The sequence below is a fragment of the Fibrobacter sp. UWR4 genome, assembly GCF_003149045.1.
Lineage (GTDB): Bacteria > Fibrobacterota > Fibrobacteria > Fibrobacterales > Fibrobacteraceae > Fibrobacter.
The window spans coordinates 1-57,264 of record NZ_QGDU01000020.1 but is presented as its reverse complement, the minus strand read 5'-3'; the positions used below and the strand labels follow the sequence as shown (position 1 = coordinate 57,264).

Annotated in this window: 52 protein-coding genes, 5 tRNA genes and 2 pseudogenes (1 of these 59 only partly in view); 24 read left to right on the top strand and 35 right to left on the bottom strand. The window is 49.6% G+C overall.

The window, feature by feature from the left end:
* From BGX12_RS09670 to BGX12_RS09655, 4 genes are all read right to left on the bottom strand, one after another.
* Positions 1 to 603, bottom strand: the 5' portion of a protein-coding gene (locus tag BGX12_RS09670; RefSeq protein WP_109735860.1) for a magnesium transporter CorA family protein. It extends 333 nt beyond the left edge of the window; 603 of the gene's 936 nt are visible here — the first part of the coding sequence; it begins with the start codon at positions 601 to 603; its stop codon lies beyond the left edge, outside the window.
* A gap of 99 nt (positions 604 to 702) precedes the next feature.
* A complete protein-coding gene (gene secD, locus BGX12_RS09665) occupies positions 703 to 3,360 on the bottom strand; it encodes a protein translocase subunit SecD (protein ID WP_109735859.1) in 2,658 nt (885 codons plus the stop codon).
* A gap of 30 nt (positions 3,361 to 3,390) precedes the next feature.
* On the bottom strand, positions 3,391 to 4,701 hold the full coding sequence (locus BGX12_RS09660; RefSeq protein WP_109735858.1) for a glycoside hydrolase family 13 protein: 1,311 nt from the start codon (positions 4,699 to 4,701) through the stop codon (positions 3,391 to 3,393).
* Between the two features lie 287 nt (positions 4,702 to 4,988).
* Complete coding sequence (locus BGX12_RS09655; RefSeq protein ID WP_109735857.1) at positions 4,989 to 6,962, bottom strand: 4-alpha-glucanotransferase; 1,974 nt, start codon at positions 6,960 to 6,962, stop codon at positions 4,989 to 4,991.
* 261 nt (positions 6,963 to 7,223) lie between these two features.
* On the opposite strand from BGX12_RS09655, the gene BGX12_RS09650 reads away from it, so the two are divergent.
* The gene (locus BGX12_RS09650; protein WP_109735856.1) at positions 7,224 to 7,421 is read left to right on the top strand and encodes a hypothetical protein; all 198 of its coding nucleotides are present in this window, start codon (positions 7,224 to 7,226) and stop codon (positions 7,419 to 7,421) included.
* Between the two features lie 200 nt (positions 7,422 to 7,621).
* Here BGX12_RS09650 and BGX12_RS09645 read toward each other — a convergent pair whose 3' ends face one another.
* Entirely contained in the window at positions 7,622 to 8,284 is a 663-nt protein-coding gene (locus BGX12_RS09645) for a DNA alkylation repair protein (RefSeq protein ID WP_109735855.1), read from the bottom strand.
* Between the two features lie 148 nt (positions 8,285 to 8,432).
* Here BGX12_RS09645 and BGX12_RS09640 point away from each other — a divergent pair, with 148 nt between their 5' ends.
* On the top strand, positions 8,433 to 8,972 hold the full coding sequence (locus BGX12_RS09640; RefSeq protein WP_109735854.1) for a hypothetical protein: 540 nt from the start codon (positions 8,433 to 8,435) through the stop codon (positions 8,970 to 8,972).
* 193 nt (positions 8,973 to 9,165) lie between these two features.
* On the opposite strand, the gene BGX12_RS09635 is transcribed toward BGX12_RS09640, so the two are convergent.
* Positions 9,166 to 9,238 (bottom strand) — tRNA-Cys (locus BGX12_RS09635).
* 84 nt (positions 9,239 to 9,322) lie between these two features.
* On the opposite strand from BGX12_RS09635, the gene BGX12_RS09630 reads away from it, so the two are divergent.
* Both BGX12_RS09630 and BGX12_RS09625 read left to right on the top strand, forming a co-directional pair.
* Positions 9,323 to 9,883, top strand: a complete 561-nt coding sequence (locus BGX12_RS09630) for a lysophospholipid acyltransferase family protein (RefSeq protein ID WP_109735853.1) — start codon at positions 9,323 to 9,325, stop codon at positions 9,881 to 9,883.
* 11 nt (positions 9,884 to 9,894) lie between these two features.
* Positions 9,895 to 10,536, top strand: coding sequence for a PolC-type DNA polymerase III (locus BGX12_RS09625; RefSeq protein WP_233246348.1), 642 nt, complete (start codon positions 9,895 to 9,897; stop codon positions 10,534 to 10,536).
* Between the two features lie 568 nt (positions 10,537 to 11,104).
* On the opposite strand, the gene rpmB is transcribed toward BGX12_RS09625, so the two are convergent.
* The 5 genes from rpmB to BGX12_RS09600 form a co-directional block, all read right to left on the bottom strand.
* A complete protein-coding gene (rpmB, locus tag BGX12_RS09620; RefSeq protein WP_073229219.1) occupies positions 11,105 to 11,326 on the bottom strand; it encodes a 50S ribosomal protein L28 in 222 nt (73 codons plus the stop codon).
* Positions 11,327 to 11,395: 69 nt separating this feature from the next.
* Complete coding sequence (gene ispH, locus BGX12_RS09615; RefSeq protein ID WP_109735851.1) at positions 11,396 to 12,328, bottom strand: 4-hydroxy-3-methylbut-2-enyl diphosphate reductase; 933 nt, start codon at positions 12,326 to 12,328, stop codon at positions 11,396 to 11,398.
* Positions 12,325 to 13,524: a 3-deoxy-D-manno-octulosonic acid transferase gene (locus tag BGX12_RS09610; RefSeq protein ID WP_109735850.1), complete on the bottom strand. Its 1,200-nt coding sequence runs from the start codon at positions 13,522 to 13,524 to the stop codon at positions 12,325 to 12,327. The genes ispH and BGX12_RS09610 overlap by 4 nt, the downstream gene beginning before the upstream one ends.
* The gene (locus BGX12_RS09605) at positions 13,525 to 14,181 is read right to left on the bottom strand and encodes an isoprenylcysteine carboxylmethyltransferase family protein (protein WP_109735849.1); all 657 of its coding nucleotides are present in this window, start codon (positions 14,179 to 14,181) and stop codon (positions 13,525 to 13,527) included.
* Positions 14,178 to 15,863: an ATP-binding cassette domain-containing protein gene (locus tag BGX12_RS09600; protein WP_233246347.1), complete on the bottom strand. Its 1,686-nt coding sequence runs from the start codon at positions 15,861 to 15,863 to the stop codon at positions 14,178 to 14,180. Before BGX12_RS09600 ends, BGX12_RS09605 begins: the two co-directional genes overlap by 4 nt.
* Positions 15,864 to 15,940: 77 nt before the next feature.
* Here BGX12_RS09600 and BGX12_RS09595 point away from each other — a divergent pair.
* From BGX12_RS09595 to BGX12_RS09585, 3 genes are all read left to right on the top strand, one after another.
* Positions 15,941 to 16,013, top strand: a tRNA-Glu gene (locus BGX12_RS09595).
* A gap of 76 nt (positions 16,014 to 16,089) precedes the next feature.
* A tRNA-Glu gene (locus BGX12_RS09590) sits at positions 16,090 to 16,162 on the top strand.
* Positions 16,163 to 16,537: 375 nt separating this feature from the next.
* Complete coding sequence (locus tag BGX12_RS09585) at positions 16,538 to 18,337, top strand: carbohydrate-binding protein (RefSeq protein ID WP_109735847.1); 1,800 nt, start codon at positions 16,538 to 16,540, stop codon at positions 18,335 to 18,337.
* A 309-nt stretch (positions 18,338 to 18,646) separates the two neighbouring features.
* On the opposite strand, the gene BGX12_RS09580 is transcribed toward BGX12_RS09585, so the two are convergent.
* The 7 genes and pseudogenes from BGX12_RS09580 to rbsD all read right to left on the bottom strand — a co-directional run bounded on the left by BGX12_RS09580 (position 18,647) and on the right by rbsD (position 24,898).
* Positions 18,647 to 18,731 (bottom strand) — tRNA-Ser (locus tag BGX12_RS09580).
* Between the two features lie 587 nt (positions 18,732 to 19,318).
* Entirely contained in the window at positions 19,319 to 20,209 is an 891-nt protein-coding gene (locus BGX12_RS09575) for a ribokinase (RefSeq protein WP_109735885.1), read from the bottom strand.
* Between the two features lie 13 nt (positions 20,210 to 20,222).
* Positions 20,223 to 21,095: a substrate-binding domain-containing protein gene (locus BGX12_RS16120; RefSeq protein WP_370245659.1), complete on the bottom strand. Its 873-nt coding sequence runs from the start codon at positions 21,093 to 21,095 to the stop codon at positions 20,223 to 20,225.
* Positions 21,090 to 21,998, bottom strand: a pseudogene (locus BGX12_RS16115) (substrate-binding domain-containing protein); the annotation flags it as partial. The gene BGX12_RS16120 and the pseudogene BGX12_RS16115, both read right to left, overlap by 6 nt.
* Positions 21,999 to 22,011: 13 nt before the next feature.
* Positions 22,012 to 22,989, bottom strand: a complete 978-nt coding sequence (locus tag BGX12_RS09565) for an ABC transporter permease (protein ID WP_109735846.1) — start codon at positions 22,987 to 22,989, stop codon at positions 22,012 to 22,014.
* Entirely contained in the window at positions 22,989 to 24,473 is a 1,485-nt protein-coding gene (locus BGX12_RS09560; RefSeq protein WP_109735845.1) for a sugar ABC transporter ATP-binding protein, read from the bottom strand. Before BGX12_RS09560 ends, BGX12_RS09565 begins: the two co-directional genes overlap by 1 nt.
* 20 nt (positions 24,474 to 24,493) lie before the next feature.
* The gene (gene rbsD / locus BGX12_RS09555; protein ID WP_109735844.1) at positions 24,494 to 24,898 is read right to left on the bottom strand and encodes a D-ribose pyranase; all 405 of its coding nucleotides are present in this window, start codon (positions 24,896 to 24,898) and stop codon (positions 24,494 to 24,496) included.
* Positions 24,899 to 25,260: 362 nt separating this feature from the next.
* On the opposite strand from rbsD, the gene BGX12_RS09550 reads away from it, so the two are divergent.
* The 4 genes from BGX12_RS09550 to BGX12_RS09535 all read left to right on the top strand — a co-directional run bounded on the left by BGX12_RS09550 (position 25,261) and on the right by BGX12_RS09535 (position 29,782).
* Positions 25,261 to 27,696, top strand: coding sequence for a DEAD/DEAH box helicase (locus tag BGX12_RS09550; protein WP_233246346.1), 2,436 nt, complete (start codon positions 25,261 to 25,263; stop codon positions 27,694 to 27,696).
* Positions 27,697 to 27,778: 82 nt separating this feature from the next.
* Positions 27,779 to 28,552: a nuclease-related domain-containing protein gene (locus BGX12_RS09545; protein WP_109735843.1), complete on the top strand. Its 774-nt coding sequence runs from the start codon at positions 27,779 to 27,781 to the stop codon at positions 28,550 to 28,552.
* 22 nt (positions 28,553 to 28,574) lie between these two features.
* Positions 28,575 to 29,264 (top strand): type 1 glutamine amidotransferase, encoded by a 690-nt coding sequence (locus BGX12_RS09540; protein WP_109735842.1) that lies wholly within the window; start codon positions 28,575 to 28,577, stop codon positions 29,262 to 29,264.
* Positions 29,264 to 29,782, top strand: a complete 519-nt coding sequence (locus BGX12_RS09535; protein ID WP_109735841.1) for a PaaI family thioesterase — start codon at positions 29,264 to 29,266, stop codon at positions 29,780 to 29,782. The genes BGX12_RS09540 and BGX12_RS09535 overlap by 1 nt, the downstream gene beginning before the upstream one ends.
* A 4-nt stretch (positions 29,783 to 29,786) precedes the next feature.
* On the opposite strand, the gene BGX12_RS09530 is transcribed toward BGX12_RS09535, so the two are convergent.
* Positions 29,787 to 30,905, bottom strand: coding sequence for a DUF4419 domain-containing protein (locus BGX12_RS09530; RefSeq protein WP_109735840.1), 1,119 nt, complete (start codon positions 30,903 to 30,905; stop codon positions 29,787 to 29,789).
* 211 nt (positions 30,906 to 31,116) lie between these two features.
* Here BGX12_RS09530 and bioB point away from each other — a divergent pair, with 211 nt between their 5' ends.
* From bioB to rph, 4 genes are read left to right on the top strand one after another with little or no spacing between them, the layout of a single operon-like run.
* Positions 31,117 to 32,091 (top strand): biotin synthase BioB, encoded by a 975-nt coding sequence (gene bioB, locus BGX12_RS09525; protein WP_109735839.1) that lies wholly within the window; start codon positions 31,117 to 31,119, stop codon positions 32,089 to 32,091.
* 17 nt (positions 32,092 to 32,108) lie between these two features.
* Positions 32,109 to 32,774: a C40 family peptidase gene (locus BGX12_RS09520; protein WP_109735838.1), complete on the top strand. Its 666-nt coding sequence runs from the start codon at positions 32,109 to 32,111 to the stop codon at positions 32,772 to 32,774.
* A 58-nt stretch (positions 32,775 to 32,832) separates the two neighbouring features.
* Entirely contained in the window at positions 32,833 to 33,684 is an 852-nt protein-coding gene (locus BGX12_RS09515; RefSeq protein ID WP_109735837.1) for a prephenate dehydratase, read from the top strand.
* 2 nt (positions 33,685 to 33,686) lie between these two features.
* Positions 33,687 to 34,412, top strand: coding sequence for a ribonuclease PH (gene rph / locus BGX12_RS09510; protein WP_109735836.1), 726 nt, complete (start codon positions 33,687 to 33,689; stop codon positions 34,410 to 34,412).
* 85 nt (positions 34,413 to 34,497) lie between these two features.
* On the opposite strand, the gene hisH is transcribed toward rph, so the two are convergent.
* Positions 34,498 to 35,112 (bottom strand): imidazole glycerol phosphate synthase subunit HisH, encoded by a 615-nt coding sequence (gene hisH, locus BGX12_RS09505; protein ID WP_109735835.1) that lies wholly within the window; start codon positions 35,110 to 35,112, stop codon positions 34,498 to 34,500.
* Between the two features lie 238 nt (positions 35,113 to 35,350).
* Here hisH and BGX12_RS15650 point away from each other — a divergent pair, with 238 nt between their 5' ends.
* From BGX12_RS15650 to BGX12_RS09495, 3 genes are all read left to right on the top strand, one after another.
* Positions 35,351 to 35,509 (top strand): hypothetical protein, encoded by a 159-nt coding sequence (locus BGX12_RS15650; RefSeq protein WP_199220755.1) that lies wholly within the window; start codon positions 35,351 to 35,353, stop codon positions 35,507 to 35,509.
* A gap of 607 nt (positions 35,510 to 36,116) precedes the next feature.
* Positions 36,117 to 37,343, top strand: coding sequence for a DNA cytosine methyltransferase (locus BGX12_RS09500; RefSeq protein ID WP_109735834.1), 1,227 nt, complete (start codon positions 36,117 to 36,119; stop codon positions 37,341 to 37,343).
* A gap of 2 nt (positions 37,344 to 37,345) precedes the next feature.
* Positions 37,346 to 38,431: a hypothetical protein gene (locus BGX12_RS09495; RefSeq protein ID WP_109735833.1), complete on the top strand. Its 1,086-nt coding sequence runs from the start codon at positions 37,346 to 37,348 to the stop codon at positions 38,429 to 38,431.
* A 78-nt stretch (positions 38,432 to 38,509) separates the two neighbouring features.
* On the opposite strand, the gene BGX12_RS15950 is transcribed toward BGX12_RS09495, so the two are convergent.
* A complete protein-coding gene (locus tag BGX12_RS15950; protein ID WP_255416876.1) occupies positions 38,510 to 38,638 on the bottom strand; it encodes a hypothetical protein in 129 nt (42 codons plus the stop codon).
* A 498-nt stretch (positions 38,639 to 39,136) separates the two neighbouring features.
* Here BGX12_RS15950 and BGX12_RS09490 point away from each other — a divergent pair, with 498 nt between their 5' ends.
* Positions 39,137 to 39,571, top strand: a complete 435-nt coding sequence (locus BGX12_RS09490) for a hypothetical protein (protein ID WP_109735832.1) — start codon at positions 39,137 to 39,139, stop codon at positions 39,569 to 39,571.
* Positions 39,572 to 39,759: 188 nt separating this feature from the next.
* Here the strand turns inward: BGX12_RS09490 and pgk are convergent, their stop codons facing one another.
* Positions 39,760 to 41,016 carry a phosphoglycerate kinase gene (gene pgk / locus BGX12_RS09485; protein ID WP_109735882.1) on the bottom strand — a complete coding sequence of 419 codons (1,257 nt, stop codon included), beginning with the start codon at positions 41,014 to 41,016 and terminating at the stop codon, positions 39,760 to 39,762.
* A 278-nt stretch (positions 41,017 to 41,294) separates the two neighbouring features.
* On the opposite strand from pgk, the gene BGX12_RS09480 reads away from it, so the two are divergent.
* The gene (locus BGX12_RS09480; RefSeq protein WP_109735831.1) at positions 41,295 to 42,299 is read left to right on the top strand and encodes a hypothetical protein; all 1,005 of its coding nucleotides are present in this window, start codon (positions 41,295 to 41,297) and stop codon (positions 42,297 to 42,299) included.
* A complete protein-coding gene (locus BGX12_RS09475) occupies positions 42,293 to 42,658 on the top strand; it encodes a dihydroneopterin aldolase (RefSeq protein WP_233246344.1) in 366 nt (121 codons plus the stop codon). The genes BGX12_RS09480 and BGX12_RS09475 overlap by 7 nt, the downstream gene beginning before the upstream one ends.
* Positions 42,659 to 42,761: 103 nt before the next feature.
* Here the strand turns inward: BGX12_RS09475 and BGX12_RS09470 are convergent, their stop codons facing one another.
* Together BGX12_RS09470 and BGX12_RS09465 are read right to left on the bottom strand one after the other, a co-directional pair.
* Positions 42,762 to 44,312 carry a YifB family Mg chelatase-like AAA ATPase gene (locus tag BGX12_RS09470; RefSeq protein WP_109735830.1) on the bottom strand — a complete coding sequence of 517 codons (1,551 nt, stop codon included), beginning with the start codon at positions 44,310 to 44,312 and terminating at the stop codon, positions 42,762 to 42,764.
* Positions 44,313 to 44,322: 10 nt separating this feature from the next.
* Positions 44,323 to 44,640: a SpoVG family protein gene (locus BGX12_RS09465; protein WP_233246343.1), complete on the bottom strand. Its 318-nt coding sequence runs from the start codon at positions 44,638 to 44,640 to the stop codon at positions 44,323 to 44,325.
* A gap of 175 nt (positions 44,641 to 44,815) precedes the next feature.
* On the opposite strand from BGX12_RS09465, the gene BGX12_RS09460 reads away from it, so the two are divergent.
* The gene (locus BGX12_RS09460) at positions 44,816 to 45,364 is read left to right on the top strand and encodes a carbohydrate-binding family 9-like protein (RefSeq protein ID WP_109735829.1); all 549 of its coding nucleotides are present in this window, start codon (positions 44,816 to 44,818) and stop codon (positions 45,362 to 45,364) included.
* A 5-nt stretch (positions 45,365 to 45,369) separates the two neighbouring features.
* On the opposite strand, the gene BGX12_RS09455 is transcribed toward BGX12_RS09460, so the two are convergent.
* From BGX12_RS09455 to BGX12_RS09410, 10 genes are all read right to left on the bottom strand, one after another.
* Positions 45,370 to 46,125: an acyl-[acyl-carrier-protein] thioesterase gene (locus BGX12_RS09455; protein ID WP_109735828.1), complete on the bottom strand. Its 756-nt coding sequence runs from the start codon at positions 46,123 to 46,125 to the stop codon at positions 45,370 to 45,372.
* 181 nt (positions 46,126 to 46,306) lie between these two features.
* Entirely contained in the window at positions 46,307 to 47,065 is a 759-nt protein-coding gene (locus tag BGX12_RS09450; RefSeq protein WP_109735827.1) for a GNAT family N-acetyltransferase, read from the bottom strand.
* Between the two features lie 91 nt (positions 47,066 to 47,156).
* Positions 47,157 to 48,941, bottom strand: coding sequence for an alpha-1,4-glucan--maltose-1-phosphate maltosyltransferase (locus tag BGX12_RS09445; protein WP_109735826.1), 1,785 nt, complete (start codon positions 48,939 to 48,941; stop codon positions 47,157 to 47,159).
* A 148-nt stretch (positions 48,942 to 49,089) separates the two neighbouring features.
* Positions 49,090 to 50,463, bottom strand: a complete 1,374-nt coding sequence (locus BGX12_RS09440; protein ID WP_109735825.1) for a carbohydrate binding domain-containing protein — start codon at positions 50,461 to 50,463, stop codon at positions 49,090 to 49,092.
* On the bottom strand, positions 50,463 to 51,311 hold the full coding sequence (locus BGX12_RS09435) for a TIGR02147 family protein (protein WP_109735824.1): 849 nt from the start codon (positions 51,309 to 51,311) through the stop codon (positions 50,463 to 50,465). The genes BGX12_RS09440 and BGX12_RS09435 overlap by 1 nt, the downstream gene beginning before the upstream one ends.
* Positions 51,312 to 51,383: 72 nt before the next feature.
* Positions 51,384 to 52,001, bottom strand: a complete 618-nt coding sequence (locus tag BGX12_RS09430) for a GNAT family N-acetyltransferase (protein WP_109735823.1) — start codon at positions 51,999 to 52,001, stop codon at positions 51,384 to 51,386.
* A gap of 384 nt (positions 52,002 to 52,385) precedes the next feature.
* A tRNA-Leu gene (locus tag BGX12_RS09425) sits at positions 52,386 to 52,469 on the bottom strand.
* 70 nt (positions 52,470 to 52,539) lie between these two features.
* Entirely contained in the window at positions 52,540 to 53,214 is a 675-nt protein-coding gene (locus BGX12_RS09420) for a hypothetical protein (RefSeq protein ID WP_233246342.1), read from the bottom strand.
* Between the two features lie 50 nt (positions 53,215 to 53,264).
* A complete protein-coding gene (locus BGX12_RS09415; protein WP_146196299.1) occupies positions 53,265 to 53,786 on the bottom strand; it encodes a hypothetical protein in 522 nt (173 codons plus the stop codon).
* A gap of 6 nt (positions 53,787 to 53,792) precedes the next feature.
* The gene (locus BGX12_RS09410; protein ID WP_109735820.1) at positions 53,793 to 54,584 is read right to left on the bottom strand and encodes a hypothetical protein; all 792 of its coding nucleotides are present in this window, start codon (positions 54,582 to 54,584) and stop codon (positions 53,793 to 53,795) included.
* Between the two features lie 75 nt (positions 54,585 to 54,659).
* Between BGX12_RS09410 and BGX12_RS09405 the strand changes: the two genes are divergently transcribed.
* Both BGX12_RS09405 and pheS read left to right on the top strand, forming a co-directional pair.
* Entirely contained in the window at positions 54,660 to 55,931 is a 1,272-nt protein-coding gene (locus BGX12_RS09405; protein ID WP_158278218.1) for a toxin-antitoxin system YwqK family antitoxin, read from the top strand.
* Between the two features lie 27 nt (positions 55,932 to 55,958).
* Positions 55,959 to 56,981 carry a phenylalanine--tRNA ligase subunit alpha gene (gene pheS, locus BGX12_RS09400; RefSeq protein ID WP_109735818.1) on the top strand — a complete coding sequence of 341 codons (1,023 nt, stop codon included), beginning with the start codon at positions 55,959 to 55,961 and terminating at the stop codon, positions 56,979 to 56,981.
* Between the two features lie 176 nt (positions 56,982 to 57,157).
* Here pheS and BGX12_RS15945 read toward each other — a convergent pair.
* A pseudogene (locus BGX12_RS15945) lies at positions 57,158 to 57,264 on the bottom strand (mannose-6-phosphate isomerase); the annotation flags it as partial.

Genomic DNA, 57,264 nt, shown 5'->3' with positions numbered 1-57,264 from the left:
TTCGGTCCAGTTCAGACTGCGGCCCAGCTGAAGCTTGCGCAGCAAAGTATCGTTACTGTTCAATGCACTCACGTAGTAGATCAAGCCCTTGTTCAAGCTGAACATGGAAAGCAGGTACTTGTTTTCCATAGCCGTACGGAGCTTCTGTTCCAGTTCGTCGTTAATGCGGTTGATGATCTTCAAGTGTTCATTGAAGTGGTAAATGGCGTAGCTCAAGACCTTCAGCACGAAGGTATTCAGGCTGTCAATCTTGGAAAAGCGCTTTTCGTCCATGACCGGAATGTCGGAGTCCGTCAGGAGGAGCACCCAGTCCTTGAAAATGAAGATGCCGAAGGATTCTACACGGAACTGGAAATTAGCGGCCGCAGAATAGTTCGTAGGCTTTTTAAACACGATGGTGGTAAAGTCATCGTCGTATTCTATACGGGAAAGTTCATCGGAGTCGAATGCAGACGCAATGGTATGCTCAGTGATTTCGTATTCCTTAACCAGCACGCTTCGCTGTTCCTGGCTAAGAGAACCCATCATAACGATGTCGGCAACTTCTTCGTTCGGGGCACTAGCGAGGCGCCCTGATTCGATTTTGTAGTACTTCTTGAGCATAGAGCCCCCTTGATCGAACGCCCCAAATTTAGAAAAAATAAAAAGCCCGGGACCATATCCCGAGCTTTTTTATTTCAGTTTTTTACCAGCTGTAGCGAATTATACGCCACCCTTGAAATGCTTGGAATACCACAGCACGAAGGGAGAGCAGACGCATACGGAGGAGTAGGTACCAATCAGGACACCGAATACCATCACCATACCGAAGTCGCGGATGGAAGAACCGCCCATAACGGACAGGACCAAGCAGACGAACAAGGTGGTAAGAGAGGTAATCACGGTACGACTGAAGCACTGGTTGATAGATGCGTTCAGAGTCTTGTCGAAGCCCACAGTACCATGGAGAGCGGCGTTTTCACGAACGCGGTCGAACACCACGATGGTATCGTTAACAGAGTAACCGATCATGGTCAGGAGGGAAGCAATCAGAGCACCATCGAAGGAGAGACCGCAGATGGAGATGAAGCCCAAGGTAATGATGGAGTCATGGACAAGGCCCACAACAGCACCGATACCAAAACCAAGACCGAGCTTACCGAATCGGAACCAGACATAGAGACCGATGGCGATCCAAGCCAGGATGATAGCAAGGATAGCGTCGTTACGAAGTTCCTTACCGATGGTAGGACCAACGCTGTCCTTAGCGACGATTTCAACCTGCTGGTTAGCCTTTTCAAATGCGTTCTTCATGGTGACTTCAAACTGAGCGTCATCAGAAGCCTTCATGCTGATCTGGTAGGAGTTAGCGGAGGTACCACCCAGAGAGCGAACCTTAGCGCCAGCAATACCAGCATCAGCAAGAGCCTTGTTCAGGTCAGCTTCATGCTTGGCTTCGTCCTGATACTGGACAGTGTAAACCTGACCACCAGTGAAGTCAATGCTGAAGTCGAAGCCCTTGACCGCAATGGAGCCAATGCTTGCAACGATCAGGATGAGGGACAGAAGACCAAACTTCTTGCGGTTGGGAACGATTGCGAGGTTTGCATTGTTGAGTGCCTTGAAGCCACCACCGATAGAAAGGGTGGTTGCATCCTGCTTAGCAAGCTTCCAGTCGAACACTGCACGAGTAACAGTAAGAGCGCAGAAGAGAGAAGTGATAATACCGATCATCAAGGTGAGACCGAAACCCTTCACGGAACCGGTACCAATCTTGTACAAAATAAGTGCGGTAAGAACGGTGGTCAAGTTAGAGTCGAAGATTGCGCTGAATGCACGTTCATAACCCTTAGCCACAGCTGCACGGGCAGTAAGACCGCCCTTCAGTTCTTCACGGATGCGTTCGTAAATAATGACGTTTGCGTCGAGAGACATACCCAGCACCAGGATGAAACCTGCGATACCAGGGAGAGTCAAGGTTGCGCCGAACACGGACATGACAGCGGCAGTGACCAAGGTGTTGATGATCATACCGAGGCTAGCAATGAAGCCACCGAGGCGGTAGTAAGCGACCATGAACACAAGGCAGAGGAGAAGGCCGATTGCACCGGAACCGAAGCCCTGGACAATGTTTTCTTCACCGAGGGTAGCACCAACGCTACGAGATTCGATGATGTTCATGGGAGCCTTCAGAGCACCTGCACGGAGCACGACTGCCAGACGGTTTGCTTCAGCCAAGTCATCAAGACCGGTAATCTGGGCTTCACCGTTGGGGATACGTTCGTTAATGCGGGGAGCGGAAATGACCTGGTTGTCAAGAACGATAGCCATCTGCTTCTTGACGTTAGCGGCGGTCACTGCAGAGAACTTCTTAGGACCGATACCACCGAACTTCAGGCTAACACCAACTTCACCAGCATTCATACCATCGGACATACGGCGAGGCTGAGCGTCAACGATGTCTTCACCGCCCATTTCTGCACGCTTCTTCAGGAGGTACAGACGCTTTGCCTTGAGCTTGGAGCCACGTTCCATGGGTTCCAGACCGCTACCGAAAGCGAACTGAACGTCACGGGGGATCAGCTTCTTGACACCGTCGGTTTCCAGGAGTTTCTTGACCTTTTCGATGTTTTCTTCAGCGATGAAACCACCGTTGTAGAAAGCGACGAAGTAGGAGGACAGAGCAACGCCGACTTCGCTTGCCGGTTCGGCCTTAGCTTCGGCAGCGGGAGCTGCGGAATCCTTAGCGGGAGCAGCTTCAGCAGTCTGAGTTGCACCACCGAGAAGTTCTTCGTCAGAGAGAGCCTTAGCGGTATCAGCAGCGGGAGCGGCAGCGACAGTGGAGTCGGCAGCCTTTGCAGAATCTGCAGCCGGAGCAGCGTCAGCAGCGATATCCTTAGTCTGGCGGGTCAGGTACTGGTCGATGACGCCAACAACCTGGGGGAAGCGCTCTGCTTCTGCCAGAATCTTAAATTCGAGTTTTGCGGTAGAACCCACGAGAGCCTTAGCAGTGGAGTCATCCACACCTGCCAGTTCAACCAGGATTCGGTCATCACCGCTGGGAGAAATCTGCGGTTCAGAAAGACCATACTGGTCAACACGGTTACGGATGATTTCCAAAGACTGTTCGCGGATATCCTTGATGTCTTCGTTTTCCTTGAGGCCGGACTTATCAATTTCCAGGGTAATGCTGGTACCACCTGCAAGGTCCAAACCGAAATTGATAGACCTAGAAGCAATCTTCGGATTTTCCTTGACGAAGGCTTTCTGTTCTTCACCCTTGAGAGTGTGAATCTGAATAGACGGCCATACAGACCAGGCGGAAATAGCAATTACGAGGAGAATGACAATTTCTCGCATGCCAAATGTATTTTTTTTCATTTGTAATCCCTTAATAAGGCATTATACACATTAGTTGGGCGCAAAGATAGCAAAAACCGGCGGGTTTTTCGAATCGGGTGACCAATACACATCCAGTTTTAGGGTGTTTTCACCATCACTACGTTCAATAAAAAATCCAGAAACGCTAGAACCCACGGCAAAAGATCCTTGTCGAAGAGCCAAATTGTCCTGACGCAGGCGAACAAGTTCCCGAATCCAGTCAAAAATCGGGGATTTTTTCAGCTCTTTCAGGTTTTCCCACGGAATGGTACGGCGGTTATCAGGGTCCTTACCGCCCTGCAAGCCTAATTCGTCACCATAATATATACAGGGAGCGCCCGGCATAAAGAAAAGCAAGGCCAAGGCCAGGCGAACGCGGGCTTCGTCGGAGCAAGGCAAGTTCTGCAGGCGAGTGGTATCGTGACTTCCCAGCAGGTTCATCGGAATGTCGCCAGCGGGCTTTTGTCCCATGGCACTGTAACGGAACTGGGGGAAGGCAGCCTTCAGGCGGCTACAATATTCTTCCGTAGAAATGGGATTTTCGTCAAAAAGGTACGCCAAGGTCGCCTTACGGAACATGTAGTTCATGACGCCGTCAAACTGGTCCCCCATCAGCCAGCGGGATGGCTCATCCCAGATTTCCCCCACGATGTAGGCCTGGGGATTGATGGATTTCATCCGGCGGCGGAATTCCTGCCAGAAACTGTCATCGTCAATTTCGTTGGGAACATCCAGGCGCCAGCCATCGATGCCTCGTTTCATCCAGAATTCCGCCACACTCATGAGATATTCGCGGACCTCCGGATTGTCGGTATTGAACTTGGGCAAGGCGGGAAAGTTCCACCAGCATTCATAATTGGCCTTTTTGGAGTAGGCGTTCAGGGGCCACTTCCTGATGTGGAACCAATCGACGTAAGGAGAATTCTTTCCCAGCTCCAAAAGGCTATTGAACTGGAAGAAACCGCGGGAAGAATGATTGAATACACCATCCAGAATAATCCGGAGGCCAAGCTTGTGTGCCTTACGGACCAGACGGTCGAAATCCTGAAGCGTCCCGAGGACTGGATCAATTTCGAAGTAATCCACCGTGTGGTAGCGGTGATTTGAATTGCTCTTGAAAATGGGGCAGAAATAAAGTGCATTTACTCCTAGGCTCCTGATGTAAGGGAGCTTGCTTTCGATGCCCTGGAGGTTTCCCCCAAACATGTTTTCACGAGTAGGCTTGGAATTCCAATCCACGAATTTACCGGCAGCTTTATAATGCTCGGATTTACAAAAACGATCCGGAAAAATCTGGTAAAAGACGGCGTCCTTAACCCAGGCTGGAGCAAATGATTTCATAAAAGGCCAGGCTTTTTTAAAGTTCTCCCTAAATATAAGTAAGAAGGAGCATTTTTTTGCAGAAAAAAGGACTAAAGGGCTGCAAGGATGAAATTAGTCCTTAGTTTTTCGGGGCGACAAGGACTAGTATGAAAATTTCCGCACTTTAGTACTACAGCCAAAGGACTACAGCTCCCATTGCAGGGAATTTAGTCCTTAATCAGCTACAAAAGGGGGAAAAATAAAAGGACTATTTCCAAGGTTTCTCAGGAAATAGTCCTTTATTCAACTGCGTTCTTTTGGTGAAATTAAAATTTCCACAGGGGGCGGCGTTTACGCACATCCACCAGCTTGCGGATGTCGGAACTGAGGGAAGAGTAATCCAGCAGTTCGTCTACGGAGCAAGGCAGGCGATAGCACCAGTTTGCACCACCTACGGTACCCGGGATATTCACGCGTTCCTGTTCCGGATCCACCTTGGAAAGGCTTGCGGAAAGGGCGAAATAATCCTGGGCAGGCAGGATACAGAACAAACTATTGGAAGTAAACACATGAGTCAGGATGGTGCGAGCCACCGTGGGTGTAATTTCTTCCGGAGCGTTGCCCGGCAGGTGAGCATGAGACCAGTAGAGGTTTCTGTCGAAGTCAGCTTCCTTCCAGAGGCCGCGAAGAGTAGAGGTATCGTGGCAGCTAGTGGCGCAAACGGAAAGACGAGGATATTCATCCATATTGTAGTAGGGAGAATAAGGTGCGTTCCAGTTGCGAGCCCAACGTTCAATACGGAGGGCAAGGATATTCAACTTGTTCAGGACCGTAGGTACGCAAGGCGGAACGGCACCAAGGTCTTCGGCGCAAACCAGCATGTCGGTTTCGTTGGCAAGAACAGACAGCAGCTTGGTTGCATTCTGTTCCCACAGACCATTCTGGGCGTTTTCGTTTGCCTTGAGAATTTCCTGAAGTTTCTTCTGTTCGTTTTCCGGCAGAGTGAACAGCACCGGCTGGTTGTACCAGTACCAGAACGGATAGTAAGTATTTTCGTCGCCAGAAGGAATGAATACGCGGTTCCAGTAAACCTTCAGCATCTTGTCCTTTACTTCCTGAGGCTCATCCATGGAAAGGATTGCCTTTTCGCTGGAGTATTCCGGCTTGAGGATCAGGCGATCCCAGTGGCCATCCAGCACCTGGAAGCATACGGAAGCAAGGCGGTCGGCGTCAGCGCCCAGGAATTCGCGGAGCTGTTCGATGGAGTAGTTGGGACGGCGCAGGTATTCCAGAGTTTCCTTGCAGAAGCCGGCGTTCTGGAGTTCGCCCAGAGTCAGAGGAATGCAGGGATTGAAACGTCCCATAATGCCCGTGACTTCGCACTGAGGAATGGACCAGATACGGAAGAAGCCCAACACATGGTCGATGCGGTATGCGTGGTAGAACTTGCTGGCCTGTGCCAGACGACGACGCCACCAGTTGAAGTTGTCCTGCTCCAGAACGTCCCAGCGGTAAGTGGGGAAACCCCAGTTCTGACCGCTGTAGCTGAACATGTCAGGAGGAGCGCCTGCACGATCATCCAGGGAGAAGAACTTGCGTTCAGACCAGACGTCCGCACTGTCTTCATTGATCAGAATAGGAATGTCGCCCTTGATGCGAAGACCCATTTTGGAAACTTCAGCAACGGCAGTAGTGAACTGCATTTCAGCAACACACTGCATCCATGCCTGGAACAAGCAATCCTTCTGATTTTTGGTCCAGAGCTTTTCGATATCCTTTTCGGTCGGATCCTGATGGGCAGACCAGTCTCTCCAGCTGGATTCACCATTCTGGGCCTTCAGGGTTGCGTATACGCAGTAAGGCTTTGCCCAGACGTTTTCGTCGATCCAACGGCTAAGAACCTTACTTTTCTTCAGGGAATCATAGCGGTTGTCGAAAATGCGACGGAGGATGGAACGTTTCCAGGTGGAAATCTTATAATAGTCGATCTTTCCCAGGGCGTCAAATTCATCCTTGCCCTTCTGGATTTCTTCTTCAAATTCGGAAGAACCGTCCACGGACTGGATGTTAATGAACACCGGATTCAGAGCGAAAGCGCTACGGGCACTGTAAGGGCTGGCTTCAGCACCAGTATCGTTCACCGGCAAAAGCTGAATAATATTGAAGTCGCAGAACTGAGCCCAGCGAGCAAACTGAATCAAGTCAAGATATTCACCAATGCCAATGCTCTGGTGGCTATAAAGACTGAAAAGAGGAACGGCTACGCCGCTCTGGAAATAAGAAAGATCACCATAACGCATGGTTTGAATGTAGAAAATAATTTGAGACTAGTGCAGCAGGATGCAAGTACTTTAGAGGCTAGAGACTAGGTTCTAGGGGCTAGGGGTTTTTAGGGGCTAGGGGTTAGGGCAGCGGGATACATGCGTTTGCGATTTCGGGATGGGTTCGTCTTTAAATTTTCATATGGAGTATTCCCGAAACCACTAACCACTAACCACTAATCACTCTTAATTGTTCATTTTTCACTTTTCTTTCTTCATTTTTCATTATATACTATAAGCATGAGTTATGAATGCAGAAATCTTCGTGAAACTTTTTGCGTGAAGCGCAATATGGAATGCGATCCCGGTGCGCCAGGCTGCGTCCTGCGGGGGCGCTTTGTTTTTCCCTTTAGCGAGTCCGCACAAGGTCGAGGAAGTGCTCAGCCTGCAAGGAAACGGACCCGCAAGAAAAAGGCTGACGAAGATTCCACGCCATAAGCAAGAACGGCATCATTTATCGTGCGGCATAGACGTTTTTTACGACATGAAAAAAGTCCCGGCTCACGGGACTTTTTTCATTTTTCAAAACACTTGCTTATTATTCTCGAGGACCCAAATCCATTCTTGCAATTTTTAATCAAGTATTATCAAGCAAAACAATGCGCGAGTAACGCAACATTGCTCAGATAAGACGCAGATTAAATCATTCTTAGAATTTCCTGGGTGGTCTGTTCAGCGAAAGCGTTATCTTGTACGAAACGACGTACTTCCTGAGGATTGATACGAGCGTATTCGGACAGGGCACGACCGATACCGTTGCGGATGTAGTAGTCATCATCCTTTGCGCAGGTCAGGCAGAACTGACGGAGCAGCGGCCAGTCGGTACGATCCTTGTACTGGATCTGGAAGATGATGGCACTGCGACGAACCCAGACATTGGGATCGCGAATCCAGGAAGCGATTTTGGTGCGGAGAGCGGGAAGGCGGAGAGCCAGGTCACCCAGAATGCAGGCGGCCAGGGTATCCACAGTATCACGCCATGCGCGAGTCTTGATCAACTTCTTGAGGAACGTCAAATGCTGACCACCCAGAAGAGCGCGATGACGGAAGAGGTAATCGCAAGCGGCATACTGGATTTCACGATAAGGCTGAGCCCACATGTCTTCGATGCGGGCGACCAGTTCGTCGCCATCTTTAGGGGGATTCTTGTCAAACAAAGGATAAGTAACTTCACGGCGGGGAACCAGACGAATTCCGAGGAAGTCGAACTGTTCACGAGCCTTCTTAGACATTTCGTGCGCTTCTTCTTCATTAGAGATTGCGCGGAGAGCAAGTAATATATCTTGTGTAAAACGAAGCATTGTGAGCCAAAAATAGCCCAAAAGAAAAATTATTTCTAGACCTTGACAAACACTTTTTTTAATTTTTTTTTGAATTTTAATAAATTTTTATTTGAATAAATAATTTTTTACCCTTGACAAAGGGAAAAACACCCATTACATAGTGAATATGAGCGACAATTCCTTTAAAGAGACCTTGGAAATCATTGAGGTTCCGCCCGAATTACGTGGACCATCCGACGAAGAAATCCTAAAAATGTCGGAAAAAGTTTTAAGGGAAGTAAAAGGCAAGCGAAAGAAAGGGGAAAGGCGCCCTAGTAAGCGTAGACGTGCAGAACTGAAGACGGAAAGAGCTCTCCAGGAGGCACAAAATGTGGCCAGAAATTTTTTTGCGTTCAAAGAAACCAACTACGATATCATTACACAGGGCTTCAATTCATTTACGACAAGTACAAACTTTGCATTGAGTGCCTCTTCACCGAGACGAGTGCTAAAAGCCTCTTTCGGTAGCAAACTGATCGAAAAGCCAAAGGCTGTTATCGTTTCCGCGGCGGAACTCGCCAAGCAAAGGGCCGAAGAAAAAGCCAGGAAAATCCGCGAAGCCCTCATGGCCAAAAAAAACGGAATACAGGAAATTACAGAAAAAGTCGAAGTCGAGGAGCAGCAGGTCAAACGCCCCCGCGGCCGCCCTCGCAAAAATCTCGAATAAAACGAAGGGACCCGATGGTCCCTTTTTTATATCCATACAAAAGCGGAGCTGCATCCCCGCATCCCGACGGCAGGGAAAGGGGCCGCGCCCCCTCATCTTGACGGCAGGGTGGGAGTCTGGGGGCGGGGCCGCGTCCCCGCATCCAGAAACAAAAAGACCTCTCTTTCGAGAGGTCTTTTTGTTTTACTTTTAGAGGCAACGATCAGACTCGAACTGATGAATAAGAGTTTTGCAGACTCGCCCCTTACCAACTTGGGTACGTCGCCAAAAGTGACACGCAATATAGGTAATAAACCTTTTTGTTTCAAGGGTAATTCCATAAAAAAGTTCGTTTTTTTATTTTTGAACCTATGGATTCCTATTCCCTGAAGGTTAGAATTACGTCAAAAATCGTGGAGTTGTGGCTCCGCAGCCTACGGACCAGACTACAGGCTCCCGCCGAATTCGGTCCGGGAATCCTGGGTTTATGGCATCAGGACGTACTCGCCTGTGTGGCGGCCTTCAAGGATAAAAACGTCCATATCCTCATTTCCGAATCAAAGGATGGAGAATTTTTGGCAGCAACCGCCCAACGTTTGGGATACAAGGTCACCCGCGGGTCCGATACCCACGGTTCCTCTAACGTAAGGCACGTTCTGGACACCCTCAAGAAAGGCGGTTTCGCGGGAATGGCCCTCGATGGCCCTCGGGGTCCCGCCTTGCAGGAAAAACCCGGTTCCGTCTGGCTGTCCAAGTCCAGCGGTCGCCCCCTCTGGCTGCTCAGCCCCCGCTATGGAAGGCATCTCAGGTTAAAAAACTGGGATAAAATGTACATTCCCCTCCCCCTGACATCTATTGACATGAGAATTAACTATTTTTGCGAAAACCAATCCAGCCATTGTAAAGACATCAAAGAAAAACAAGGATATTAGCCGTGATAGCAATGCCTCCTAAATTCGTAGCTTTTGACTTGGAAACCACCGGTCTTAGCTTCCAGAAAGATGAAATTATTGAAATCGGTGCAGTGAAGTTTTCCGTCGAAGTAAAAGGCGGAAAGGTCGTGCCCAAGCTGGAAAAGGAATTCGAAACCTTCGTCAAGCCCAATATGATGATCCCTGCAGAAGCCTCCAACGTGAACCATATTTACGATAAGGACGTGCAGGATGCTCCGGCTGTTGGCGATGCCATCAAGAAGTTCACTGCGTTCTGCGGTCAGACTTCCATCCTGATTGCACATAACGCAAACTTCGACGCTACTTTCATGCGCAACGCCTACAAGGCAAACCCCCAGATGGTTCCGGGCAATCCTGTTGTGGATAGCCTGGCCATTACCAAGGCCATCATGCCGGAAGCAGGCTCCCACAAGCTGGGTAACCTGGCAGGAATGTTCCTGAAAAGCGGCGAAATCACCATGAACATCGACCCCAACAAGATGCACCGCGCAGTCTATGACTGCGAAATGCTGATGGAAGTGTTCGTAGCTGTGCTCCGCCGCCGTCTAAAGGAAAAGGACTGGGAAATGGCAAATATCATGAAGAGTCTGGAAAAGTACAAGGGCATTCCCCAGTTCCTCACTTCTAAATAATAGTTGTGCAAGTCGTTCGTTTGACAAGGAACCTGCGTCTACTTGCACAACCCGCCGGATATGAGCGCGTTAATTCGGGATGATGTCGGTGCAAGTCGTTCGTTAAACAAAGAACCTGCGTCTACTTGCACAACAAGCTAGATATGAGCGCGTTAATTCGGGATGATGTCGGTGCAAGTCGTTCGTTAAACAAAGAACCTGCGTCTACTTGCACAACAAGCTAGATATGAGCGCGTTAATTCGGGATGATGTCGGTGCAAGTCGTTCGTTAAACAAAGAACCTGCGTCTACTTGCACAACAAGCTAGATATGAGCGCGTTAATTCGGGATGATGTCGGTGCAAGTCGTTCGTTAAACAAGGAACCTGCATTTTGCAAAAAAGTCCGGAGTTTTCCGGACTTTTTCACATTCGCAATTTCATTTAGAATTTCCGCAGTCCCAGTAAATACAAGGGGCGACAACGGGCGACAAAGTTCTATCAACAATTTAATAACATTATAAAACAGAAAAGACCACCTAATGGAGGTCTTCCATTAGGCGGACTTAATAGCCTAACTCTGCGAGAGAATTAGATGCCCAGTTCCTTAGCAACAGCCAGGATACCGCGCTTATTGATGGTGCGCAGACCGGCGTTGGAGATGCGCAGGGTAACCCAGCGATCTTCTTCAGCGATGTAGAAACGCTTCGTCTGAAGGTTCGGCAGCTGCTTCATCAACTTCTTGCGGTTAGAGTGGGAAACCATGTTGCCCACGAGACCGGCTTTGCCGGTAACTTCACAAATGCGGCTCATAATAAAACTCCGTTGTTTATAACAGAAGCCAATAGTAGAAAAACTTTGGTCTTCCGTCAAGGTAAAATGTTAATCTTGAAGTGCCTTTGGCAAATTAAACTTGGTATTTTCCACTAATTTTACAAAATTCTCGATTTCAATACCTTCAAATTTTGTCTTTAGCCAATCCACCACCTCCTGAACCAGGATTTCGGGGGCACTTGCACCACTGGAAATACCCACCACCTGATGGCCGTCGAACCATTCCGGCTGGAGGTCCTTTACGGTATCGATGAGGTAGCTCTGGATACCCTGTTCCAGACCCAGTTCCATCAAACGGCTGGAATTGGAGGAATTCTTGGCCCCCACCACCAGAAGCATGTCCACCTTGGAGCAAAGATCCAGCACGGCAGCCTGGCGGTTACCCGTTGCATAGCAAAGGTCGCCAGCATCAGGTCCGATGATCCCCGGGAAACGGTCCTTCAGGGCCTTGATGATTTCGCGAGTTTCCGCCACGGAAAGGGTGGTCTGAGTAATGTAGGCCAGTTCCTTATCAGCGGGAACCTGGACGGCCGCCACATCCGCTTCGTTGCGAACCAAGGAAATGGCACCATCCGGTAATTGGCCCAAAGTGCCTTCCACTTCCGCATGTCCCGCATGACCAATCATGATAATGTGGCGACCAGCGTTATAATGCCTGGTAGCGCTGAAGTGAACACGGAGAACCAGCGGGCAGCTGGCATCCAGCACCTGAAGATGGCGTTCTTCGGCTTCCTTATAGATGCGTTCCGCCACACCATGTGCGGAGAAAATCACCACGGAACCTTCCGGCACTTCGCAGAGGTGATCCACAAAAATGACGCCCTTGGCCTTCAGGGTTTCCACCACGAACTTGTTATGCACGATTTCGTGACGGACGTAAATGGGGGTACCAAATTTTTCCAGAGCTTTTTCAACCACATGGATGGCACGGTCCACACCGGCACAGAAACCACGAGGGGTAGCGAGAATTACTTTCTTCATTTCAGGAGCTCCTCAACAAACTTTTTTAATTGACGGTACGAATTTAAAATTTTTTCCCGTTCTTTTGCAAGCAAGGATTCGACGCAGGCCCGATCCGCAGGTATTTGAGGCCAAGCGTTCGAATTTTTCAAACGAACAAGGCCCCCGTTTTTCACAAGGTCTTTCACCGCACTTTCTGCGCCACGACAAAACGGTCCTACAAAAGTGGGAACACCCATCCGAAGCGGTTCCCAGAAATCATGGATTCCAAGACTCTTATGAAAGGAACCTCCCACAAAAGCAAAATCACTTTGGGAAAGAATTTCCTTTACCTTTCCAAAGCTGTTCACGATAGAAATTGTACCCGGCGCAACAGCGGGCCACTGCACCACAGGTACACCCTGCCCACGGAAGAATCGTTCCATCCGGCGAGTTTCTTCCAGACGACGGGGAACAAGAACAATCGTTTTATTCCGCTTCACCAAGCGACTGAACGTCTTGCGAAGGAACGGCAATTCTTCCACATGCAGGGAGATAAAACTGGTGTATGCGGAACGAACACTTCCTGCTTCGTTAAAATCTTGGACATTTTCAGTTTGATCGCCACGGGCCCAGTTCAGCAGTTTCCAGTTGCCGCCTTTGCAAATAGGCGCGCGAAAAGATTTCATCGCGGCTTTCAAAAGACGATTCTGGTCATCAAACGTCTGCACAGCGGCAAAGCCAATGCCGGAAAACTTCATGCCCGGAACCGCCTTCCGGAATCGTCCGGAAACAAGAGCCACAGAAGGGCTTTTCGTGTAGCGTTCCATAGCAGAAAGATACCCCGGCCACAATTCATTCTCCCCCAGGATAAGGCCAACAGGTTTAACGCAACGAAGGAATTTTCTCAGAACCCACGGAACATCCGCTGGAGCCAAGGCCACATCACAAGATTTCTGCGATTTCTGCAGATAGCGGACCACTTCCACTTTCTGGGAAGTCAAGAGAATTTTCGGCAAGTCCGAAACATCTTCCTGCAGGGCGGTCGCAAGATCGAGAAGCATCTTGCACTCCCCCATGCTGGCGCCGTGCATCCAGAGGAACGGTCCCTTAGGCCAGGAGCAGCGGAGACGTCTAGAGATACAATACTTTTTTTCCAGCGGTTTAACGCGACTTGCAATTTCCGCCACAAGTCCCAAAGCAATTCGACCGAGGTTGATAAAATTCAAGCCCATCATCTAACCCCAAAGTTCCAGGAGATTGAAGTTCAAAATTGTCTTGCGTAAAACGACAAAGACGATGGCCACTGCTAACCAAAACCAGGTAGAAAAATCAGCACGGGCCGCAGCAAAGAAACTGCGACGCATATACGAAACGTCCTTTTCAGAATTCAAGGGTTCCGCGGATACGCTTCCGCGGGTTAGCCTCGGAATAAACGCCGGCGTCACCGCGGCCCATTTGCGCCATCCATCTCCAAAGCGACTTTCAAGATATCGGTCTTCCATTTTAGCCAGCAGAATCTCAAAGGACACCAGCACCACCACAAACGGCAAAGCACGCAGAGATAGTCCCAAGTGAAAAAGGATATAGGAATAGGCGACGCCCGTATTGGAAACATAAAGAGGATGACGGATACGGGAGTACATCCCATCAGTCACCAGACGATTCGCGTCATGGGAGACGCCGCGAGTATGCTCCCCAATGGAACGACGGGCCTGGATCCTAAGGATCACGGAAGACGCAAACACCAGCGTAGGCAAAATAATTGAGAAGAAAACATATTCCGAACAAATCGTCTCAGGAGTTAATTCCGGAAACGGGGACGCAGGCATCGCCAAAAGGATAATGGCGAGCGCCCCAAGAATCCAACCGCGATAGGCGTACAGTTTGTTCACCGGGAAGTCCCTTCGCTTTCTTCTCGGGATCGACCGTCGCCATTCACCCGGGATTGTCCACCACCATTTACTCCGGACTGTTCGTCGCCGGAATTGCGGGATTGCTCGTCGTCGAAGGTCACCACGTTGAAGCGGGCTTCCACGGCAGGCGAAAGAACATCGTGGCTCACGATTACCACCCACTTGTCCAGCTGCTCCGCGCAGTCCAGGAATGCAGAAAGCAACGGTTCGCGGTCAACAAGGGCGATAGATGCAAAAGGTTCATCCAACAGGATGGTCTTACTGCGGGAAGCGAGAGACCAGAGGAGAGCGACCTTGGAACGTTCGCCGCCAGAGAGGCCAGGTTTGTGAAGAAGAGGCGCTACATTAGCCGTCCGCTGGAAGCGGGTAATAGCTGCAACAATCGTAGGGGTGCGGGCAACGGATTCCAGAAGTTTCTGTAGGAACCTGCGGGGAGGGAGTTCCAGATCCTGAGCCACGAAAAACACATTATATTCCGTTCCCGAAAGGGAGGCGTTTCGGGAGCCGTCATCCCACTGTTCAAGACCCGCCAGGAGACGCAAGAAGGTAGACTTCCCTACCCCATTTTTCCCGCGAACAAGAACAGGCTTTTCCCGAGACCAGGAAAGTTCAAATCCAGAAAATACCGGAGCCTCGGATCCTTCGTAATGGAAGGACTTTTTATTCACCGACGCACCTTTTAATTCAGGACCTTGCCTTCCGACTAATTCATTAAAAGCGGTGCGTTTCGGGAGAGATTCAAAAGTTTCCAGCACGTTCATGGCACTCATGAGGGAACGATACTGGGGCATGACTCGGGCACACTCCTTCACGGGCTTGTAACTCAGGAGGACTGCAGAACAGAAAAGAACCAAGGAGGAGCCGTCCATCCAGCCACGCTGAATCAGCAGGGCGCAAAAGCCAAGAACCAGCACCATGGCCAGCACGGAAACCGCTTCCGTAATCTGGGACAGGATCTGTTTATGAATGGATGTTTCCACACCACGGTCCCGGAGGATTCGGGTCTGTTTCAGCAAGTCATCGCTAACCGCGGTACGTTCGCGGGAAGAACTCCATTGGCGGAATAGGCGACGGGCCTGGGTCAAACTGCCGCGGAAATTGGAACGCCCCCACAGCAGGGATTCCTCGGCGGGACCGAGTTTGTGGAGTTTCCGCTGGAGAAAACTTACCACCGGGACTATGACCAGGAAAAGGAAAGTGGTCAATCGCCAGGAGATAAAGCACAGCACCGGTAGGAATACCACCAGCTGGAGGATTGCCTGCACCGCCTGGAAAAGGACCGCCCCGTTGGTCTGGAAAACTTGAGTAGCCTCGTAAGCGGCTTCCACATTTTTGTCACCCTCAGGCGTATGGAAAACACGGGGGGACAGATTACGAAGTCCATGAAGGAACCAGGCGGTCACGCGACTACTTGTATTATAAAGCCAACGTTCGGATGTCCGCACTTTCAGGAAAAGAAAGACGAGACGGAGTACCGTCAAGGCCACCATCAGGATTACCCAGCGGGACAAAGCCTCAGAGGATTCTCCCGAAAGAATTTCCATAAAGAACTTTATGCCAGAAAGGATGGCCGCATCAGCCCCGCTAGCAAGGAGAGCCAGAGGGAAAAAGCGGAGAATTCCGCCTAAAAAGGATTTTTTCAGCCACTTTCTAAGAAACATTAGTCCAAATGTAATTTTTTTTGACATTGCCCCCTTTACAAAAACAAAATCCTTACCTATATTTGGCCTACCTAAACGCCTCCATCGTCTAGTGGCCCAGGACTCGGGATTTTCATTCCCGCAACAGCGGTTCGAAACCGCTTGGAGGTATTAAGTAACTTAGAGTTGGTCGTTTGCAGTCTCGTCTGGGCGATGAAACGAGATCAAAGCTAAGTTTAAAACATACGCCTCCATCGTCTAGTGGCCCAGGACTCGGGATTTTCATTCCCGCAACAGCGGTTCGAAACCGCTTGGAGGTAGAATCGAAAAAGACATCGTCCGCAAGGGCGATGTCTTTTTTGATACAACCGCTTGGAGTTATACGAAAAGCACCTGGTGCTTTTTGTATCAACCGCCAAAAGGCGGTGGTCTTGACAGATTTCCAGCCGTAGCACCGCCTTTTCCCTACTTTATCTGCAAACAAAAGGCAAATTAAGGTCAAAAAAGCCTTTTTCCCAAACAAAAAAGCCCCATCAGGCGTCAAAAATGACGAATTTTCACAAGATTTAGCGACACACCCGCAAAAAAGGCGGTGTATTCGATAGATTTCCGGCCGCAACACCGCCTTTTTTCGCATTTTGCCAGAACAGCTTTCATAAAATCCGATGTATCTTTAGGTTATGGAGTGTTTGAATATGAAAAAAGCGTTTTCCAGGACCGCCGCAAAGGCCTTCATTCTTATTTCCGCACTGACCGCAATTTCTTTCGCCGCAGCAGACCAGTGCAAGCCCATTGGCTGGGCAACCCGCAGCGGCCGCACCAGCACCGCCTTTGATGTAACCGGCGGTGGAAACGTCCAGGCCGATACAGTAAGAACTTTCGACCAGTTGCAGAACTTGGTAAAGGACGCCACTCCGAAAGTCATCTATATCGATGGTACTTTGGGCGACGGCTGGCTAAATCGTTCCGGCAGCCGCCTCACCATTTCCGGAAGCAACAAGACCATCATCGGCCTGAAGGCTGGGACCAAGCTGAACGCCTGTATCCGAATCGCCGGCGCCGCCAAGAACATCATTCTCCGTAACATCGTGATCGAAGGCCCGGGCTCCAACGCAGACCAGGCTTGGGACAACATCGTCATCGAAGGAAGCTCCGGCAAATACCCCAGCAACATCTGGGTGGACCACTGCGAATTCTGGGATGGCCAGGACGGCAACGCTGACGTAGTGAAAGGCGCCGACAACGTCACTTTCACATGGTGTAAGTTCGGCTACAAGAAGCGCAGCACTCACAATCTTTCCAATCTTATCGGCAGTAACGATACAGAACCCGAAAGCGAAGGCAAATTGAATGTTACCTACATGTTCAACTGGTGGGTGGCCGCCGCACAGCGCAAGCCTCGCTGCCGTTTCGGAAACATCCATGTGGTAAACAACCTGATTACTGCTGACGCAAACATTTCTGCAGGCACCGACGTTTTGGGCATGGCTCCGGGCGTACAGTGCAGAATCCGTTCCGAACGCAACCACTTCATTAACGAGCGCGAACCTATTTACCTGGGGCTTTCAGGAACCATCGGCGTTGCAGAACCCATCGACAATAAGTACACCAACTGCACGGGAAATACCAGAGGCAACGGCACATCCTTTACGCCACCCTACGATTACACCGGTTTCATGCTAAACGTCAATGACGTGGAAGCCGCCGTGAGAGCAGGCGCCGGCGCAACACTCGCAAGTCCCACGATTTGCGACGCCAACTACAAGGAACCGGAACCTCCCGCACCGCCTAAGGAATTCCAGGCAGAAGACGGAACCATCACAGAAGGCATTCTTGAAAGTTCCAACGGAGGCTATCACGGAAAAGGTTATGTGAATTTCAATGTGGGCGGAAGCTTATCTGTTCCGGTAACCGTAGAAAAGGCTGGGGAGTACCAGATGGACCTGGATTTTACCAACGGTTCTTCTGAAGCGCGCCCCCTGACCATTAGTGTTGGCGATTTCATTACGGAGCAGACCTTTGAGAAAACAGCTTCCTGGACCACTTGGCTCACAAAGACATTCAACCTGGAACTGAACGCTGGCAAGAACGAAATTGTATTTGCCACAGCAGCAGGAAAGGACGGCCCCAATCTGGATCAGTTCGACTTGACCCTAGTGAAGGAATTCAAAACACCCGCGGATACTAGTTCTGCGGATACAACCATCGCCGACACGACTGCGAAGGATACTTCTGTAACAGATACGACGCCGGATGGTATCATCTCGGAATTGACAAGGTCCCCACGAGTCCGCATGCAATCGGGTGTGGTGACGTTGGAAGGTTTCGGAATCTCCACAGGTATGGAAGTTCAAATCTTCGACATGAAGGGAACACGCGCTCTCACGTCGCGCGGATCTTCCGCAATTTCCTTAAGAAATCTGCCTAAGGGACTTTATATCGTTAAAGTGACTGGCGCAGGATTTAATTACCAGGGAATTGTTAAGAATAAATAGGTGAGCCATCGGCTCTCGCAAGTTTTGTCGAACCCTCTGCGAGGCTTCGCATCCCCATGTCGTCTTCATGAAACAAATAGGGCGCCATTAAGGCGCCCTATTTGTTTCAAAGGAGGGTGAGGGATGGGACTACTCCCTCACTTCGTTTCGATCGTTGCCTTTCAGGTTCGGCTTCGCCGAATCCTTGACTTCGCTGTGTTCGCCTGCGGCTCTCGCGAAGTCAATCGAACCCTCTTATTCGAGGGTTCGATCCTAGCGCATTCAACAAACGAAAAAGAGTACCCCACAGGGGTACTCTTTTCCGTTTGAAGGAGGGTGAGGGATTCGAACCCTCGGTCCTGTGACAGACTCCGGATTTCGAGACCGGCCCAATCGACCACTCTGGCAACCCTCCGAGATGCGCCGCAATGTAGTATTTTATTTCATGATTGTCTATCGTTTTCTCGTATTCTCGCCGCCTTGCGCCGAGGAGGGTGAGGGATGGGACTACTTACTCACTTCGTTTCGATCGTAGCCTTACAGGTTCGGCTTCGCCGAATCCTTGACTTCGCTGTGTTCGCCTGCGGCTCTCGCGAAGTCAATCGATCCCTCGGTCCTGTGACTGACGACCGATTGCGAGACCGGCCCAATCGACCACTCTGGCAACCCTCCGAGATGCGCCGCAATGTAGTATTTTATTTCATGATTGTCTATCGTTTTCTCGTATTCTCGCCGCCTTGCGCCGAGGAGGGTGAGGGATGGGACTACTTACTCACTTCGTTTCGCTCGTAGCCTTACAGGTTCGGCTTCTCCGAATCCTTGACTTCGCTTTGTTCGCCTGCGGCTCTCGCGAAGTCAATCGATCCCTCGGTCCTGTGACTGACGACCGATTGCGAGGCCGGCCCAATCGACCACTCTGGCAACCCGACCAGTTTGACGCAATTTAGTAAAAACAAAAAGGAAGGTCAACTGACCTTCCCTTTTGAGAGTTTCGTTTTATCCTTAGCTGTTGGCCAAGGCTTCTTCCACCTCCTTGCGCAGAGGGATAGAGGGTACGGCGCCGGGGCGGCTTACTGCGATGGCAGAAGCGCGGGCACTCATGCGAAGGGCCTGGGCAATGGGCATGCCTTCTGCGAGACCCGCCAGGAAGTATCCGGTAAAGGTATCGCCGGCAGCAGTGGTATCCACAGCTTTCACGGGGAAGATGGGCTGGAACACCTTCTCTTCGCCGTCGCTATACACCGCACCGTCCTTACCCAAGGTAAGCACAATGCGAGCCTTTGGGAAACGTTTGCGCATTTCGGCCAGGATTTCGTCGGGATCCGTCTTGCCCGTCACCTGATTGCCTTCCACTTCGTTCAGCAGGAAAATGCTGATCTTGGTCATGTCCACAGCGTCAAGTTTCTCGTTAAAGGGAGAGGGATTCAACGCAATCTGCATCCCCTTTTCAAAGGCCTTGTCCACGATGTAAGGCAACAGGTTCACTTCATTCTGCAGCAACAGGATGTCGCCAGCCTCAAAGTGGCTGAGCACGCCGTCCACATATTCCTGAGTCAAGCGCTGATTTGCACCGCCATACAGAAGAATGCTGTTCTGGGCGTTCTTGTCAATCTGGATGATGGTATGGCCAGTCTGATCATCCACCTTTGCGATATATTCTCCATGAACGCCATATTCCTTACAGGCATCCAGGAAGGGCTGGCCATCCTCGCCAATCATACCGCCCTGATAAACTTCCACGCCTGCCTTGGCAAGAGCGACAGACTGGTTCATTCCCTTACCGCCTAAATAATGCTTGACAGCACCGGTTGCTTCAGTTTCACCAGGAAGAATGATATGGTCCACGCTATAGACGTGGTCAAGATTCATGGAACCGATATTAAGAACTTTCATACTGCAGTCCTTCTTACTTGCCTGCATTTTCTGCAGTGACCAGAGTAACCTTCACCGGGATGTTCTTTTCCACAGTCTTGCCGTTGGCGATATCTGCGGCAGTACGCACAGCGGTTTCACCAATGAGGCCCGGCTGCTGAGCGATGGTTGCAGCCATACGGCCAGCCTTGATGGCTTCAACAGCGTCGTCGGTAGCATCGAAGCCCACCACCATGACCTTCTTGCCAGCACCGCTGCTAGCTTCTACGGCACCCAGAGCCATTTCGTCATTGGCGGCAAAGACTGCGGCAATCTTGCCGTTGGCCTGCAGCATGTTTTCCATGACGCTCATGCCTTCGGTACGATTGAAGTTTGCAGTCTGAGAGGCAGCCACCTTCAGCTTCTTGTCGGCAATGTTGTGGAATCCCTTACCGCGATCGATGGCGGCAGAGGAACCCAGAGTTCCCTGAAGTTCGGCGGTGACGACGCCTTCGCCAAGTTTATCCACGATGTACTGGGTAGCAAGTTCTGCTCCGGCAACGTTATCGGAAGCAATCTGGCAATCCACTTCCACACCGTTGATGGCACGGTCCACGCTAATGACCTTCACTCCCTTGGACTTGGCAACCTTCACGGCACCCGTCAGAGCATCGGAATCCACTGCGTTCACAATCAGGATGGTCACATTCTTGCTGACCAAGTCTTCAATATCGCTAACCTGCTTGGAAACGTTATCGCCAGCGTCAACCACAATCAGGCCAAGTTTCAGTTCGGCAGCGGCCTTCTTGGCACCTTCAACAAGGGTCACGAAGAAGGGGTTATTCAAGGTGGAGACAGACAAGCCGATAGTGCCGCTGAAAGCAGGCTTGTCGGCATTCAGCTTGTCAGCATTTTCGGCGGTGACCAGAGTAACCTTCACCGGGATGTTCTTTTCGATGGACTTGCCGTTGTTCAGATCCACTGCAGCGCGAACAGCAGTTTCACCAATGAGGCCCGGCTGCTGAGCGATGGTTGCAGCCATACGGCCTGCCTTGATGGCTTCAACAGCGTCGTCGGTAGCATCGAAACCCACCACCATCACTTTCTTGCCAGCACCGCTGCTAGCTTCTACGGCACCCAGGGCCATTTCGTCATTGGCGGCAAATACGGCAGCAATGTCACCATTGGCCTGCAGCATATTTTCCATGACGCTCATGCCTTCGGTGCGATTGAAGTTCGCTGTCTGGGAAGCGACAACCTTTAGCTTTGCATCAGCAATGTTGTGGAAACCCTTACCGCGATCAATAGCGGCAGAAGAGCCCATGGTGCCCTGCAGTTCTGCAGTAACAACACCTTCGCCAAGCTTGTCCACGATGTACTGGGTAGCAAGTTCTGCACCGGCAACATTATCGGAAGCAATCTGGCAATCCACTTCCACACCGTTGATAGCACGGTCCACGCTAATGACCTTCACGCCCTTAGCCTTGGCAGCCTTTACAGCACCGGTCAAAGCATCAGAATCCACAGCATTCACAATCAGGATACCGACATTTTTGCTCACCAGGTCTTCAATGTCACTGACCTGCTTGGAAACGTTGTCGCCAGCGTCAACCACAGTGATGTTGGCATTCAGTTCAATGGCAGCCTTCTTGGCGCCTTCAACCAAGGTCACGAAGAAGGGGTTATTCAGAGTGGAAACGGACAGGCCGATGGCACCCTTGGAATCCACCTGCTTCGAAGAGGTTTTTTCTTCACCGTCAATGACAATGGAACATGCAGCCATCAGCAAAGACAGCATAGAAGCGAAAAGTAAACCAAAAATTCTTTTCATGATGCAAATCTCCTTATCTCTTACGATCAGCAAGAACAGCAACCAAGATCACCACAGCCTTGATCACATTCTGATAGTAGGAAGTGACACCCAGGATGTTCAAGCCGTTGTTCAGAACGGCGATGATGAGAACACCAGCAATTGTTCCGGCAATTCTTCCGCGACCGCCATTCATACTGGTACCGCCAAGGGCAACAGCAGCGATAGCATCCAGCTCATAACCGCTTCCCATGATAGGCTGTGCGGAGTCCACACGGCTAATCATGATAAGGCCAGCCAAAGCACTGAGGAAGCCGGAAATGGCATAGACGCTCATCTTAATGCGATCGATGTTCACACCAGACAGTGCAGCGCACTTGGCGTTAGAACCGGTGGCATAAAGGCGGCGACCGAAAGTGGTATGCTTCAGCAAGAAATAGAAGATACCGAAGGATGCCAACAGGATCAGGATAGGAATAGGAATTTTAATAGCCGGCAGGAAGTCGCAAACCACGTTACCCTTACCCAGAGCCTTAAAGAGGAAGGCTCCATCCCCAGCACTTTCTGCCAGGCGGGAAATAGGCTTACCATCCGTAAGAATCATGGCCATGCCACGATAAGCCGTCATGGTAATGAGGGTCGCAATGAAGGGCTGCAAACGGCCCTTGGTCACCAGAAGACCGCTAATCAAGCCCAAGGCCACGCCCACCAGCAACGCCACGGGAACCGCAACAATCACCGGAACGCCATGGCCGATCATTTCGGCACAGACAATGGCGCTCAATGCAAAAGTGGAACCTACGGAAAGATCGATACCGCCACTGAGAATGACGCAAGTCATACCGAATGCAATCAAGCCGTTAAAGGAAGCCTGACGCAACAGGTTCAGGAAGTTGCCCGGCTGACGGAATTCGGGGCTAATGGTACTGATGACAACCACCAGAATAGCCAGCGCAATAAACACGCCATATTCCGATAAAAAGGCACCTATATTCTTGTTTTCCTTTTTCATTAGAGACTACCTCCTGTAGCAAGAGTCATAATTTTTTCCTGATCAGCATCGGCACCATTGATAATGCCTGTGACGTCACCTTCGTGAACAACCATGATGCGGTCGCTCATGCCCAAAACTTCGGGCAGTTCGGAAGACACCATAATGACAGCAACACCCTTGGCCGCCATCTCGTTGATCACGTTGTAAATTTCCTTCTTGGCGCCGATATCCACGCCGCGGGTCGGTTCATCCAGAATGAGAATCTTGGGATTGGTATAGATCCACTTGGCAAGAACCACCTTCTGCTGGTTACCGCCACTGAGATTACCGCACTCATGTTGAGGACCGAAACAGCGAATCTTGAATTCTTCGATACCGCGTTTCACCAAACTGGCCTGCTTTTCCGCCTGGAGCACTCCCTTGTTGGAAATGATTCCCAAGTTGGTCAAATCGATATTTTCGGCGATGCTCTTTTCCAGCAGCAAGCCTTCGGTCTTACGGTCTTCCGTAATGAAGCCGATGCCCGCGGCAATAGCCTGACGGGGATTGCGGATGGAAACTTCCTTGCCTTCAATAAAGATCTTGCCGGCTGTTATAGGCATGTTGCCAAAGATGGAATGCATAATCTCGGTACGTCCCGCGCCCATCAGGCCAGACACGCCCAGCACTTCACCTGCCCTAACGTTGAAGCTTACGTTTCTAAAGAACTTTTCATGGGAAAGACCTTCGACGCGGAGCACTTCACCGCCAATGGCGTTATCACGCTTGGGAAAACGTTCACCGATTTCACGACCGATCATCATCTTCACCACATCATCCATGGTGATATCCTTGATGTACTTGGTATCAATATAGGTACCGTCACGCAGGATAGTAATGCGGTCGCAAAGTTCGAAGATTTCTTCCATGCGGTGAGAGACGTAAACGATGGAAACGCCCTTCTTACGCAGGGAGTTGATCACCTCGAACAGCACTTCGGTTTCACTCTGGGTAAGGGCTGCCGTAGGTTCGTCCATGATCAGGACCTTGGCATCCACCATCAAGGCCTTACAGATTTCCACCATCTGCTGCTGGCCCACGGACAAGTCACTCATGACTGCATCCACGGGAATATTCACGCCCATGCGGTCCATGATTTCCTGGGCCTTGGCGCGCATGGCCTTCTTGTCGCAGATGCCGAAACGCTTGGTAATTTCACGGCCCATGAACAGGTTTTCTTCCACCGTGAGGTCAAAGAGAACATTCAGTTCCTGGTAGATAAAAACAATGCCAGCTTTCTCCGCTTCCTTCGGATTATGGTAGACCACTTCCTTGCCATCCACAATCACTGTACCGGAATCGCGAGTGTACACGCCCGTGAGGATTTTCATAAGCGTAGACTTGCCTGCGCCATTTTCTCCCATCAAGGCGTGGATTTCACCGTCTTTCAGGGAGAAACCAGCGTCTTTCAACACCTGGTTACTACCAAAAGACTTGTTAATGCCTTTCATTACAACATTCATAGAGTATTCCTATCCTCCGATCAGGCGAAAATGCATCCTGCCTGCAAAATAATATTGGCGTAGGGAGTGGTTTCTCCGGTACGAATCACGGCCTTACAGGTCTCCGTGCGCGCCTTCAATTCCGTATGAGGAACGTATTCAACAGCGACACCCTGGTTTTCAAACAATTCGAGCACTTGACGCTGGACTTCAGGGTTCTGTGTTTTAATTTCCTCTGCCAGGACAATCTTTTCCACCTTCATGTCCTTCACCACTTCCACAAGGGTCTGCATGAAAGTGGGTACGCCAAAAGCCAGAGCAAGATCAATGCGTTCAGTATCATCCGGAATGGGCAAGCCACAGTCGCCAATGCAAATGCAATCGGTATGGCCCAGATACCCTAATACACGAGAGATTTCACTATTAAGAATACCATTTCGTTTCATTTTATTCGCCCTTCCCGCCCTTTTGATACACATCCGAGCAGATCTTATTGTGATTTTCATCAACAAATGGAACAAACTATCTTTATAAAGAACTTTTTTAAAATAATGCAAAGTAACGGAAAATGACTACCAGGCATATTCCACATTGGAATATACGGAAGGCCATTTCGATATGAAATTTATAGCCTTTGATTTGAGTTCGCGAATTTCTACCTTTGTGCCCACATTTGAGTTAGGTGACCTAACGAACTTCAGGTTTTTAGAGTGCGAGTGCACTTCGGGGCTTATTTAAACGCTTTTTAGCGACGAGATGACGCGGCATGGGCCGCAGATGAAGTTTACGGGTCCCCTGAAGGTAGCTTATGTCAAAGAAATCCTATGACAAGGATATGGAAAGCCGTATCCCTGAAGAAAATATTGACCCCAAATCCGCAATTGCCCGCGAAGCAGACGCCTTTTTGGCAGCATTCGCTAACGGTGCCGACGAAGACGAAGCAGATGAAGCAGCGTTCCTCGCCGTCAATCCCGACGGAATCGTCGTGGATGATGACGACCAGGTTTTGAACGTGGGCAAGAAGGCTGCCGGTTTTACCATCGGCCAGAAGGCTGAAATCGTGGACGGCGACGAAACCGTTGATAACAGCCAGATGGATTCTTCGGCTGCGCCTCAGAATGACGAGCAAGCAGAAGACATTGAAGAAGTTTCTGAAGATGAAATATCCGAGTCCGAAGAAGAAATGGGCGACGCCGAAGGTGACGAGGCTCTCGTAACTTTCGAAGACTTGGACTTGGCTGAACCGGTTCTCGAAGCCATCAAGAAGATGAACTATGTGACCCCCTCCCCCATTCAGGTGAAGGCCATTCCTGTTCTGCTTCAGGGCAACAACTTGTTGGGCACGGCACAGACCGGCACTGGCAAGACCGCCGCATTCTCCCTGCCGCTTTTGTCTCGACTACAGTTCAACGGTCACGAGACCTCCATGCTGGTTCTGACACCTACCCGCGAGCTTGCAATTCAGGTGGCCGAAGCCATCCAGCAGTACGCAGAGAACATGCCTAAGGTCCATGTGGTTCCCGTTTACGGCGGCCAGGATATTGCGGTACAGATTCGCGCCCTCAAGCGCCAGGCAAATATTATCGTGGCTACTCCGGGTCGTCTCATTGACCACATCAAGCGCGGTACCATTACCTTGGGCGGTGTAAAGGCTATCGTCCTGGACGAAGCGGACGAAATGCTGGACATGGGTTTCGAAGAAGATGTGGAAACCATCCTGAAGGAAATTCCTTCCGACGCACAGCGCGCCCTCTTTAGCGCCACCATGCCCAAGAAGGTGAAGGCCATTATCGACAAGTACCTGGGCGAATACGACGAAGCCTGCATTGAAAGCAAGACCACAACTGTAGAAAACATCCGCCAGCGCTATTTGATGGTCAAGAACGAACACAAGATTGAAGCCCTGGCCCGCGTACTGGAAGGCGAAGATTTTGATGGCGTCCTGATTTTCGTACGCACCAAGCAGAACACCACCGAAGTGGCAGAAAAGCTGGAAAGCCGCGGCTTTACCGTTGCCCCGCTGAACGGCGACCTGGCTCAGTCCATGCGTGAACGCACCATCAACCGTTTAAAGATGGGCAAGTTGGATATTGTGGTAGCAACCGACGTGGCCGCCCGCGGTATCGACGTGGATCGCATTTCTCTGGTGGTAAACTACGACATTCCTTTTGATACGGAATCCTACGTCCATCGTATTGGCCGTACAGGTCGCGCAGGCCGCAGCGGCGACGCCATCCTCTTCATCACTCCCCGCGAAAAGCGCATGCTGAAGATTATTGAACGGGCCACTCGCCAGCCTATTGACGTGATGGAAATGCCCACTGGTGAAATCATCAGCCAGAAGCGCGTGGCAGCCTTCAAGCAAAAGGTAAAGAGCGTTGCAAGCTATGGCCAGCTGGACAAGTTCAAGGATCTGGTAAAGGCCCTGGTAGAAGAAGGTTGCAATATGACCGACGGCCAGGTCAACGAAGACGGAACCGTCCACCCGCTGACTGCAGAAGATATTGCAGCAGCCGTCATCAAGATGTACCAGAAGAAGCAGCCCCTGTTCCCGGAATTGGCTCCGCTGGACGCTCCCCGCGAAGCACGCCGCGCTAAGGAACGTGACGAACGTTCCGGAAAGGAAAAGGGCGGACGCGACTTCATCGGCGCCGGTACCGCAGGTTTCGACGTTGAAGACAGAAAACGTCTGAACAAGGAACGCAAGGAAGGCAACAACGGAGTTGAAGAAGGCTACCTCCGCTATTACCTGGGCGTAGGACGTATTGACCACGTCTCCCCCAAGGATATTGTGGGCGCCATTGCTGGCGAAGCAAATATCAGCAGCAGTAACATCGGGCGTATCAAGCTGTTCGACAAGTTCAGCACCGTGGAATTGCCGGAAGCAGTTCCCCAGGATGTCCTGGACATTCTCGCTGGCATCACCATCCGCGGTAACGATGCCCGCTTCCGCCTGATGACCGACGAACCCCCTACCGGCCCTGCCCCTGGCACCCGTCCTCGCGAAAGCCGCAGTTTCCATCGTGGCGAAGGTAGAGGCAATCGCGAAGAACGTCGTGGAGGTTTCCGCAAGGACCGTGGTTTTGGCGATCATGACCGCGGCGATCGTGGCGGCTTTGGCAGCAAGAACCGCGAAGAACGCCGTCGCGATAAATTCGGCGACAAGCCCTTCCGTAAGGATCACGATGAACGGGACTTCGGCGATAACCCCTCCCGCAAGACCCGCCGTTTCGGAAGGCATTAAAGACTTCGCAGAATTCAAGAGTTTCTTGAATTAAAGGGTTCGTCCAAAAGGGCGAGCCCTTTTTCTTTACTATACTTTAAATATGACCACAACTATCGTTACATTGCTTGCTGTAATTGCGTTTCTCGCATTCGTTTTCTTCAAGACGAAAGCAGATCGTAAACCTTCCGGCAAGTTCCATAACGATGGACGGCGCAAGACGTTTAAGGATTTCCAGAAGGAACAACTGGAAAACGATCCCAATGGATTATACGGCGAAGCAGCAGCCGCACAATCTCTGGCAAGAGTCTGCGACGATGACGGCCGCATATACGGACTGATGAAAAATCTGTACATTCCCAGCCATGGCGGCACCACCGAGGTAGACGCACTGATCCTGCACCAGTCTGGAATTTATGTTCTGGAAAGTAAAAACATCTCCGGCGAAATTACCGGCGGTCTAGACGAGGAACGTTGGAACCAGCGACTGAATGCGAGAACGGAACATACCTTCCACAACCCGATTCATCAGAACGCGGGGCACATTCGCGCCCTTAAGCACTACCTGAAAGAGAACTATTCACGTTCCGAATTGAACGTAGACAGTCTCCCGATTTTTTCCACCATCGTGTTTAGCGATCGTTGCGTTCTCAAGCGGGTTCCTGCCCGAGGCGAGGACTGGATGGTCCTGCATCTTTTCCAGATGAAAGAAAAAATGGCCGGGATCTTGAAATCCCGACGCACCATTTTCAACAAATCTCAACTGGAAGATCTATACGCCAAATTAAAGCCCTGTATGCAGGCAAGTGCAAGAACCAAGGCAGAACATCTAAACTACATCAAGTCGGCACACCTCTTTCATACCTTTTTATATTAGGCCCTGTAAAACCGAGTTAATTATGGAAACCTACATTTTTCAGCATGTCGAATTTGAAGGACCGGGAATCATTCTCCCCTTGTTAAAAAAACGCGGTCACAACATCCACATTGTCAAGTTGTACGCAGGGGACCCTATTCCCCATGAAGACGGCATTGATTTCGCCATCATGATGGGCGGTCCCATGAGCGTGTTGGACGAAGCAAACTATCCGTTCTTCGTCAGGGAAAAGGAACTGTGCCGTGACATGGTGCAGTTAGGCAAGCCCCTTCTAGGCATCTGCCTTGGAGCCCAGATGATCGCCAGTGCATTTAGAGCAGCCATCATCAAAGCTCCCGAAAAGGAAGTGGGCTGGTATCCAATCCAGTGGCAGGATTGCTGCAAGGGACACAGTCTTGAGCTAGGCACATTCAACGCACTCCACTGGCACGGGGAAATGTTCAGGATTCCAAAGGAAGCAACCAAACTTGCAAGCAGCGAAGGTTGTGAAAACCAGGCTTTCAGACTGGGCAGTGCCATCGCCTTGCAATTCCATCTGGAAGCCACCCCGGAATCCGTAGAAAGCATGCTGAAAAACTGTGCCGATGATTTTGCGAAGCCAGGAAAGTTCGTTCAGAATGAAAAGGACATTCGCGATTTAACAGCCCAATACGTCAAGGATGCCAATAACACCATGAACAAGATTATCGACTTCCTGCTGGAGAAAAAGTAATGAGCGAAATCATCAAAGTCGTAAGCAAGCAGCACAACAGCAAGATGTGCATGATCTGCGGTCTGGACAACGAGTACGGCGTCCGCGCACCATTCTACAATATGGAAGACGGTAGCGTCATGACTTTGTTCAACTATCGCGAACAGCACCAGAGCTATCCCGGTCGCGTTCACGGCGGACTTATCACCGCCATGCTGGACGAAATGGGACTTCGCGCCGTGTGGGCCAAGGAAGGCGGGAACGAAAACATCTGGGGCGTGACCATGTCTTTGGAAACCAAGTACCGCAAGCCCGTTCCCTATAACGTCCCCCTTATTGGCAAGGGAGAAGTCACCAAGTTTACGCCGCGATTCTTCGTGACACACGCTAGCATCATGGACCTGGAAGGAAACGTCCTTGCCGATGGCGACATCAACTACATCCACCTGGACCCGCAAAAGATTGCCGCCGACGTCATGATTCACGAGGAAATGCACTACCTCATTGAAGACGGCGTAAAGGAAATCAAGATTGGCTAAAAGATTACGGGAACTCTAAAGCGTAACCGCGAACGGTCCTTAGGATTTTTGTTTTCGGATCTAGATAGACTCCCCAAAATCCTGTGTGAAGATTTAAGTCCTCGTTCTTTCCCGAATGATGCCACACCATCGGCACGGCGCTACGACCGATGGGAAATTCCTTGAACTCCAAAGGTTCTGTCCAGGAACTACGACGTTCAAGGGAATGCACTTCGCCCCATAAAGTATCCGACTGCACAAACTCTTTTTTATCTACATAAGGGAAGAATCGGTTAACCCAGCCGTTTATGCCGGGAACAGCGCCACTCCCTCTAGCATCTACATACTTGTAGATCCCCCTCCAGAATTCCATATTGAACTTTTTGTTGAAAGCATTGACGAATTCATCTAGAATGGGGTTCACCTGTTCAGCCCACCAAGGCATATCCAGTTCCTTGGCAATCCTATTGAAGTGCTTTTTCAGATTGATCCAGTCACTCTGTTGACCCTTGATCACAATTTTAGGAATACCACACAGAGTTGTCAGCATATAGGAATAATACTCAGAACTCACGGCCATCACCATCGCCTTGCTGACAAAGCGATCCACATTGGTTGATGTCGAAAAATCAACGTTAAAGGATTCCCGAGTTTCCTTTGGCAATTTTTTATACAAGGAATCATAAATACAATCAATATCTTTCATCCACTGTTCACCAGGGGAATCCATAGTCAGGCTGTTGTCATACACATGAATCACCGTATCTGCGCCGTCTTGTACGAACTTGTTTTTCAACAAATCACGATTGTTCTTCACATGAAGGCGAGCCCCATCCAAAATCATAAGCCAAATATCGTCAGGGCTGATTTCAATGGAGTAATGATTTGCAAAGGCTTTGCCCACCATCGCAACAAAAGGATGGGGAAAAGTAAAACCAGACCCATCCTTCAAATGTGCGATGAATTGATTTTCAGTAAAATCACTGGCAAGGATATCACCACGGAGTGCATCCGACAAGACATCAGCAGACGTATTCATTTTATAGTTAGGGACTTCTGCCTTGACCTTGGAATCCTTAACCACCACGTCCGCAAAAGCGATTGACGCAAGTAACGCAATGAGAACAAGCAGTTTTTTACTCAAAATCCACCTCCAAAAGAAGCCTTCAGTAATAATATAGGATTATAAAAACTCATAGCAAAAAAGTATATGCAAATCCGTCTTGCTTTTTTCTAATTTTACACCCGCAAAAGAACACCGCCAAAAAAGGTGGAACATAAAGCGGAACAAAGTTTTTAAAGTTTTGTCCCGCAAAAATCGCAGGCGGGAAATGCCGCGAACCAAGGAGTTTTTTATGTCTTTCGTTCAGGAACTGAAAAACAAGATTTTAACTGAAGATTACGTCACCACCCGTGAAGACGCAATCAAGTTGTTGGATGCCAACCTGGACGAACTGACTACTGCCGCAAACGAAATCCGCGAAAAACTCCACGGTAACGATTTCGATTTCTGCTCCATCGTGAATGCCCGAAGCGGCCGCTGCTCCGAAAACTGCAAGTACTGCGCTCAGTCCAGCTATTACCACACAGGCGCTCCGGAATACAAACTCCTCAGCGCCGATGAAATTGTAGCCGACGCTAAAAAGAAGGAAGCAGCAGGAATCCCCCGCTACTCCATCGTTACTTCTGGCCGCACTCTCACCAACAATGACGTGGAACAGATTTCTGAAACCATTAAGCGTCTCAAGAAAGAAACCAAGCTCAGCGTCTGCCTCAGCAGCGGCCTTCTGAATCGTGAACAGTTTGACAAGCTGAAGGCAGCTGGTCTCACCCGTTTCCACAACAACCTGGAAACTTACCGCCGTCATTTTCCGGATGTCTGCACCACCCACACTTATGACGACAAGATTGGCGTCTTGCATAACGCCTTAGCCGCAGGTCTGGAAATCTGCAGCGGCGGCATCATGGGCCTGGGCGAAACTATGGAAGACCGTATCGACATGTGCATGGACCTGCGAGAACTGGGCGTAAAGTCAACACCCATCAACGTGCTGAACGCCATTCCGGGTACACCCTTCGAAAATCTCCCTAAGGTTTCCAACGATGAATTCTGCAGAATCGTTGCCATCTATCGCTTTATCAACCCCAAGGCATACCTCCGCCTCGCAGGTGGCCGCGGCGTTCTGGGCGACTACGGTAAAAAGGCATTCCTGAGCGGCGCCAACGCCACCATTACCGACGACATGCTCACCACCGCAGGTGTAAATAACGCAACCGACTTTGAATTGGTCAAGAGTTTGGGTTTTGAGCCCCACGGCTTCATCGGCTAATTATTACATTTTTTCCAATGGCTCACTATTGGAAGAATTCAGGAATGACAGCATTAGTGCTGTTTCTAGGCATTGCTATGCTTACGTCCTGTTCGTTCCCCACCCGCACAGGTTACAGCCGCAAGTTGGGTGCCTATAAGCCCGTACCTGCCGCGCAGAAAACAGCGGAAGCAGCCCCAAGCGCAGCCTCCGCCACCACACAAACCGCCAGCGCAGACACAACAAAGAAGGTTGCAAATCCTGCCACACAGCCTGCCCCCAAAAAGTCGACAGCACCCGTCAAGCAGCAAACGAAAGCAAGCGGAGGCAAGAAGTACGCTACCCTCAAGGAATATACGGATAGCTGGAAAGGAACCAAGTACGTCTATGGCGGATCCAGCCGCAAGGGCACGGACTGTTCCGGCTATATCATGAACGTGTTCCGGGACTTCTACGGAGTGTCCCTGGACCATCAGGCAGCGGCCATCTATAAGGACACCCGTTTTACCCAGGTGAGCCGTAGTTCCCTCAAGGAAGGGGACCTGGTATTCTTCGGAGACTTCTGGGGCATCAGCCACATTGGCGTCTATCTCAGTGACGGAAACTTCTCTCACGCCAGCACCAGCAAGGGCGTCATGATTTCCAACCTTGATGAAAAGTATTTCAATTCCCGCTATAAGGGAGCCCGCCGACTGATCCGCTAGTATTTCAAAAATTGTATTTTTGAATACGAAATAAAAAACACAAAACTGTTCGAGATTTATGAAGAAAATTGCATTCCAAGGCCGTAAGGGCGCATACAGCGATTGCGCAGCCCATTACCTTTTTGGCGAAGACATCGAAACTTTGCCCATGGACACCTTCGAGGAAATCTACCAGGCTATTGAAAATGGTGAAGCCGACGGCGGTGCAATTCCTATCGAGAATTCTACGGCAGGTTCCATCGAAGCAAATTACGACCTGCTTTACAAGTGGCGTCACCGCATTGTTGGCGAAGTAATGCTCCGTATTGAACACACCCTCTGTGTAATGCCCGGCGTAAAGGTGGAAGACCTGAAGCGCGTTTACAGCCACCCCCAGGCTCTTGCTCAGTGTTCCAGATTTTTTGCAGAAAACCCGCAGATTCAAGCCGTCCCCGCATTTGATACCGCAGGCTCCGCCGAAGAACTGGCTGCTCGTGGAAATCGTGACGAAGGCGCCATCGCCAGTGCCTATGCCGCAAAGATCTATAATCTTGATATTTTGAAGGCCGGTCTGGAAAACTTGAAGGGAACAAACTTCACCCGTTTCTATGCAATCCAGAAGACTCCCGTGGACTTCGCCGAAAGCGAAAACGCAAAGACCACCATCCTATTCGAACTCGCGTCCTCCAAGGAAGTGGGTGCATTGTACAACGCCCTGGGTTGTTTTGCAAAACGCGGTCTGAACCTCACCCGCTGCGAAAGCCGTCCCCATCCGGACAAGCCTTGGGAATACATTTTCCACGTTTCCTTCGAAGCTAACGTCAAGGACGAAAACGCCCAGGCCGCTCTTGCAGAACTGAAAAATTACACGAGCTTCATCTATATCCTCGGCACCTTCAAGAAGGGCGTCGTCGAAACATTGAGGTACTAATTATGGCATACGAACGTACAGACAGAGCTTTTAACGAATACAGAAATTTGAAGATGACCGTGGGCTTTATCAGTAGCGCCGACGGTTCCGTCCTCATCGAAATGGGACGCACTCGCGTCATCTGCAACGCCACCCTTCTCCCGAAGGTTCCGGACTGGCTGGCAGGTCGCGGTACCGGCTGGATTACCGCAGAATACAGCCTCCTCCCGCAAAGCACAGGCAAGCGCGTGGAACGCGAACGCAAGGGTGCCAGCGGCCGTACCCAGGAAATCCAGCGTCTGGTGGGTCGTTCCCTCCGTGGTGCCGCCAATCTCGCCGCCCTGGGCGAGAACGCAATCGTCATCGATTGCGACGTCATCGAAGCTGACGGCGGCACCCGTACCGCAAGCATCATCGGCGGTTTCGTCGCCCTTGCAATCGCCCTCAAGAAAATCAAGGCCCGCCTCGGTCTCACCGAACAGATTCTCCAGCACGGCATTACCGCAATCTCCGTCGGCGTCGTGGATGGCAAACCTCTCTGCGACCTCTGCTATGTGGAAGACTCCGCAGCCGACGTGGACATGAACGTAGTGATGCAGGACGCCAAGAACTTCATTGAAGTCCAGGGCACCGGCGAACACGCAAGTTTCGACCGCGCCATGCTCAACACCCTCCTTGACCTGGGCGAAAACGCCTGCAAGGACATCTACAAAAAGCAGATGGAACTGATCGGCGGCGAATTACCTTAAAAGACTTGCTTAAGACTCCGCAAGTTTCATTGAAAAAGCCGCGGTTCGTTCCCGCGGCATTTCTTGTTTCTATAAATTTTAGAGTTTACACTTTCCAGTCGCAGAAGTTCTTTAGCATGGCAAGGCCCACGTCACCACTCTTTTCCTGATGGAACTGGGACGCAATGAGGTTGTCCTTACCAATGAGGCCCTGGAAAGTCTGGGTGCCGTAGGTAGTTTCTGCGAAGCTGTATTCCGCAGGCACCACCGGATGGTAGGAATGCACATAATAGAAGTCGCAACCGCTGCGGATGCCCTTCATAATGGGATGCTCGCGGGTGAAGTTCACCTGGTTCCAGCCCATGTGGGGAATCTTCAAGCCCGGTTCGTCCTTGAAGCGAACGGCCTTACCGGGAATCAAGCCCAAAGTCTTGACGCCGCCATCTTCTTCGGATTCTTCCAGAATAATCTGGCAGCCAATGCAAATGCCAAGAACCGGATTGCCGGCCTTCACCACCGTCTTGATAGCATCCCCGATACCCGTAGTAGTCAAGGTCTCCATGGCAGAAGCCGCAGCGCCCACGCCCGGGAAAATCAGGCGGTCCGCCTTGGCAATCACCTCGGGATCGCGACTGGAAACAGCATCAGCGCCGATACGTTCCAGAGCGTTCATCACGGAAGTCAAGTTACCTGCGTTATAGTCGACCACGATAATAGACATAGAAACCTCGCTTTACTAGAAATATAGAAATTCTCCTCGTTGTCTCGGGACTACACTTAGACAACGCCCCGTAAGCGATTGAACCTCCAGCAATCTATATTAAGAACAGCCCCGAGAAACGGAGTCAAACATTCAGCCAGAGGTCAAAATGAGTATTCTTATTCCGATTATCGTTGCAGGCGCACTGGTTGCCAACACTTTAGGTCGTCCAATCTAATGAATTTTTTATATTCGTTATATGCCTAACGAAAATCAAAATCCTGAAGAAATCGACCTGGACGCCATCATTAACAACATGAGCTCCATCAATAGTGAAGACTACTGGTTCAAGAAAGTGAGCCAGTTCGAGGAACACGACGAAACCGTCCCCGGCGCCGACCAGAAATCCAACGGATAGTACAGGGAAAAAGGCCTTTTAGACCTCGTACTTAGTGCACAAGTCTGCCACGACAACCAGCCGATTCCTTCACCGGCCGATTTCTCTTCCAACAATTTTTCGTAACTTATGCTTGGCGATCAATTATCAAGACCGCAAGCCCATTTTCCCATTAGCTTTTATATATTTATAGCGACATAGTTCAGTTTTGTGAGAGCAGAGCTGAACGACCTGGTATTAGAGTTATGCTCTTGTTCTTGTGTCCTTAAAAACGACCAACTTTAACACACTCGGAATAAGGCAGATAATTCACGTCGTATCGGCGTGAATCGTTTGTGCTTGTCAGTGTGTGGGCTTCTTGGTCGTTGCCTAAGGACAGACAGGCCTTACGGTTCACGCTTTTTCTATGGACAAAACGGTTGAACGAGGGCAGAACAAATGTTTTTGCTCCCGTTCTTGTGTCCTTGAAAACGACCAACTTTTAACACACCAAGAATAGGATCAAGGGGGACTCATCCAATAGGATGAGTTCTTTTTGGGCTTACTTTAAGCTGGCACGCCACAGGTGTACCCAGAACAGAAGTGAAAACGGAAACTTTCACCTGTTCCATTGGAACATCGAGGCGATATGGCGTCCAGAAAGAGAGCCCTTCGGGTCCTTTCATTGTTTTCCGGTTGCGGCGGCCTAGACTTAGGTCTTGAAGGCGGCTTTTCTGTTTTAAGTAAATCAGTCAATGAAAAAATTCATCCAGACTGGATAAAAGAGCGCATAGACAAGAATTTTATCAAACTTTCCAACAGTCGCTTTGAAACCGTATTCACAAACGACATTTTGCCTTGTGCACAAAAATCCTGGAACCACTTTTTCGGTTCCAGAAAAAAAGTTGATGGGATATATCATCTGGAATCCATCGTTGATCTTGTAAAGAAATCAAAGGTCAAGACTTTTTCTTTTCCTCCTAATATCGATGTTGTTACCGGAGGATTTCCCTGTCAGGATTTTTCCGTTGCAGGAAAACGCCTTGGCTTTGATTCGCAAAAAAGTCACAACGGTAAAAAGGAAGAACATGCCGACAACGAATCTCGCGGCACACTTTATCTCTGGATGAAACAGGTTATTGAAATCGTCAAACCAAAAATTTTCATAGCGGAAAATGTGAAAGGCTTGGTATCTCTTGGTGATGCCAAGAAAATAATTGAAGCAGACTTTAGAAATATCGATGAAGGCTATTGTGTTGTTGACGCTCAAGTTTTAAAGGCTTGGGAATACGGAGTTCCTCAAAGTCGAGAGCGTGTTGTATTCATTGGAATTTCACGTAAGTACGCAGACCCGAAAGTTCTCGCAGACTTAGAATCCAACGGAGTGCATTCAAAATTCTACCCATACCCACTAAAAACACATGGCGATGGATTACAAAAAATTGTCACATGCAAGGATGCTTTTGTAGGCCTCAAGGAACCCGATGCATCAAGCGATAAAGCTCAGCAAATGTTTTCTAAAGCCAAGTATTATGGAAAAATGCAAGGCAGTGCAGAAATTGATTTAAACGATATCGGGCCAACAATCCGAAGTGAACATCATGGAAATATTGAGTTTCGTCGTTTAAGTGCAGAGCACGGAGGAACCCACTGTGAAGAACTTGAAAAAGGGCTTCAGGAAAGGCGACTTAGTGTAAGAGAGTGTGCAAGAATTCAGACATTCCCTGACGAGTACGAATTCATATTCAACGATGGTATAAATAAGGTCTGTTCTTCCGAGGCATATAAAGTTATTGGAAACGCGGTGCCGCCATTACTTGGCTATGCAATCGGAAAAAGACTAGAATTCATCTGGGACGATCTTTTCGGAGTTTAGTCATGTCTATATCCGTCGGACAAAATCTCAACCATCACGAAAATCAGACCATAGCAGATTTTCAAAAACTTTTGGATTGTACAAAAACAAAGTTGCAATCGGCAAATTGTGGAAAAATCAAAGGTGATTTTTGGAAATCCTTTGAAATTGACGTAAGCAAGGCAGTCGAAGAATCTGCAAAAGAATTGAATTTACCTTGGGAAATTCAATATATAAGCGGTCACAAATTTCCAGACATTGTTGCAAGAATTAACGAACGACAAGCATTCGGCATCGAAGTCAAAACACTTAGCACAAAGTCTAATTCCTGGAAAGTTATGGGTGGAAGCATTATGGAATCCACCCGAATTCCCGATGTAAGTAGAATCCAAGTATTCTGCGCAAAACAGAATCCGTTTCAAATCAAGTATAGACCATTTGAGGAATGCGTTTCTAATGTAGCTGTTACACATAGCCCACGCTACATGCTTGACATGAATCAGGATGTACAAGAATCTTTATTCAATAAGATTCATAAACCATACGACGATATACGTCAAATGCAAAATCCATTTGATGCGTTTAAATCATATTTAATTGAATCAAAAAAATCCACAAATGAAAACGAAGATGATTCTCTTTGGTGGTATAGTCCGGATGTTCAAGAAGTAAGTTCACAGGATATTGAAGAACAAATATTTGCAGAAAGTCTAATTAATTCCAAAATTCATTTTTGGAGCGAATTGTCCAAAAATGAAAAAGATCATTATAAGGCAGAAATGCTCATTAAATCCCCAAAAGTTATTTTGGGAGATTACAACAATGCATGTAAATGGCTTCTAAAAGCAAAGGGTATCATCAATCCTTCTTTTAGAGATACATTTTCTGCAGGAGGACAAGAAACAATTTTTGGAGTCAAGGTCCCTAAAATAATCGCAAATATTTACAAATGGAAAAGTGACATCATAGAAGTGTTTAACAACTGTGATTCGCCGAACGATTCTTTTGAATTATGGAAAGAACACATTAGCAAGATGACGAAATTCCCTTCTGACGAAAAAAATGTTTTGCTTAGAATTGTTACCGAAATAGGAAAAGAAGTTCGGTAAACGCATCCCATAACAAGAACTTAACCCCTACAGTATTTTCTACCCCACCCCTACGCCCTCACCGGCATCGGGGATTTTTCATTTCATCAAATCTTCAAGCGTCACCACATTCTGCACCATATCGAAATAGGAAATCTTTTTCAGGCCCTTTGCAGAAATCAAGGTAAGCATCAAGGTCTTTGAAGTCCTTATCTTTTTTTGAAGCATATACATTCATTCTTGTCCAAAAGTCAGTAAAAAATAGAGATTTGGACAAATATAACGCCATAATCGTCCAAATCTTTCATACATCAAGACCTTTCTAAAAAAAATTCAAAAAGTGCAGTTTTTGAAAGGGCATAAAATCTACTAAAGGGAAGATGACTCTCAGCAATTAAACAACATCGGCAACAGACGGCCCTTTTCATTTTGGACATTCAAAAATGTAGCGCGATTGATGCTATATTTGAGTGAACATAATGATTTAGAGTAGAATCTTGTTCCTGTATTGAAAAGTCTGGTAAACTTTAAGTTAGCAAGGAACGGGACAACACTCGCACCCCAGTGGGTGCGGGTCGTTTGTTGCTTATTGCTAAGGGTTTACCAGAGCCTTCAATACATAAGCCTTTCGACTCCGCACCTTTTTTACTTCCTAAAATTCGTGCGACCTCCAAGGCCAGGCTCAAAATTCTCTCACAAGCCGTCGTTGACGGAAAGGAGCAATAAATGAACTGGTTAAAAATAATGATGGTCCTGTCCATGCTTTGCATATTGCAGGGGTGCGCAACAATACTTAACGGTACGAAAAAATCTATTATGGTTTCTTCGTCAGAAGATGATACAAAAGTGACAGTCCTGTACGAAGAGAAAAGGATAACAGGGAAAAACTTCGCCATGGTAAAGGCTAAAAAAGGGGCCATCACGGCAATCGGGGAAAAGAAGGGTTGTACCACAACGCAAAAAACCATTGAGTCAAGTGGCGACTGGGGATGGTATATTGCCGGAAATCTTTTTTCCTGGTATGTATTCGGTTGGATTATCGACCCGATTACTGGGGGACTATGGTATTACGATGAAACCGAAATTGACGTAACACCAGTTTGTCTAGAAAATAACGAAGACAAATGGAACACCCCGAAAGACAGCAAACGTTTTAATTAACCTTCGAATATTTATCGCGCAGATAGTCCCTCACACAAAAAAAGAACCCGATTTTCATCGAGTTCTTTTTAATTTCCTTAAGTCAGGAATTTTTCTTAGAAGCAAGCGAGACAAGGCGCGAGCCCCCGTAGCGTACTTGAGTACGTGAGGGGGCGAGCAACGCAGTATCGCGCAGCTTATAAGGAAAATTACTTATCGCTGAGGAATGCAACGCCCGGCAATTCCTTACCTTCGAGGAGTTCCAGAGAAGCGCCACCACCGGTAGAGGTGTGGGTGACCTTCTTGTCTGCGCCGTACTTCTTAGCTGCAGTAGCGGTATCGCCACCACCGATCACGGTGATTGCGCCAGCTGCGGTAGCTTCGACGATAGCGTCAGCCATAGCCTTGGTTGCCTTTTCGAAAGCTTCGAATTCGAACACGCCTGCAGGACCGTTCCAGACGATGGTCTTGGAGGACTTGATAGCGTCAACGAAGAGCTTGGTGGATTCTGCACCAACGTCGAGGCCCATCCAGCCAGCGGGGATACCTTCAGCGTCGGAAACGCACTTGGTAGCAGCGTCAGCAGCGAACTTGTCAGCAGCAACGTAGTCAACCGGGAGGATGATTTCCTTGCCAGCAGCCTTAGCCTTAGCAACCAGTTCCGGAACCAGCTTTGCGCCTTCTTCGTCGAACAGGGAAGAACCGATTTCGATGTTGTTCATGACCTTCTTGAAGGTGAATGCCATGCCACCGCCGATGATGATCTTGTCAGCCTTGTCCAGGAGGTTGTTGATGAGCTGGATCTTGTCAGCCACCTTAGCACCACCGAGGATAGCGAGGAACGGACGCGGGGGGTTGTTGAGAACCTGGTCGAATGCCTTCAGTTCCTTGTTCATGAGGAAACCGGCAGCGCGCTGCGGCAGTTCAACACCAGCCATGGAGGAGTGAGCGCGGTGTGCGGTACCGAAAGCGTCGTTCACATAAACGTCGGCGAGCTTGGTGAGAGAAGCGCGGAAAGCCTTGACAGCTTCCTTGTCGGCCTTGATCTTTTCTTCGGTGCCGTCAGCGTTCTTGACCTTGCGCTTGCCTTCTTCTTCGATGTGGAAGCGGAGGTTTTCGAGGAGGATGATGTCACCCGGCTTTGCAGCGGCGCAAGCAGCTTCAACTTCTGCACCAACGCAGTCAGAGAGGAACTTAACCGGCTTGCCGATGAGTTCTTCCAGCTTCTTAGCAACCGGAGCGAGAGTGAACTTGGGGTTCACTTCACCGTTGGGGCGGCCGAGATGAGAAGCGAGAACAACGGAAGCACCCTTATCAAGAGCATACTTGATGGTGGGGAGAGCAGCTTCGATACGCTTGGTGTTGGTGATTTCACCAGTGACCTTGTCCTGCGGAACGTTGAAGTCGACACGGATGAACACGCGCTTGCCAGCGAGTTCGAGATCTTCAATAGAAAGCTTTGCCATGATTAGCACCTTCTGGTTAGAGTTAAATTTACGGGCGATAATATAGTAATTTGGGTTGTTCATCAGCTAGACCTCCAACAGATTTATATAGAGTGCGTCAAAAATCACACCGAAGTCTCGTTTGTAAAAATATCTAAACAAAAATATTCCGCAGGCATACAAAAGTCCGTGAGTTAGAAAACACTTCGGGAACATATCGTTCCATAAAAGCTCATTCGGTGAGATACCTTTGGCTTTTTTTTATATATTTCGGGAAAAATAGTACTATGGAGATCTAAATGAAACGCTCTCTTTTGTGGGCTCTGTGCCTGTCCGTCGTGTCGGCTTTCGCCGGCTCCTATGACATCAGCGAATTCGAAGCCAAGGAATCGGGTTCCCCTGATGAATATATTACTGCTGAATTTGGTGGCGAACTGAAGGTCGCTCCTGCAGACGAAGTCGAATCCCTCCAGGATGGTCGACTGGTCGTCCGTCAGAAGTTCGAAGATCCGTTTGACGCCGATGCAACAACCTATCAGCTCTACCAGGGTGGCGCAGGCGACCTGTCCTCCATGACCGCCATGACCGCTGAAGGCGTCGATTACTCCAAGTTGGTAACCGCAAAGGTTTATGCTCGCCGCGGTATGGACGCCAACAAGGACGTAGAAAAAGTTTACTTTGACGGTAAGTCCGTGTTCGCTCCGGGCCTTACCTCCGCTATCGTTTTCATCGACGGCAATCCGGTCACCCTGAAGGGTGAAAACGCCGAAGAACCTGCAACCGAAACCGCAGCAGCCGCATCCTCCAGCAATGACGAATACTGCGACGATGATGACGAAGATTGTGAAGACGACGAAGACCTGAGCCGTTACAAGACTTCCGCTCCGGTCGCAAACTCCGGTGCCGATGAACGCGACTACGCAGCAAGCGAAGCTGCAGACGTGGGCGACCGTTTCGGTATCGCAGACGAAGTCCGTTTCTGGTCTGCAGTGGGACTTTCCGCTCTCGCAGCAACAGCCATCGTCCTGGGCATCAACCAGCACTCCGAAGCCAACAAGGCTAAGGATGCTTACGACGACCTGAACGAGCTCTACACCGGCCTTCTGGGCATGTGTAAGGGCGACAAGGCTTGCGAAACCGCAATGGTCCAGAAGGGTGCTATCGGAACCTGGACTATCCAGGATCTTAAGGGCCGCATGAACACCAACAAGAAGACCCAGGATTCCTACGCAACCGCTCGTAACCTGTGGTTCGGTCTCGCTGGTGCTTCCATCGCCGGCGCAGTCGTTCTCTTCGTATGGTAATTGAAGCCGGTAAAATCTCCCTGAAGGACCTTTCCTTCGATTGCATCATCGGCACTCTACCCTTCGAGAGGACCAATGAGCAACCGATTGTCTTGAACGTCTCCCTCTGGTTGGATTTTACCCTGGCTGCCCGTAATGAAGATCTGGCACATTCCATAGACTATGCTCAATTGGCGGAAGACCTGAAAGGGTTCATCCGCCTTTCTTGTTTCCAGCTGGAAGAAACTCTCGTAGTTGAAACCGGGAAATATATCCTGGACCACTACCCCAAGGCCCAGATGGTGGAAGTATCCGTCCGTAAGCCCCTGGCAATCCCTGACTGCGCAGGAGCGGAATCCTCCATTAGAATCCGCAGATAAACAAATCCCGAGATTAAACAAGAAAGGCGCCATCCCAAAGGATGACGCCTTCTTTGTTTTGCCTGTAGGAAGAAATTCCATGACAGTAGATTTCCGCACGAGGCTAGGACCGGAAGGAGCGGTAACGGAGGGCTTCCGCCAGATCGTTTACACTTACCTGGGAAGCCTTCCGCAAGTCTGCAATGGTTCTAGAAACCTTCAACAGGCGGTAGTAACCGCGGGCACTTAGGCCCATCTTGTCTGCCGCCGAAATGGCGAAGTTTTCCGTCTGGGGAGTAAGCCTGCAAGACTCTCTTGCAAAATCCGAAGACATTTCCGCATTGGACTTGAAGTTCGTCCCCTTGAACCGTTCCCGCTGAATAGCCCTAGCTTCCAGAACCCTCTGCCGGATATCAGCAGAGGACTCCCCATTAGCCTTTCCGGCAAAAAGCGACGCATCAACAGGCGGGACACTGACCTGGATGTCAATACGGTCCAGCAGAGGGCCAGAAATACGTTCCTGATACCGTTTACGGGCTTCCGGTAAACAGGTGCAGGAGCGCTTGGGATCCATGGAATAACCACAAGGGCATGGATTCATGGCAGCCCCCATCATGAAACGGGCGGGCCACACCACCGTACCGCTAATGCGACTAACGGAGATGGAGCCATCCTCCATCGGTTCGCGCAACGCCTCGAGGACACAGCGATTAAACTCAGGAAGTTCATCCAGGAAAAGCACCCCGTTATGGGCGAGACTCGCCTCCCCCGGTTTAAGCCTACTACCGCCCCCCACCAGCGAGACCATGGACGCCGAGTGATGCGGGGAACGAAATGGCCGGACTGTAACAGGCCTGAACGCATTTAAATCTCCCGAGGTTCGCGCGCAGGAATGGATGCGGGTAGTCTCCAGGATTTCATCGTCCGACATTTCGGGGAGAATTCCCGGAAGACATTTAGCGCAAAGAGTTTTACCTGCACCCGGCGAACCCACCAGGAGAAAATTGTGGGCTCCAGCCGCGGCCACTTCCAATGCACGTTTGACCCCATCCATTCCCACGACATTCTTGAAATCAGGAACGTCACTTCCCGAAGAATTGCCCCCGACAGAAGAAGCCTTGGTACGAAATTTTAGACCCGCAGCCCAGACAGCATGTCTATCAGCATCCGATTCCAAAATTTCCACGCATTCCTTAAGAGAACTGGCACACACATACCGCAGTCCTTCCACCAGAGACACTTCCTGTTCATTCGCTGCAGGAATCACAAGAATGTTGTCCGACCTTCGATCCATCGCCATCGCGATAGACAAGGCGCCACGAACGGGTTTTAGCAATCCATCCAGGGAGAGTTCCCCGGCAAAGACCAACTTATCCAAACCAGGAACCTCAATTTCACCAGTAGCAACTAGCAACCCGATTGCCAAGGGCAAGTCAAGCGCGGAACCTTCCTTCCGCAAATCCGCGGGAGACAGGTTTACCGTGGTACGGAAACCTGTCACCACCTTGTCGATGGAACGGATGGCGGAAACCACACGCTCCCTCGACTCCCTTACCGCATTGTCCGGCAATCCAACCAAAGTAAATCCCGGCAATCCCTGACTGGCATCCACTTCGACGCAGACAGGAACTGCCTTTATCCCAAACAAGCAGTAAGAACGGATTCGACGGAACAAGGTCTACCTACTAAGCGATTGCAGCCTGGTACTTTTCGAGAATGCAATTCTCGATATGTTCACGAAGCTGACGGGTGATAGGATTGCAGATGGTCTTAAAGTCTTCTCCCTTATAGAACGGATCGTTAGGATAACCTACGAACAAGCCATTTTCGCCATCCATGACACGAAGGCCACGAATGAGCATCTGATCGTTCAAAACAACAGAAGCAAGTCCCTTGATGTGGCCCATGCTAGGGCCTTCCTTGAAGGGATAGACATTAACACTGGTTACGGCAAGGCAATCAAAAGAGGAAGATGCCGCCATTTCTTTTTTTTCTTCAGCCATATGGCCTCCTTGTTTATTTGTGGGACGACCACCTTAATGCAAAAGCCATGCCAAAAACAAATGTGGCAAAATCCATTCAAAATCAAGGATTCGTTAGTTTATCTTTACTGACCAATAGTGATTAATCACTGATTAAGCACCTTTTAATCATTTATCGCTTTGCTATTTTAACAGTATGATTTTAAGCGCAAATATGAACTGGATACCCAACCAGGGAATTCAACTTCCCGTGGTGATGGCTGATGTAAATGTAACTGCGGATTACTTTGAAGTAAGTTTTACCGTAGAAGAACCGGAGGAATGTTTCCGTTCCGAAGTTCGAGAAGATAACGGCCGTAGCTGGGAAGATTCCTGTGTGGAAATTTTCCTGCAGAATCCGGCCAAGTCAGAGGAATACTTTAACTTTGAAACCACAAGTCGCGGCTTTTTGCTGGCCGCCCACGGCCCTGACAGAAACAATCGTCAGGTTCTCTCCCAGAACATTATTGACAAAATAATACGAACCAAGCAAGTGGCAAGCGTGGCAGGCAATCTCATTTGCTGGGGCATGACCGTACAAATTCCTGCAAGCATTTTTGGATTGTCATCCTTTGAAGGATTCTCATTACGCGGAAACTTGTATAAGTGCGGCGATAAATCCAGGACGCCTCACTACCTGAGCGCCTTCCCTATCGAAACAGAAAAGCCGGACTTTCACCGTCCGGAATTTTTCCAGGAATTTTAAAATTCCTATTTCATCTTGATTTTCATTTCAAAGACTAGGCGGCCAACTTCGTCTTCAATTTTCATGTAGGTGGCGCCCTTGTGATCCGCACGGGAAATTTTGAGCATCATCCCTTCCAGGGATTCGCCTAGGAAATGTACTTCCATCTCAGAAGGGTCACAAAGTTCCCAGTCCGCAGAGGAAAAAACATTCATGGATAGTTCCACATACTTGATGTTGTTCATGTGGTGGGACATATCCAGATGCTGCGGCAAAACGCGCTGCTGGTACACTTCCTTATACTCCTCGGGAGTCACTTCAAACTTTGTGAACTTATCATCAAGCACCTGCTCCGGGAAACCCTCTGTCGGGAAATCCACCGCAGAAAGTTTCATTGGACGATGGCGATTTAAGTCAAGGCAGCAAGCTTCCTGTACAGCAAGAACAATGGGATCACCTTCCACCGTCGTAATGGCTGTACTTTCGTAAGTTCGAATCATTCCGTTACTGGAAGGGTACGAAGTGGTTACCACCTTATCGCCCCAGAAAGGGCGCTTGAAGAACTTGAACTTGGCCTTGGTAATGACCCAGTAGCCGCCCTTCTCCTTCACGAAGAAATTGTCCTGCTTGATCTTACCAAAGTTCTCGGTAAAATTATCCTGGACCATAAGCACCGTCTGCGCCACACCAATCTTGCCGGAAACGTCAATGTAAGCCGATGTAATGGTTCGGGGCTTCTGGAAAACAAGCGGATTCTTGGAGAGAGAGTAGATGTCGATCATGGTAGTGAAGAGTGGTTAGTGGTTAGTGGTTAGAAACTAGAAATTAGAGATTAGGGATTTTAGGGTATAGGGTTCAGGGGATAGTGATTAGGGATATTAAGAATACTCCATCGGGCTATTTAAAGATGTAACCTCCTCGAAATCGCAAGCACTTGCATCCCGCAACCCTAACCTCTAGATCCTAGCCTCTAGATCCTAAACCATTCAGTCGTAACACTCGTACAGGGCGATTATTACCACCATACAGTTCCGGGCAGAGACATTCCTCGCCAGTGGCTATAAAGCCACATTTTTCCATGACACGGCCAGAAGCAGGATTGTCTACAAAATGTCCGCTGACAACGCTTCCATATCGGCCCTGTTCACGCATATAATCAAGCATCAACTTCAAGGCCTCGGTGCAGTAGCCCTGATTCCAGTAAGGCTTTCCTACCCAGTATCCAACAGTCGGTTCGTCTCCAACAGCAGGCAGCCCGCAATCGCAGGAAGGGCCATAGCCCATGGCGCCAATGACATCGCCGGATTCCTTAAGCACAATGGCCCAGGTGCTGTCGTTTCTAAAGACGTTCTGGATAATGCTTAAACTTTCTTCCGCCGACTCGTGAGGTTTCCAGCCTGCACGAAGACCGACGTCTGGATCGGAAGCCAGCTCAAATAGGCGGGAAGCGTCACCGTCTTCCCACGGGCGCAGGAATATTCTTTCGGACTGTAATCTCAAATATTCAAAGCGATACCGTTGCGAAATCTCGGGATATTTTTCCCGGTCCACTTCACTCAGGAACATTTGCTTTTCGCGAATCCAGCGACCCTTATCGTCATACATCTTGCGATAGACCACATAGTCTTCTTCCGTTTCGGAATGCCTGGCCACAGACTCTACGCAGTAGTAGAGATTCTTGAAATGACGATAAATACCATTGATAACAAGTTCACGAGTCATATTTTAAAAATAAGAATAAAGAACGCCGCAGGCCGAATGCCGCGACGTTTTAGTGAGAGCCGATGCTGACCTTCGTCAGCATGACGCTTAATTAAATTTTCTTCAGCACTAACAGATGGCCCGGAGCCTTACTAGGATCCAGACGGACAAAGTTCTTGTTGCCGCGCCAGACGAAGGATTCGTCGGTGATCAGGTCCTTCAGGAAGAAGAAGCTGTCGTTGTCGAGGCCAAGCTTTGCCATGTCCAGTTCCACCATGCCTTCCTGGGCGTTATCCATGTCCATGTTGCAGACGAACAGGAGAACGTCATCGCCAGTCCTCTTGGAGTAAACCATGAGCTGGTCGTTGGCGCAGTAGTGGAAGTCCAGGTTGTCGTATTCCTGGAGAGCCGGATGTTCCAAGCGGGCGGTGTTCACGCGGCGAACGAAGTCCTGGATGCCAGGGCCTGCCCAGTTGTGAACCTTGTACTGGTACTTTTCAGAATCCTGCAGTTCTTCCTTGATGGGAGACGGAATGTTTTCGCAGAGTTCATAACCGTTGTACATACCGGTAAGGCTAGAAAGGGTACCAGCCAGGAAGTAACGCTGCTTGAAGGCATTTGCACCCTTGTAGGCCAGATACTTGGGGAAGATATCCGGTGTAGTGGGGAAGAAAATACCGCGCATGTATTCCTTGGCATCGGACTGAGTCAGTTCCTTCAGGTACTGTTCGAATTCCCACTTGGCGCTACGCCATGCGAAGTAGGTGTAGCTCATATCGAAGCCTGCCTTGGCCAGACGATGCATCATCTTGGGGCGGGTGAAGGCTTCTGCCAGGAACACCAGTTCCGGACGCTTTTCCTTCACGTCGGCGATGAGCCATTCCCAGAAGGGGAAAGGCTTGGTGTGGGGATTGTCGATACGGAAAATTTCCACGCCCTTGTCGGCCCAGAACAGGATGATGTTTTCGATTTCCTGCCACAGTTCCTTGTAGTTCTTGTTGTAGTAGTCGAAGGGGTAAATGTCTTCGTACTTCTTGGGCGGGTTTTCTGCAAACTTGATGCTGCCATCCGGTTCGTGGTAGAACCATTCCGGATGCTCCTTCACATAAGGATGGTCCGGAGAGCAATTGAGAGCGATGTCCAAGGCAAGGCGGAGGCCCTTAGCGCGGGCAGCCTTGGCAAAGTGTTCAAAGTCCTTCATGGAGCCCAGTTCAGGGTCGGTAGCGTAATGGCCGCCGAACTTGTTACCTACGGCGTAGGGGCATCCCGGTTCCAGGGGCTTACCCTTCTTGTCGGTCTTGGCGTGGAGGGCGTTGTTGGCACCCTTACGGTTGGTGACGCCAATGGGATGAATAGGCACCAGGTAAACGGTATCGAAGCCAAGGTCGGCGATGTAGTCCAGCTGCTTTTCGCAGTCCTTCCAGGTGGCGCTCTTGGTGGGGTCGGTGCCCTGGGACTTGGGCCACATTTCGTACCAGGTACCGGTACGGGCGTAAGTGGGGTCAACACGGAGCTTCATCACCGGGCTTTCAGTAGGAACATCCTTGGGTTCCTTGGTCCATGCGCAAATCTTGTATTCGTAGTAACCGATGTTGTTGACGGTAAAGGAACCTTCCCAAAGGTCGTTGTCCACGAAGTGCATGGGAGCCTGTTCCCACTTGACGGCGGCGGGCTTTGCAGCCTTGGCGGTCTTTGCAGTCTTCTTAGCCGGGGCCTCTGCGGGCACGTGGCGGAAGAAGATCGCGGCATCGTACTTCTCGTGGCTGTGGCGGAAGATGTCTGCCTGCACGGTGACGGTGTCGCCCGGTTCGCGCTTGATCATGAAACGGCCGCCTTCAATGTTCGGGCGGATATTCTCGATAACGAGATTGTCTTTGAGAGTAGGAATAATTGCCATACTTTTTTACCTGTTTGATACGACGTAAAAATAGAAAGACGAAAGACGAGAGACGAGAGACGAGAGAAAAACATTCCCCCAAAAAAGCCTCCCGAGAAATCTCTTCGGGAAGCTTTTCTAAATAAAAATCTTGATCCTTGCCTAGAAATTAATTCTGTCGCAAGACCTTCACTTCCTTGATCCAGAACTTGCGTTTCTTCTTTCCGAGATTCAGTTCGAAGCGGGCGAACGGATCCGTCACTTCGGGAGTGAAATCAATCTGGACGGACTGACCGGTCTTACCCACATACACATGCTTGGAGAAGCCTATGGTCTTGAAGGTGGTGTAGGAACCGATACGAGCCGTGATAGAGTCGGCTACATCGGACCAGATGGTAAACACGCACTGGTACTTGACACCGGCAATCAAAGCCACATTTTCCTGGAGGAGCTGAACGCTGAAGGAACTGTCGCCACCTGCGGTCACATCCACCTTCATAATGCGATCACCACTATTTTCCACAACCAGCGAAGTGTCAGCCTTACCGCCATACTGAGTTACAAGAATCCAGTTCGTGGTAAAGGGAGACTTGAAGTTTCCGTTAATCAAGGTGTTCTCGCCTACGGAAGCCGCAATGCCATTCCAGATATCCTTGACGTAAGCCGTAGAATCTGCACCAGCGGCGTTGGTATAATCATAACGCAGCGGCTGGAAGCAAGAAACGAAACGATCGTTCAGTTTATTCCACAGATAGGAATTGTTCTTCATATCCAGGTATATCACGCCATCTTCGGACACATTTGCCTTGGAGAAATCCAGACCCTTCACAAATTGCTTGGCTCGGAAAATCACAGACAGGTTTGCCTTGTTATTCACAGAGTCAATTTCGATCTGAGAATAATGATAACGCAACTGCAAGGATTGGAAGTTGGCCAGGTCGTACACGAACGGTACATACTCTCCATCGATCAGGACACGACCGTAGATATCGTCTGCTACGTAAGGAGCAAAGCGAACGCCAATTTCCTTCAGGTAGCCACCATCCAGCAAGTCGATGTTCTTGAAGGCATCGTCCACATAGGTTTCTTCCGTGAAGGACACCAGAAGTGCAGAAGAATCTTCCAGAGGGAGTTCTTCCTCGCCATCTTCAACCTTGTTAGGCCATACACGCATACCCTTAACGGCATCGTATTCCGGCATGTACTTATAGTAGCTTGCGTAAGTACGAACTTCCGTAAGATTTAGAGCAAATGAATCCAGCAGTACAGGTTCGTCTTCCGCAGCAGCCTTCAGCAGGGACTTTGTAGCAACCACAGTTCCAAGTTCTGCGTAATCCACTGTAAAGTCCGCGGTCAAGGGAATACCAGACACAACGACCGGCCCCTCGGGAGAACCTACATCGGTCGTATCCTTATCCGCTATATCCGGATTTCCAATCTCGATGCCAGCAGTCTTGTCCTCGGAGCAGCCAGAAAGGACTCCGGCCACAAGGGCCAGGCCTGCTAGTACCGCACTGGGAAATTTTGGCAAAAAGAATCTCATCACACTCCTCGGGTAAGAGGGAACAGCTGTAGATTGATTTGGACAACGTCTTCAGCTTCTCCAGCTTTTGCAGAGAAATCTAGTAGTTCTTTTCGCATTAGTTGTAAATGTTTTTTCAAATTGGCGAAATCCGATCGCTTAATTCCGAAAGTAAGGGCAGAAACGTCTCTTTCGGGCCCCGGAAGGTCATTCAGCATGCGTGCGGAAAGAGCCAGCATCTGGTTATGATACATTTTCACCATAATATCCTGGACCTCGTCGTCGGTAGTAATCAGGGGATTGCTCTGACGATAACCGTTGGCAGTCTTCACCAGAAGACCCAGTTCCAACAGCAGGTTCAGGGATTCAGTGGCCTGTGCGGGAGTGATAAGACCGCGGAGGCGCTTGGAAATCTGGTCAGGGATAGGACGGAAGTCCTTGAGACCCACCATTTCCAAAATTGCGGAATGATGCCATTCCTTAAAGATACGCAGCTGGGCCTTGTCCATCTTATGAAGCTTGGAACGGGGGCTAGCCTTTACCAGCTGGGCGTAGTAAACTTTCTTGTCTTCGTCGGTAGTTGCCTGGTTAAAGAAGACCAGACTTTCAAAATAAGCAGCGCGCTGATTTTCAAGACCAAGTCCGTGGATCAGCTTAGTCACCGTGTTCTTGGTGATATTTCGTTTGCCATCGATGGTCAGCTTCAAGTGGGCATGACTGGAAAGACCAGCCTTTTCCGCAAAGAAGCGAAGACTGAAGGCGGCTGTTGTCGACTTCTTGTATTCGTAATAGTCCCGAAGGTACACGCGATAGTTCGTGTACTGCAGCACATCGGGCTCAGTTAAAACCTTCTTTTCTCCATTTTCCATAATCTAAAAGATAGAAGCGTAACTATCCAAAAAGAAAAAATAATCCAACAATCTCGTTTACTCAAGTAACCATTAGTAAACATCCCTGGCGAGGAGGGAAAAATGGCAATGATCCACGAAAATTCCGTTTATTCGCTCAAAATCGCGATTTACACCCTCTTTTTTGAACCCGCAGCGGGTAGCAAGAGCTAGACTTTTTTCATTGGACACTGATACAGAAAGTTCCAATCGATTCAGTTTTAGGACATCAAAACAGTAGCGGGATAAAGTTTTCAGGGAATCCGTCATGAATCCCAAGCCCGTGTTCTTTTGGGACAGCCAGTAGCTAAGAGTTGCGGAACGGTTCTTCAGGTTGAACTCCGCCATGATAAAACCAGCCAGATTTCCGGGCTGATCCTTCGGGAATATCCCCCAGCAGCCCCCCTGACCATATTGTTCCGCAAAAATCCAGCTTCGCATCCGCTTGGCGATTTCAGGAACGGTGACGCCCCGCACCCACGGGAGATGAACCGCCAGGAAATCTTCCGATTCCTGCACCAGCCGGCAAACCACATCCGCAGACATGGGCCGTCCAGATTCTTCGGCGTCACGAAGACCGAGGCCTACAAGCTTCACGCGGGTCCCCTCCAGCGTTTCCGTAGAAAACGCCTGGGTAAACTCCTCTTCAAAACGATCTTCGGACAAATCCATAAGCAAAAGCTAGAAAATGCTAACGACAAGCATCGCATTTCCCAGTTCAAGCGAAGCGTCGAACTAGTTAGGGGGAGTCCAGAGGGGGGACTAGTCCCCCGCCATAAAGACGCTGCCCGAAGAAATCATACTGAGATTACCTAGCCGAAAACGTTCTTCCCCCTACGGATTCCGCAGCAGGCTAGTTAGGGGGAGTCCAGAGGGCGGGGATCAGCCCCGCTCCTTGCGCATCACCGCTACAACACAACGAAACATCCCAAAAAAATGCTAGTAATGAGCACAGCGAATTGCTAGCTGGGGTGGGGGTCCAGGGGGCGGGGAACAGCCCCGCCCCTTGCGTCATTATATACGAAAAAGACTCATCGAAAGATGAGTCTTTTTCAGTGCGGATGAGAGGACTTGAACCTCCACAACCTTGCGATTACTAGAACCTGAATCTAGCGCGTCTACCAGTTCCGCCACATCCGCATGTTCGTGAGCCAAATTTTGAAATTTTTTGCCATTCTGTCAAGGGGGGAACGGCATTTTTTCTTCATTTTTATTTAAAAAGTTTTAAAATCCAATCTTTATGGTTGTTTTTCCAGTAGGACCAGTCATGCTCCCCCTTAGGATCATACCTTAAATCGCATTCAGTACCCACGGTCTTACAGAAGGACTCGATCCAAGGAACCGATTCCTGAGAAGGATAAAGCCTGTCCGAGCCTCCCTGAAGGAAAAACCACTTGCCGGATTTTGCCCTCGGATGCGACGCGATGGAAGAAGCCACCCCCAGCGATTTCCCGAAGGAACTGACCAGAAGGCGGGCGGCCACCTGACGGCGCCCTTCCAGCGAGTAGACGATGGTACCGAGCGCACCGTCGGAAACACCCACCAGGTAAACCTGATCCACAGGTCTTTTCCTTCGGGACGCTATAGAATCCAATGCGGCATCCACCCACTTAACTGCAGTAGGCGTAGCCCAGTGCTTGTCCCTGCAGGCCGATATGCTTATGACCCAATAATCCGGAAGCAATCCAGACAAGTCATCGCCGGCCACAAGACCTTTCTGGCAGTTTCCGCTGGTCATGCCCCCATGAAACCATATGGCAACAGGTGAATCTTTCGTTCCGTTTTTCCAGAGGCCGACTGCACTTTTGTATCCGTCGTTGGACTGAACCATCAAGGAATCTTTGACGGTTGCACCAAAGCAACAGGAAACCACAAGTAACAACACCGAGGCAAAATACTTTGTTCTAAACACAACGTTCTCGGAGATTTACAAGATTATATGCGTCGACGCAAAACAAACCAAAGAATCAGGAAGACCAGGCCAATCAAGCCAAGTCCCACCACCAGACACACCCCAATAAAAGCGTAGTAGACCTGGTAATCCATTGTCAAAGTTTCAAATTCCAAATCCCCATTGGAAGAGGACAAGGCATGGACCACGAAAGTATTATCCTTCAGTCGGGCAGCTTGGATTTCCAGAGGAATCGTGCTGGCATTCACAGCGCCAAAGCTAAACCATTCAGACATTTCATCCAGCATTTCCTGGGAGGCATACAGAACGAAATTAGCATTCTCATCCTCATTGATCTGAAAGTTCACCTTATCGAAGAAAGGAATATTCGTACCGCCAAAGATGCTGGGGACCGTAGCCCGGGAAACCGTCCCATAAAGAAGCAAATCTTCTTCCGCCAGCGCATTTACTGCAGGGGACAAGTAGGAAAAAATCCACCCCGCCATAAAAAAGAACAGGAGGGCGAAATTAAAGAACGCAGGTTTACGACGAGAGAAAAAAGACACAGACACCTACCGACGGGAATAAAGCGCAAAGAAAAATGTGGACAAGAGCAAAACTAGCGAAAGGAAGTAGAATGCCATAGGAATCCTGGACTTTAGGGACATTTCGTCCAGACTTTCCTCCTGGAAGAATCGAGCCAGGTCTTCGCTATAGGCGGCAGCCATATCGTTGTCGAAGCTTCTCCACGCCAAAGCAAGTTCCTCATTTTCATCATACAGTTTCGCCATAGATTCACGGGTCGAATCAGGGAGACTTTCCATATCGTGAACCACATACACAATACTACCACTGCGGGCATTTTGCAACGAATTTCGGATACTATTGCGGACTTCGAGATTCTGCAGATCCGCCACGCCCCGTTCCAATGACTTACACTTTTCAAACCACTCCGTACGGCGGTGCGCATACCGACGAAGGCTAGCCACCTTTCCCAAGACTTCCTTTTCAAAGCGGTTCACCATTTCGTGGGACGGCACACGAACACCTTCGTTGCGAAGTCTATCTACATCGCGGGAAAAAGAAACCGCCATCTCACGAAGGGTCATGGACTGAGCCTGGACCGCTACTGTATCCCCATCAAGCCCTACACGGACTCGATCCATCAAACGCATCACATGCGCTTCCTGAAGGCGATAATCCGCCAAGGCCTTGGTATAGCTGGCGTACACAATCACCTGAGGTTTCTGGGAAAAATAAAACAGCGCGGTAAGGCCTACTGTAATCGCAAGAACAAGCCATACCCAGGAGGTACGGACTTTTGTATTAAAGGTACTAGCGATGGTTTTGTTTTTTTCGTCCATTTCATTTAGAAATTAAATTTTTCTACTTTCAGTTGTATGCACAATTTCCGTTTTTTACCTCTATTTAGCGTTTTTATGCTCCTGCACGGCTGCACCATTGAGCGGGCCCAGGAACAGGTGCTAGAAACCTACGAGGACGGAAGCAAAAAAACTTCCCTATGGACCTATTCCAACGGAGAAATTCTCAAGAGGAACGAGTGGTACAGCAACGGAATTAAAAAACTGGAAGTGGATTACAAGGACAACCAGCCCCATGGTCTCGTAAGACAATGGACCTACCTAGGCGATGTAGTCCTGGAAGGCAACTACGAAAAGGGCAAGCGCGAAGGTGAATGGACCACCTTCTTCAGCAGTCGAAAAAAGCAATCCACCCACTATTACAAGGATGACCACGAGGTAGGCGACTGGTACGGAGTCTTCCCCAATAGCGCACCCGCCTTTGAGGAACACTATAGTGAAAGCGGAGATTCCACAGGCATCTGGAAAAAATGGCACGAGAACGGAAATCTTAAAGAGGAAAACTCTTGCTTTAAGACCGTAGAAAAAGGATCGTTACGAAAGTTTAGGAACGACGGGACTCTAGAATTCGAAAAAGAGTGCGGTTTTGGAATTTACACCGGCAAACAGGTTCATTACTATAGTGACGGAAAAAGGATCCAGTGGGAGGAAAGCCCTCGAATTAATTATCTAGGTCAACCGGAAACAGACGACAGACAAAGAACGTTCTACTACGGTAACGGAAATGTCCAGAAAATAGAGCATCACTGGAACGATGACCAGAGGAGAGGCGTGTGGACTTGGTATGATTCCGAAGGAAATCTCTTTAAAGAAAGCAAGATAGAGTACGACACTCTTGATTTTCACAATATCATTGAAAACAAAAGGATTGACTACGGTGTGTGCGGGAGTACCATAAACGACTCTCTAGTCCAATACATCGTCTGTGCGGAATCCACCTTTTCCTCCCGAACAAACAGTTGGAAACTTCACGGGAAATTGTGGTATTACAAACAAGGTCATAACTTGAGGTACGAGGAAGACTGGGAATACGGACGCCTAAAGGAAAGCCGCAGCTATTACATCGATACGCTTGACGGAAATCCTGAAGGAGGAATCCTCGCAAGTCAAGGTTTCTGGGCTTATGATTCCTTAGAAAAGAAAGACAAGCGTAACGGCATTTGGCGTAACTGGTACAGGAGCGGAAGTCTGAAAGATTCGCTTACCTACGTCAACGGCGAACGCGTTGGCGAGCAATTTGGCTACGACTCTACAGGAGTCCTCACCATCCATAAGACCGAAAACGGCAAGAATAAACCCGTCATCGTTCACATCCTCGGTGCCAATTAGTCAGATTTTTCTAATTTTCGTCATACTATGAGTGAAGCTATTAATAACGTAAAACAGGCATTTGACGCAGAACTTGCGCAAACTGACCTTACTAATCAAGAAGCCGTTAACAACCTCCGTGTGAAGTACCTGGGCAAGAAGGGTCTCGTTACCGACCTGATGAAGCAGATGGGTACTCTTCCTCCGGAAGAAAAGCCGGCTTTCGGCAAGCTCGTCAACGAACTTAAGGTGGCCGTCTCCGAAGAAATCGAAAAGGCCATTGCTACCGCCAACGAAGCCGCCCTCCAGAAGAAACTTTCCAGCGGCAGCGTAGACGTAAGCCTCCCTGGCGCAGGTATCCCCGCCGGTTCAACTCACCCGCTGTACGACGTCCGTGAAGAAATCATCGACTTCTTTAGCCAGATGGGCTTTGAAGTGGACTTCGGTCGCGACATCGAAACCGACTGGTACAACTTCGAAGCACTGAACACTCCTCCCGACCACCCGTCCCGCGACATGCAGGACACCTTCTACGTGGACGATAAGGTGATGCTCCGTACCCACACCAGTGGTACCCAAATCCATTACATGGAAACCCACAAGCCGCCTTTCCGCATGATCGCTCCGGGTCACGTGTTCCGCGTTGATAACGACGCCACCCACGCTCCCATGTTCCAGCAGTGCGAAGGTCTGGTGGTGGACGAAAACATTTCCTTTGCTGACCTGAAGGGAGTCCTCCAGGTGTTCATGAACAAGCTCTTTGGTGAAGGCGTCAAGACCCGTTTCCGCCCCAGCTTCTTCCCCTTCACGGAACCTTCCGCTGAAATGGACGTAAGCTGCGTGTTCTGCGGCGGTGAAGGTTGCCGTCGCTGCAAGGGCACCGGCTGGATGGAAATCGGCGGCTGCGGCTCCGTGGACCCCAACGTGTTCAAGAACTGCGGTATCGACGGTGAAAAGTACACCGGCTTTGCATTCGGCTTCGGTCTGGACCGTATCGCCATGCTCCGCCACGCTATTCCCGAAATCGGTCTCCTGACCGGCAACGACCAGCGTTTCCTGGATCAGTTCTAATAATGACCGCAAATTTCTAAACACAAGTTTAGAACCTACGATTGAAATTCGCTCTCACTTCTAAGCCTCGTTAATACGAGGCTTTTTCGTTCACGAATGACCGCAAATCTCTAAACGCATCAAAAAAGCCTCGGTTGAACCGAGGCTTTTTTTACAGTCTTCTTTTTCGGAAGTTCTTACTTGCAACGGTGGAAGTCGTCTTCCACGCGGATGATATCGTCTTCGCCAGTGTATTCGCCCACCTGGATTTCAACGATGACCAGCGGGAGGCGACCCTCGTTCT

Coding starts and splice junctions, on each gene's coding strand:
- rph (WP_109735836.1), top strand. CDS start 33,687: ATGGCATACGAACGTACAGACAGAGCTTTTAACGAATACAGAAATTTG.
- BGX12_RS09520 (WP_109735838.1), top strand. CDS start 32,109: ATGGCTCACTATTGGAAGAATTCAGGAATGACAGCATTAGTGCTGTTT.
- rbsD (WP_109735844.1), bottom strand. CDS start 24,898: ATGAAACGAAATGGTATTCTTAATAGTGAAATCTCTCGTGTATTAGGG.
- BGX12_RS09660 (WP_109735858.1), bottom strand. CDS start 4,701: ATGAAATCATTTGCTCCAGCCTGGGTTAAGGACGCCGTCTTTTACCAG.
- BGX12_RS09515 (WP_109735837.1), top strand. CDS start 32,833: ATGAAGAAAATTGCATTCCAAGGCCGTAAGGGCGCATACAGCGATTGC.
- BGX12_RS09540 (WP_109735842.1), top strand. CDS start 28,575: ATGGAAACCTACATTTTTCAGCATGTCGAATTTGAAGGACCGGGAATC.
- BGX12_RS15950 (WP_255416876.1), bottom strand. CDS start 38,638: ATGCTTCAAAAAAAGATAAGGACTTCAAAGACCTTGATGCTTACCTTG.
- BGX12_RS09480 (WP_109735831.1), top strand. CDS start 41,295: ATGAAACGCTCTCTTTTGTGGGCTCTGTGCCTGTCCGTCGTGTCGGCT.
- BGX12_RS09585 (WP_109735847.1), top strand. CDS start 16,538: ATGAAAAAAGCGTTTTCCAGGACCGCCGCAAAGGCCTTCATTCTTATT.
- pheS (WP_109735818.1), top strand. CDS start 55,959: ATGAGTGAAGCTATTAATAACGTAAAACAGGCATTTGACGCAGAACTT.
- BGX12_RS09655 (WP_109735857.1), bottom strand. CDS start 6,962: ATGCGTTATGGTGATCTTTCTTATTTCCAGAGCGGCGTAGCCGTTCCT.
- pgk (WP_109735882.1), bottom strand. CDS start 41,016: ATGGCAAAGCTTTCTATTGAAGATCTCGAACTCGCTGGCAAGCGCGTG.
- BGX12_RS09610 (WP_109735850.1), bottom strand. CDS start 13,524: ATGATGGGCTTGAATTTTATCAACCTCGGTCGAATTGCTTTGGGACTT.
- BGX12_RS09475 (WP_233246344.1), top strand. CDS start 42,293: ATGGTAATTGAAGCCGGTAAAATCTCCCTGAAGGACCTTTCCTTCGAT.
- BGX12_RS09460 (WP_109735829.1), top strand. CDS start 44,816: ATGATTTTAAGCGCAAATATGAACTGGATACCCAACCAGGGAATTCAA.
- BGX12_RS09445 (WP_109735826.1), bottom strand. CDS start 48,941: ATGGCAATTATTCCTACTCTCAAAGACAATCTCGTTATCGAGAATATC.
- BGX12_RS09465 (WP_233246343.1), bottom strand. CDS start 44,640: ATGGCTGAAGAAAAAAAAGAAATGGCGGCATCTTCCTCTTTTGATTGC.
- BGX12_RS09575 (WP_109735885.1), bottom strand. CDS start 20,209: ATGAAAGTTCTTAATATCGGTTCCATGAATCTTGACCACGTCTATAGC.
- BGX12_RS09410 (WP_109735820.1), bottom strand. CDS start 54,584: ATGGACGAAAAAAACAAAACCATCGCTAGTACCTTTAATACAAAAGTC.
- BGX12_RS09650 (WP_109735856.1), top strand. CDS start 7,224: ATGAGTTATGAATGCAGAAATCTTCGTGAAACTTTTTGCGTGAAGCGC.
- BGX12_RS09600 (WP_233246347.1), bottom strand. CDS start 15,863: ATGTTTCTTAGAAAGTGGCTGAAAAAATCCTTTTTAGGCGGAATTCTC.
- BGX12_RS09440 (WP_109735825.1), bottom strand. CDS start 50,463: ATGAGATTCTTTTTGCCAAAATTTCCCAGTGCGGTACTAGCAGGCCTG.
- bioB (WP_109735839.1), top strand. CDS start 31,117: ATGTCTTTCGTTCAGGAACTGAAAAACAAGATTTTAACTGAAGATTAC.
- BGX12_RS09535 (WP_109735841.1), top strand. CDS start 29,264: ATGAGCGAAATCATCAAAGTCGTAAGCAAGCAGCACAACAGCAAGATG.
- BGX12_RS09625 (WP_233246348.1), top strand. CDS start 9,895: ATGCCTCCTAAATTCGTAGCTTTTGACTTGGAAACCACCGGTCTTAGC.
- BGX12_RS09500 (WP_109735834.1), top strand. CDS start 36,117: ATGGCGTCCAGAAAGAGAGCCCTTCGGGTCCTTTCATTGTTTTCCGGT.
- BGX12_RS09435 (WP_109735824.1), bottom strand. CDS start 51,311: ATGGAAAATGGAGAAAAGAAGGTTTTAACTGAGCCCGATGTGCTGCAG.
- BGX12_RS09405 (WP_158278218.1), top strand. CDS start 54,660: ATGCTCCTGCACGGCTGCACCATTGAGCGGGCCCAGGAACAGGTGCTA.
- BGX12_RS09455 (WP_109735828.1), bottom strand. CDS start 46,125: ATGATCGACATCTACTCTCTCTCCAAGAATCCGCTTGTTTTCCAGAAG.
- BGX12_RS09490 (WP_109735832.1), top strand. CDS start 39,137: ATGAACTGGTTAAAAATAATGATGGTCCTGTCCATGCTTTGCATATTG.
- ispH (WP_109735851.1), bottom strand. CDS start 12,328: ATGAAGAAAGTAATTCTCGCTACCCCTCGTGGTTTCTGTGCCGGTGTG.
- BGX12_RS09645 (WP_109735855.1), bottom strand. CDS start 8,284: ATGCTTCGTTTTACACAAGATATATTACTTGCTCTCCGCGCAATCTCT.
- BGX12_RS09495 (WP_109735833.1), top strand. CDS start 37,346: ATGTCTATATCCGTCGGACAAAATCTCAACCATCACGAAAATCAGACC.
- rpmB (WP_073229219.1), bottom strand. CDS start 11,326: ATGAGCCGCATTTGTGAAGTTACCGGCAAAGCCGGTCTCGTGGGCAAC.
- BGX12_RS09545 (WP_109735843.1), top strand. CDS start 27,779: ATGACCACAACTATCGTTACATTGCTTGCTGTAATTGCGTTTCTCGCA.
- BGX12_RS09630 (WP_109735853.1), top strand. CDS start 9,323: ATGGATTCCTATTCCCTGAAGGTTAGAATTACGTCAAAAATCGTGGAG.
- hisH (WP_109735835.1), bottom strand. CDS start 35,112: ATGTCTATTATCGTGGTCGACTATAACGCAGGTAACTTGACTTCCGTG.
- BGX12_RS09640 (WP_109735854.1), top strand. CDS start 8,433: ATGAGCGACAATTCCTTTAAAGAGACCTTGGAAATCATTGAGGTTCCG.
- BGX12_RS09565 (WP_109735846.1), bottom strand. CDS start 22,989: ATGAAAAAGGAAAACAAGAATATAGGTGCCTTTTTATCGGAATATGGC.
- BGX12_RS09430 (WP_109735823.1), bottom strand. CDS start 52,001: ATGGATTTGTCCGAAGATCGTTTTGAAGAGGAGTTTACCCAGGCGTTT.
- BGX12_RS09450 (WP_109735827.1), bottom strand. CDS start 47,065: ATGACTCGTGAACTTGTTATCAATGGTATTTATCGTCATTTCAAGAAT.
- BGX12_RS09560 (WP_109735845.1), bottom strand. CDS start 24,473: ATGAATGTTGTAATGAAAGGCATTAACAAGTCTTTTGGTAGTAACCAG.
- BGX12_RS15650 (WP_199220755.1), top strand. CDS start 35,351: ATGCCTAACGAAAATCAAAATCCTGAAGAAATCGACCTGGACGCCATC.
- BGX12_RS09550 (WP_233246346.1), top strand. CDS start 25,261: ATGTCAAAGAAATCCTATGACAAGGATATGGAAAGCCGTATCCCTGAA.
- secD (WP_109735859.1), bottom strand. CDS start 3,360: ATGAAAAAAAATACATTTGGCATGCGAGAAATTGTCATTCTCCTCGTA.